At 39.0% G+C, this 57,671-nt stretch carries 32 protein-coding genes; 13 read left to right on the forward strand and 19 right to left on the reverse strand.

What is annotated here, in order from left to right; all coding sequences use genetic code 11:
- Window positions 1–587: 587 nt before the first annotated feature.
- Entirely contained in the window at window positions 588–2,300 is a 1,713-nt protein-coding gene (locus DXB63_RS12560; RefSeq protein WP_158563680.1) for an AraC family transcriptional regulator, read from the reverse strand.
- A gap of 231 nt (window positions 2,301–2,531) precedes the next feature.
- On the opposite strand from DXB63_RS12560, the gene DXB63_RS12565 reads away from it, so the two are divergent.
- A complete protein-coding gene (locus DXB63_RS12565) occupies window positions 2,532–3,881 on the forward strand; it encodes a T9SS type A sorting domain-containing protein (protein ID WP_122126772.1) in 1,350 nt (449 codons plus the stop codon).
- 35 nt (window positions 3,882–3,916) lie between these two features.
- Window positions 3,917–7,519, forward strand: a complete 3,603-nt coding sequence (locus DXB63_RS12570) for a hypothetical protein (RefSeq protein WP_122126773.1) — start codon at window positions 3,917–3,919, stop codon at window positions 7,517–7,519.
- 351 nt (window positions 7,520–7,870) lie between these two features.
- Here DXB63_RS12570 and DXB63_RS12575 read toward each other — a convergent pair whose 3' ends face one another.
- Window positions 7,871–8,782, reverse strand: coding sequence for a helix-hairpin-helix domain-containing protein (locus DXB63_RS12575; protein WP_122126774.1), 912 nt, complete (start codon window positions 8,780–8,782; stop codon window positions 7,871–7,873).
- 10 nt (window positions 8,783–8,792) lie between these two features.
- Window positions 8,793–10,157 carry a sodium-dependent transporter gene (locus tag DXB63_RS12580; RefSeq protein ID WP_122126775.1) on the reverse strand — a complete coding sequence of 455 codons (1,365 nt, stop codon included), beginning with the start codon at window positions 10,155–10,157 and terminating at the stop codon, window positions 8,793–8,795.
- A gap of 102 nt (window positions 10,158–10,259) precedes the next feature.
- Between DXB63_RS12580 and DXB63_RS12585 the strand changes: the two genes are divergently transcribed.
- Together DXB63_RS12585 and DXB63_RS12590 are read left to right on the forward strand one after the other, a co-directional pair.
- A complete protein-coding gene (locus tag DXB63_RS12585) occupies window positions 10,260–10,646 on the forward strand; it encodes a VanZ family protein (RefSeq protein WP_122126776.1) in 387 nt (128 codons plus the stop codon).
- A 40-nt stretch (window positions 10,647–10,686) separates the two neighbouring features.
- The gene (locus tag DXB63_RS12590) at window positions 10,687–11,301 is read left to right on the forward strand and encodes a viroplasmin family protein (protein WP_122126777.1); all 615 of its coding nucleotides are present in this window, start codon (window positions 10,687–10,689) and stop codon (window positions 11,299–11,301) included.
- Between the two features lie 59 nt (window positions 11,302–11,360).
- On the opposite strand, the gene DXB63_RS12595 is transcribed toward DXB63_RS12590, so the two are convergent.
- Complete coding sequence (locus tag DXB63_RS12595; RefSeq protein ID WP_122126778.1) at window positions 11,361–11,966, reverse strand: DUF4254 domain-containing protein; 606 nt, start codon at window positions 11,964–11,966, stop codon at window positions 11,361–11,363.
- 109 nt (window positions 11,967–12,075) lie between these two features.
- On the opposite strand from DXB63_RS12595, the gene DXB63_RS12600 reads away from it, so the two are divergent.
- The 3 genes from DXB63_RS12600 (at window position 12,076) to DXB63_RS12610 (ending at window position 14,751) form a co-directional block, all read left to right on the forward strand.
- Window positions 12,076–12,774 carry an ABC transporter ATP-binding protein gene (locus tag DXB63_RS12600; protein WP_122126779.1) on the forward strand — a complete coding sequence of 233 codons (699 nt, stop codon included), beginning with the start codon at window positions 12,076–12,078 and terminating at the stop codon, window positions 12,772–12,774.
- On the forward strand, window positions 12,771–13,805 hold the full coding sequence (gene pdxB / locus DXB63_RS12605; RefSeq protein ID WP_122126780.1) for a 4-phosphoerythronate dehydrogenase PdxB: 1,035 nt from the start codon (window positions 12,771–12,773) through the stop codon (window positions 13,803–13,805). Before DXB63_RS12600 ends, pdxB begins: the two co-directional genes overlap by 4 nt.
- Before the next feature lie 73 nt (window positions 13,806–13,878).
- On the forward strand, window positions 13,879–14,751 hold the full coding sequence (locus tag DXB63_RS12610) for a helix-turn-helix domain-containing protein (protein ID WP_122126781.1): 873 nt from the start codon (window positions 13,879–13,881) through the stop codon (window positions 14,749–14,751).
- A gap of 136 nt (window positions 14,752–14,887) precedes the next feature.
- Here the strand turns inward: DXB63_RS12610 and DXB63_RS12615 are convergent, their stop codons facing one another.
- The 11 genes from DXB63_RS12615 to DXB63_RS12660 all read right to left on the reverse strand — a co-directional run bounded on the left by DXB63_RS12615 (window position 14,888) and on the right by DXB63_RS12660 (window position 40,627).
- Window positions 14,888–20,443, reverse strand: a complete 5,556-nt coding sequence (locus DXB63_RS12615) for a discoidin domain-containing protein (protein ID WP_122126782.1) — start codon at window positions 20,441–20,443, stop codon at window positions 14,888–14,890.
- Between the two features lie 35 nt (window positions 20,444–20,478).
- Window positions 20,479–24,804 (reverse strand): discoidin domain-containing protein, encoded by a 4,326-nt coding sequence (locus DXB63_RS12620; protein WP_199604200.1) that lies wholly within the window; start codon window positions 24,802–24,804, stop codon window positions 20,479–20,481.
- A gap of 416 nt (window positions 24,805–25,220) precedes the next feature.
- The gene (gene bglX / locus DXB63_RS12625) at window positions 25,221–27,458 is read right to left on the reverse strand and encodes a beta-glucosidase BglX (RefSeq protein WP_122126783.1); all 2,238 of its coding nucleotides are present in this window, start codon (window positions 27,456–27,458) and stop codon (window positions 25,221–25,223) included.
- Window positions 27,459–27,501: 43 nt separating this feature from the next.
- Entirely contained in the window at window positions 27,502–27,654 is a 153-nt protein-coding gene (locus DXB63_RS17965) for a hypothetical protein (protein WP_158563681.1), read from the reverse strand.
- A 5-nt stretch (window positions 27,655–27,659) separates the two neighbouring features.
- The gene (locus DXB63_RS12630; RefSeq protein WP_122126784.1) at window positions 27,660–30,512 is read right to left on the reverse strand and encodes a discoidin domain-containing protein; all 2,853 of its coding nucleotides are present in this window, start codon (window positions 30,510–30,512) and stop codon (window positions 27,660–27,662) included.
- A gap of 25 nt (window positions 30,513–30,537) precedes the next feature.
- Window positions 30,538–32,058, reverse strand: a complete 1,521-nt coding sequence (locus DXB63_RS12635; protein ID WP_122348266.1) for a glycosyl hydrolase — start codon at window positions 32,056–32,058, stop codon at window positions 30,538–30,540.
- Window positions 32,059–32,069: 11 nt separating this feature from the next.
- Window positions 32,070–33,605, reverse strand: a complete 1,536-nt coding sequence (locus DXB63_RS12640) for a glycosyl hydrolase (protein WP_122126786.1) — start codon at window positions 33,603–33,605, stop codon at window positions 32,070–32,072.
- 14 nt (window positions 33,606–33,619) lie between these two features.
- Window positions 33,620–34,798, reverse strand: coding sequence for a family 16 glycosylhydrolase (locus DXB63_RS12645; protein WP_122126787.1), 1,179 nt, complete (start codon window positions 34,796–34,798; stop codon window positions 33,620–33,622).
- A 154-nt stretch (window positions 34,799–34,952) separates the two neighbouring features.
- On the reverse strand, window positions 34,953–35,822 hold the full coding sequence (locus DXB63_RS12650) for a T9SS type A sorting domain-containing protein (RefSeq protein ID WP_122126788.1): 870 nt from the start codon (window positions 35,820–35,822) through the stop codon (window positions 34,953–34,955).
- A 48-nt stretch (window positions 35,823–35,870) separates the two neighbouring features.
- On the reverse strand, window positions 35,871–37,481 hold the full coding sequence (locus DXB63_RS12655) for a RagB/SusD family nutrient uptake outer membrane protein (RefSeq protein ID WP_122126789.1): 1,611 nt from the start codon (window positions 37,479–37,481) through the stop codon (window positions 35,871–35,873).
- 20 nt (window positions 37,482–37,501) lie between these two features.
- Window positions 37,502–40,627 carry a TonB-dependent receptor gene (locus DXB63_RS12660; protein ID WP_158563683.1) on the reverse strand — a complete coding sequence of 1,042 codons (3,126 nt, stop codon included), beginning with the start codon at window positions 40,625–40,627 and terminating at the stop codon, window positions 37,502–37,504.
- 332 nt (window positions 40,628–40,959) lie between these two features.
- Between DXB63_RS12660 and DXB63_RS12665 the strand changes: the two genes are divergently transcribed.
- The gene (locus tag DXB63_RS12665; protein ID WP_122126791.1) at window positions 40,960–43,866 is read left to right on the forward strand and encodes a triple tyrosine motif-containing protein; all 2,907 of its coding nucleotides are present in this window, start codon (window positions 40,960–40,962) and stop codon (window positions 43,864–43,866) included.
- A gap of 19 nt (window positions 43,867–43,885) precedes the next feature.
- Here DXB63_RS12665 and DXB63_RS12670 read toward each other — a convergent pair whose 3' ends face one another.
- The 3 genes from DXB63_RS12670 to DXB63_RS12680 all read right to left on the reverse strand — a co-directional run bounded on the left by DXB63_RS12670 (window position 43,886) and on the right by DXB63_RS12680 (window position 47,846).
- The gene (locus tag DXB63_RS12670) at window positions 43,886–44,905 is read right to left on the reverse strand and encodes a dipeptide epimerase (protein WP_122126809.1); all 1,020 of its coding nucleotides are present in this window, start codon (window positions 44,903–44,905) and stop codon (window positions 43,886–43,888) included.
- A 516-nt stretch (window positions 44,906–45,421) separates the two neighbouring features.
- Complete coding sequence (locus DXB63_RS12675; protein ID WP_122126792.1) at window positions 45,422–47,155, reverse strand: AraC family transcriptional regulator; 1,734 nt, start codon at window positions 47,153–47,155, stop codon at window positions 45,422–45,424.
- A gap of 67 nt (window positions 47,156–47,222) precedes the next feature.
- Entirely contained in the window at window positions 47,223–47,846 is a 624-nt protein-coding gene (locus tag DXB63_RS12680; protein ID WP_122126793.1) for a phosphatase PAP2 family protein, read from the reverse strand.
- Window positions 47,847–47,961: 115 nt separating this feature from the next.
- Here DXB63_RS12680 and DXB63_RS12685 point away from each other — a divergent pair, with 115 nt between their 5' ends.
- From DXB63_RS12685 to DXB63_RS12705, 5 genes are all read left to right on the forward strand, one after another.
- Window positions 47,962–48,819 (forward strand): AraC family transcriptional regulator, encoded by an 858-nt coding sequence (locus DXB63_RS12685; protein WP_122126794.1) that lies wholly within the window; start codon window positions 47,962–47,964, stop codon window positions 48,817–48,819.
- Window positions 48,820–48,995: 176 nt separating this feature from the next.
- The gene (locus DXB63_RS12690; RefSeq protein WP_158563684.1) at window positions 48,996–49,880 is read left to right on the forward strand and encodes a fimbrillin family protein; all 885 of its coding nucleotides are present in this window, start codon (window positions 48,996–48,998) and stop codon (window positions 49,878–49,880) included.
- Window positions 49,881–50,064: 184 nt separating this feature from the next.
- Complete coding sequence (locus tag DXB63_RS12695; RefSeq protein ID WP_122126796.1) at window positions 50,065–50,763, forward strand: succinate dehydrogenase/fumarate reductase cytochrome b subunit; 699 nt, start codon at window positions 50,065–50,067, stop codon at window positions 50,761–50,763.
- Between the two features lie 36 nt (window positions 50,764–50,799).
- Window positions 50,800–52,743 carry a fumarate reductase/succinate dehydrogenase flavoprotein subunit gene (locus tag DXB63_RS12700; protein ID WP_122126797.1) on the forward strand — a complete coding sequence of 648 codons (1,944 nt, stop codon included), beginning with the start codon at window positions 50,800–50,802 and terminating at the stop codon, window positions 52,741–52,743.
- Between the two features lie 15 nt (window positions 52,744–52,758).
- Window positions 52,759–53,514, forward strand: a complete 756-nt coding sequence (locus tag DXB63_RS12705) for a succinate dehydrogenase/fumarate reductase iron-sulfur subunit (protein WP_122126798.1) — start codon at window positions 52,759–52,761, stop codon at window positions 53,512–53,514.
- A gap of 335 nt (window positions 53,515–53,849) precedes the next feature.
- Here DXB63_RS12705 and DXB63_RS12710 read toward each other — a convergent pair whose 3' ends face one another.
- Window positions 53,850–57,527, reverse strand: a complete 3,678-nt coding sequence (locus DXB63_RS12710; RefSeq protein WP_122126799.1) for a pectinesterase family protein — start codon at window positions 57,525–57,527, stop codon at window positions 53,850–53,852.
- Window positions 57,528–57,671: the final 144 nt, after the last annotated feature.

The raw sequence follows: 57,671 nt of genomic DNA on the forward strand, positions 1-57,671 counted from the left end.
TAATTCTTTTGAACTCATTTGATGATCTGTTTGAGTCAACCTATAGCAGGACAAGACAAAGAAATTTAAAGAACTTGGTTCACGGATAACGCTGATTAGGCTGATTATAACGGAATAATAATCTTAAAATCCGTCTTCATCCGCTTAATCGGTGTTATCCGCGAACCATCGGCTTTCTCTATTCTCAACTAAGAAAAAATGCCTTCACTATAATATCCTATCAATCAGAGACAAAACTGTAAAAGGTGATAAGGTGAAGGCAAGTCAAAGTAAATTAAATAACAGCAAAACAGGCAAAATAAGCAAGCTAAAATCGCTCAAGGGAGCGATGCCTTACGCTTCAGTAGATGTAGGCTATCACTCCCTTGAGTGTTAGGCAACGCCCCCTTGAGTGATAGACAACACTCCCTTAGACGATTAAAAACGACCTTGATGTTTTTTAAAATCATTAGGTTGATTGAAAAAATCATAAGGACAATTGATAACAAAGATACGGTCGATTGACGACAAACTCCTATCGTTTGCAATCAATCGACCGTATGCTAAGCAACAGGTGTCAATAGCTAAAAAATCGCCGGGCCTATCTATTAATCAAGTGAGTCCGGAGGAGTATTCTGACGTTTCTTAGCCATATTCTGATATACGGAAGGTGTGAAACCTGTCACTTTCTTAAATATCAAATTAAAATTGGCATTCGATTTAAAACCTACACTTTCCGCAATGGCAGCAATCGTATATCCGCCATAATTTTCTATATCAATCAGCTTCCTGCAAGCCTCTTTAATTCGATACTCATTAATAAAAGCATTAAAGTTTTTTCCATAGCACTCATTTATCACCTGAGATACATATTTTGTACGAGAATTTACGAGTGTTGCCATCCTGTCTAAGTTAAACTCAACAGAACAGTATTCCAATGTATTATCCATTACATTCTGAATGGCCTCCTGCAAATTACGCTTTTCTTCTTCACCGATAAAGCTACCTTGGTATTTCACCTTATTCTCCACACTATCATCCGGTTCTGCCTGCTTTTCATGTTCAATTTGAACCTGCTGACGTATTTTCTTCTGTATGTCATCCGACTTCAATATTTCCAGATTCTTATTAAACAATTCATCGTTAGACTCTTTCAATCTCTTGTTTTGGCGATACAGCATTAACAACAGTAATAATATGACAATAAAGGCACCGACTACGGTAAACAATATTTGTTGCTGAAGCTTTATCTGATGGTCTTTCATCATCTGAACATCATTAAGATGATAGATTTGTTTTTCTACTTTATCCATTTCATGAAGAAACTGCATATCCTTAATATGCCCGAATCCTTGTATATTAAAAATAGAATCAGCTATATTAAGATACTTCTCCTTATAACTAAGATACTTGGGTTTGTCATTCAACTGCCGATAAATCTCTGAGAAATCATTGTAGCAATCAGCCAATAAATCCATATACAGATGTGAAGAAACAATATTCTCTCCCTGCTCCAAGTAATAAATAGCAGAATCCATCTTATTCATATATGAATAAGCCTTTGAGATATTAGATAAAGAGGAGTATTTTAGTTGGTTCGGATTCTCACAACTGTCCGCATATTGAACAGAGCGAAGAAAATAGTCGAGTGCCTCACTATATTTATTCTGTTTCAAACTTATAGCTCCATTACTTATGCACAAATAATAATCAAAAGTCGGGTTATTATTTGAATGTTGCTTATTAAGGAGTTTCAAATGTTGTTGAGCCTTTTCATAGCCTTTCAAATAACAATTAAGTCCGATAAGATTCTTCAACACAATATTTTGAATTTCTTCATCCTGATTCTTGACTCCTAGTTCATAAGCTTTCTCACAATAACTTTCCGCAGTAGCATAATCTTTATATAAATAATAGACATGCGCTATATTGTTATATATTTTAGGTATATACGTCTGATAGTTCTTTTGTTCACAAATCTCAAGAGCCCTTAAGAACATACTCAAAGCTTTCTCATAACTATTGTACTTCAAATAAATAACGCCACACCTATTAAAGGAATGTGCACAAAGTTTACTCATTTCAACAGAGGCTTCATCATTATATTTTCCCGAGACAATAGAAAAGCAGACCAAAGCGCTGTCCAATGAATTCTTTTTATAATAAGAGTCGCCGACCTCAGCAAGAGAGTCCACATCAAAATCTTTATAATAATTATATATTAAGCCATATTTCGTTTCATTTATAGAATAAAACCAATAAGGCAGCACTATAAACAAACAAAGAAGTAGAATTCGTAACTTGTTAGAGGAAACTATCATATGATTTAATCTTATTTTGCTTACAAAAATATAATTTTTATCATAGAGAAATATATTACAAGCCGTTTTTTTCATCTATTTTATCTTTTAAGATGAATAGAACAACAGACAAAAACAGCCTTTTCATTTACTAAATCATGATTTAGAGTAAACTTGAAATATAAAATAGAAAGATTTTTTCTTCGATTCATATATTTGCAGATACCATTTTTAAACGAAAATATAACGAATATGAAAAAAAGTCTATCCCTTCTTTTATTGGCATTTTCTTTAAATGCATTCTCGCAACCTAAAGCTTATTTATTTGAAGATGACAATCAATATGCCGGTGGCTGGTTCAAACAAGTATCTAATGATGGCAGATATGTTGTCGGAGGCAATGCCCCTAATTCAATTGTATTCTTGCTTGACACAAAAACAGGTGAAGCTAAAAAAATAACAGGACCGGTCAGCTATGTCAGTGCAAATGATGTCAGTAATAATGGTATCATAGTAGGTATGTTCCAAGACCCGGAAGCTATTAGAACCAAAAAAGACGGAACAACTGAAGCTTGTATAATTCCGGGAATATATAAAGACGGTACATGGATTGCAGTAGAAAGAGCCCCCGAACTTAATGGCGGACAGGCTTATGACGGAGGAGTAAAATCAATCTCCGGTAATGGTAAATTAATGGGAGGATATCTACCCTACAATAATTCAATGACAAAATTCGAACCTGTAATATGGGGAGAAGATGGTAAAATCATTCAAAGGCTTCCGTTCTACGAATCAAGTCAAGGTGCCGCTATTTGGAGCATGTCTGATGACGGCAAGGTTGCCTGCGGATGGTATGACGGTTCTATGTACGGAGATATCATAATCTGGAAAAACGGAGAAAGAGTCGATACCGGAAATTATAGCGGGCAGGGTGTAGTCGTATCCGCAAATGGTAAATACGTAGGTGGCGGCTGTGGAAAAGGGATGGTACGCCCAAGCAATAAACCGTTTATCTGGTCGGAAGAAGAAGGGCTCACTATAATCCAAGATGGTCCGGAAGGAATCTATTACGGTTTCGTTCAGGGAATCAGCAATGACGGTAAAACAGCTGTCGGATATGTAGGTTTAGATTCGGATATGACAGTAGGTCGCCATCCATTCATCATAAAAGACGGAGTATATCATGATTTTGATACTTGGATGAAAGACAATTATGGCCTGTCCGGCCCTTACGGCAGTTCTTTCTGGGCTATTTCCGCTATGTCAGCCGATGGTAATGTAATTTGCGGAATCGGTTATTATGACGGTGCTCGTGCTCCTTGGGTAGTTGTACTCGATGAAGCCCAAATTGGTGTCGGTATAAATTCCACGAAAGCTCAGGAACCAAATGTGAAGATTGCATTTGAACCTACTACTAAGAATTTGAAAATAACAGGTGAGTACAACTCTATTCATCTTTATAACAATACAGGGGCCTGTGTACTTACCAACAGCGAAGGAGCAGAAACACTCAACGCTTCCAACCTGGCTAACGGTATCTACATTGCCAAAGTGATGAAAGACAATACTTCACGCTCCATTAAAGTCGTGATCTCACATTAAAATATTTATTTATTAATTCTCTAACAAACTCGCTTATGAAAAAACATTATTTAGGCCTTTTGAGCGTCATGCTATGCGCATTGTTTTGCTCGAATGCTTTTGCAGAAAAACTGGCGTATGGATTTTGTGTAAACAATCTCGATGAAAATATAAATCCACCATATCTATGTACGGTTGATGTAGAAACTTCTGCTGCAGAAATTGTAGACACCAAAATTCAGGATTGCACTGTAGGCACTCCAGTAAGTGGTATTTATGCAGAAAAAGATTATTATTTACTTTCTAAAGTAAATGCTAAAACCGGACTATACAAAGTAGATTTAAAAGGAGCCTTGACTTCATACACTACTATTGTAGCAGAGACAAAACTCGATGGAACGTACACTGCCCTCACAGCTATAGCGTATGATCCCGCTGCAAAAATCATGTATGCTACCTCAACCAATGCTTTGTATACACTTAATATGGAGGATGGAACATTAACAAAAGTCGGAAATATGACGACTAAATGTTATGCTATCGCTTGTTCCAGCAAAGGAGATTTATACGGTTACAGTTGGAAAGGAGAACTTCTAACCATTGATAAAACATCAGGGGCACAGACTACCGTTATGACGGTCAATGAAGATTTTGATGGTGCCCCAATGAATGTATCTCTCTTTTTTGATAATGAAAATGATAAACTATATTGTTATTATGCCGATTGGGATTGGTACGATTACCTAGTAGAAATAGACTTGGAAAATAAGACTGTATCAAACAAAAAGCATAGCCAGAACGACACTCAAATAGTGGGCTTAAGTTTTCAAACAACACAAGTACAACCAATAGAACCGGAAGGTGTAAGAACTGCCTATGGCATTCACTACTCAGCAGATGTCACAGAAATTGTTTCATTCAATGCTAATGATGTAACAGAAGGAACAACACACGTAGCTGATTATTCTTTAAAAGGTACTCCTCATGCTGCCACATACGGCAAAAATGCTTACTATGTAGTAGGACAGGGAGATGATAACAAAACTCACCTTTACAAAACCGATGATATGACCAATGGCAGTGAGTACACACAAGTTGGAGATGCTACCATTGAATTGCTTGTAAAGGATATGGCTTATAACCCATACGACAATGTTATTTATGCAATTGCCGACAGTTCAAGAGTAAGCGAAAACAGTATACTTTATACAGTAGACTTAACCACCGGAGCCTTTGTAAGAAAGCAATATTGTATAGGCAAGTACATTGCTTTGGCTGCTTTGAAGAACGGACAATTATACGGTATTACAACAGAAGGTAAGTTCAACAAACTTTATGCAACAAGCGGTCAAGGTAAGAATGTAGGAAGTGTCGATATAAATACATTCAGTACAAACTTCCCATGCGATTTGGAATTCGACTTGTCTACATTGAAACTTTATTGGAGCTATCAAAATGAAGGAAAGAACGGAACAGAAAGTTATTTAGCAGAAATAGATGCTGCTACAGGAAAGATATTATCGCAAAAAGCCTATAAGGACAAGGAAGCGGTAATCGGTTTATACTTCCCGGAAAAAACTGTTGAACCAAGTGCTACATGGTATGGATACTGCTATGCCAATGATAATATACTCGACGGAGAAACCGGTAAAAATGAGAGTTTCGTATCATTCGATCCTGAAAACCTGGCATCCATATCCTTACTTCCAACTACTCTAAGCGGTGTAGGTTCCGGTACTTATGGCGAAGGTGGTCTTTATACATTTGGAATAAGATCAAACGGTTATGGTGCAGACCCAACTTCTCTTAATCTAATAGACGTTGCCACATGGACTTCTACTAAAATAGCCGATATACCATCCGGCGTTCCGGTAATGTGGGATATGACGTATGATTATTCCGGTTCTATGATCTATGCTGTTTCTTTCGAAGGAGATCCTGACCCTAACATGGTAGGTAGCCTTATCAACACTTACAGCAGTTTGTTTTCTTTCAATCCTGCTACGAAGGAATGGACAAAAATAGGACGTCTGAACAAGGATTATCGTGGAATAGCATGTTCGTTAAGAGGAGAGCTATACGGAATGACGACAGACAAGCATCTTTGCAAAATCAATAAGATAACAGCAGCCGAAGAAGTATACATGACAACAGATATTCTTGTAGAAGAAACACTCCAGGCTTCTTTAGAGTTCGACCATGGTACAGAAACCTTATATATGACTTATTTCGCCAAAGCTGTTCCGGCAGAAAAGCGTGTAAGTAATGCATATCTGGCTAAATTCAATCTTGAGGAGAAAACAATAACACAGAAAACATTCCTTGGATTAGACAAAATATGTGCATTGTATATCCCATTTGAACGTGACCCGAACATTCCGGCTAAGGTTTCAGACTTTACGGTAACACCGGGCAGATACGGAGATTTATTAGCTACCCTCAAATGGACAAACCCGACCAAGACTTTAGGAGGAGATGCTTTGGGTGCTATTACGAGTATCGAGATTATCCGTAACGGAGAAACGATTCATACGGTAACTGAAGCAGCAGAATTAGCCTCTGGAGCAAAAGTTACCTATGAAGATGAAACTCCGACGAATGGTTTCAATAACTATGTAGTTAATGTTATTAATGAAGCCGGTGTAGGTGAAGTCAGCTCTAAGCTTGTATTCGTAGGACAAGACCAGCCTTCTGCTCCGCAAGAAGTGAAGTTGACCGTAGAAAACGGAACAAAAGCTATCCTGACATGGAAAGCTCCGACTACAGGCGCAAATACCGGATGGCTAAATCCTAACGGATTAAGTTACAAGATTACCAGACAACCTGACAACTTTGTAGTTGCAGAACAAACTACATTGTATACATTCACTGAGAATATTGACGTGCTGAATTATTACTATTATGAGATAACAGCCAACAATGCACAAGGCACAAGTGAAGCGGCAAAATCCAATTCCGTAGTGATCGGTACTGCCATGGCAGTTCCTTATGAATGTGACTTCATGTCTGATGGCGATTTGGGTCTTTGGACAACCGAAGGAACTTGGACGATTACCGGCTTAGGAATTGATGGTGAAAGCCGCGGTTTACATCATGCTTACAACGGACCACTAGCAGACGATTGGGCATATTCACCTGCCATACTGTTAAGCGGTGACAAAACATACAAACTGAAATTTGACGCACGCAGTGTCGTAGGTACAGGAAAGGAAAGTATGATGGTACGTGCCGGAACAGATAAAACATTTGAAGCACAGACCATAATGATCATCGATCTGCCTTCAGTAGGCGGTACTCCGACAGCATTGGAAGGATACGAAGCTAATTTCAAAGTTCCTGCAGATGGTAAATACTATCTTGGATTCTATTGCTATTCATCTGAAGATGTAGACGCTGAAAAGTTCACATACGAACTTCAAGTATCAAATGTCAAGCTGAATGAAACAACTCCTGATAATATCGATTTGAACTCAATGGACGATACTACTGTTTACGCTATTGACGGCAAGATTTATATAAACGGAGAGTATACTTCCGCTACTGTTTATAATCAGTTAGGAGCTGTATGTTCCACAAACGCAACTTTAGCAACAGGTATCTATTTTGTTAAAGTAATGAACGGTAACGCATCAAAAACGTATAAGGTGTTTATTAAATAAAAGTGTTCTGAATCTACCACTAATAAGGCTGCTTTCGCAAGAGAGTAGCCTTATTTATTATATAAGATTTATACCCCCTACGAAATTTTTGTCGCGGAGCTCATTACCAGCACTTTACCTTTCAAAAAGCCTCAAATAAGAAAACTTGTGACATTAATCTCCCTTATGAGTGCGAAAAATTTGTCGCGCTTTTTGCATGGTCTATAAAAACGCACTACATCTTCATCCCTAACGCACTACGTCTTCCGGTCGAATGCACTACGTCTTTCGTATCATTCATAAGGACTATTTCGCTTAACCGTTAAGGAGAATCCGGTTACGCCTTCCGAAGAGAATCGATAAACAACCGTATCATTCAAAACAGACATAAGGAGTCAGTTTCTCCAGATCTTTGGCGGTAAACTCATCATATAGCGCCAATTGTTTCAGACTGCTCAACTGACCTTTCTTCTTCCGATACTCCATAATCACTTTTGCCTGATAAAAATTCATATATGGATGGGATTTCAGGCGTTCGATACTTGACTTATTCAGATTCATCCTGCGAATTGCTCTTTTATCCACGCTAAACCACTTATTGAGTGTATCCGATACATGAGCCAATTCCTGTAATTGTTCCACTTTATAAAAGCCGCCCAAACGGGAACGGTAATTCGTAATCATCCGGGCTATGCCACTACCGATGCCCGGAATCTTTTTCAAGTCGGAAGTATCCGTCCGGTTCAAATCCACAACAGTGCCGAAAGCATACTTAAATTGATGATGCAATGTATCTTTCGACACTTCTTTAGCAGCGAAACGGATGGTATCCGATTTCTTCTGATAAGCCTCATCAATACGGATATAGGGTAACAAGGTTCTGAATTGCTCATCAGTTATACCATATATTTTGGCAAAGGATTGTGGCGTGCGGAACTTGCCTCCTTTGGCACGGTAACGTAAAATGTTTCCCGCGATATAAGGCTTCAAACCTAAACGAACAAATTCTGTGGAATCCGCTATATTGGGATCAAACGGAACAAGCACTACCATCGGCTCTTTTTCCCGGAAACGGGATGTTTTATAATGAATACTGTCAAGCGTATGTATGGACGCCATAAATTCATTATATACTTCCAAACGGTCTTCATTATCAGAAAAAAGCGTAGGCTTACTCCATTCGGAATAAAGAAAGACCCCTCCTGACACACCGGTTACCAACAATACAAAAAACGCAAAACCACGCTGTTCACTTTTCGTGAAATAAAAGAAGTCTTTCCACATGTATAAAGGCTTATATAAGTCCTAATTCATTGACAAAGATAAGCGATATAGCGACAGGAGCGATATATTTCAGAATAAAAATGAATAATTTGAAATAACGTACTTTCAATTTGCCTCCGTTGCTGATTTCCTCCCATACTACTTTCTTATCCAAATACCATCCCGTAAAGATAGCGATCAACAAACCACCCAAAGGCAGCATAATTTTTGCCGTAACAAAATCAAGCAAATCAAAAATACCGAGACTAAACGCCGTGTAATCTTTAGCAATACCCAAAGACAAGGAAGCGAATATGCCCAAGAAGATACAACCGCCCGTTACCAAACCGGCAGCTTTATTCCTCGAAATCTTAAATTCTTCATGCAGATACGCCGTAACCACCTCATGCATGGAAATAGTAGAAGTCAGAGCCGCTACCGCCAACAGGATATAAAACATCAATGAAAAGATATAGGCAAGAACGGGAGCACCGCTAAACGCCTGCTGAAACACATTCGGCAACGTAATGAATATAAGACTCGGTCCGGCATCCGGCTTAATACCGACTGAAAATGCAGCAGGAAATATAATTAGTCCGGCAAGAATAGCTATCACCGTATCCAATACCCCAACGCTGAGAGCTGTCTTACCGAGATTTGTCTCTTTACTAAAATAAGATGCATACGTACACAGACAACCCATGCCTAGACTAAGTGAAAAGAATGCTTGTCCCAAAGCTCCCAAAAACACATTCGAATCGACTTTGCTGAAATCCGGCTTCAACAGAAACTCAAGCCCTTTTTCCGCTCCGGGCAAAGAAAGCGAGCAGCCAACCAAAACAAAAATAATCACCAAAAGCAACGGCATCATAATCTTTGATGATTTCTCTATCCCGTTCTTCACCCCTTTTACAATGATAAAATGAGTCATTAACAAAAAGAGAACCAACCAAAGTACGGGTCGGAAAGGGTCTTGCGAGAAACTCTGAAAAGCATTAATAAAATCCTCCGGACCTTTCTTCGCAAAGCCATCAGCTCCGGCTTCTATCACATATTCCAATGTCCAGCCGGCAACCACCGAATAATAACTCAATATAAGAAAGCCCGCCAGGACTCCCATAAATCCGACCCATTTCCACTGCGTTTTGGGAGCCAACACTTCATAAGCCCTTGCCGTATTCGCTCTGGAATGCCTACCGATAATAAATTCGGAAATCATAATAGGCATGCCGAGAATGAGCACACACAATAGGTAAATCAAGATAAAAGCGGCACCACCGTGATTTCCGGTTTCATACGGAAATCTCCATATATTACCTAATCCGACAGCCGAACCGGCCGAAGCCAGTATCACTCCCAACTTACTACCAAAGTTTGCTCTTTCACCTTTACTCATAAAACAATGATAAATCTTACAATTTGTTATATTAAGCTCTCCAAATATGCAAATGTATATAATATTTCGTACTTTTGTTGCTCATTAATAAAGAATTATTGTATGTTCAGTTATCTTAAGAAGTATCCGTTATCGCTTACGATCATTGCCATAGTCATCTATCTGTCCTTTTTTAAGCCTCCGCACACAGACCTGGATAAGATACCAAATATGGACAAGTTAGTGCATATCTGTATGTATCTGGGCATTTCCGGAATGCTTTGGCTGGAATATCTTTTGAAACATAGAAACAAATTCAATGCGAAAAGGATTTTCTTCGGAGCCATTTTAGCACCTATCCTTTTCAGCGGATGTATCGAGCTTCTTCAGGAATATTGCACGACCTATCGCGGAGGTGACTGGCTGGACTTCGCCGCCAATTCTTTCGGAGTAATTCTGGCAAGCCTGATCGGTTATTTCATTCTGCGCCCGAAACTGATACAGAAATAAAATATAATCCGTACTTTTGTCGATTATTTATATCGTCAATATGGCAAAAAAGAAGTTCTATGTCGTGTGGGAAGGTCTGAAACCGGGAGTATACACCTCTTGGACCGATTGTCAATTACAGACAAAAGGTGTGGAAGGCGCCAAATACAAATCATTCGACACAAAAGAGGAAGCCGAACGTGCACTCGCCTCATCTCCATATCAATATATCGGGAAACAGGCAAAAGCAAAACCCAAAGCATTGCCTGCAAACATTAGTACGGAGTGTTTGGCGGTGGATGCCGCATGCAGTGGCAATCCCGGTCCGATGGAATACAGGGGAGTTTATCTGCGCACAAATGAAGAAATCTTCCATTTCGGTCCTACATTGGGAACCAACAATATCGGAGAGTTCCTGGCCATCGTTCACGGTCTGGCACTCCTAAAACAAAAGAAGCTGACAATGCCTATCTATTCCGACAGTAAAACAGCTATTAGCTGGGTGAAAAACAAGAAGTGTAAAACGCTACTGACACGTGACGCTCAAACAGAAGAGTTATTCCAACTCATCGAACGTGCTGAGAATTGGTTGAAGAAAAACAGCTATTCTACCAAGATTATCAAATGGGAAACACAAGAATGGGGCGAAATCCCTGCTGATTTCGGAAGGAAATAATGATGATTCTTTCAGTATGAACAACAAGAAAGAATCATCAGAATAACAAAACAACAACTTTACTTCTTACCGTAAAGCACCGGATTCAAACTCGGATCATTATACATCTTCATCTGTTTATACACTTTCATGTATTTTCTTCCGGCTTCAATATCTTCAATCAATTGGTTAATAGCTGTGGAAAGATCTTTTTGCTGCTCCAACAAGATGTTCAATTTCGTTTCACATTGCGCATGATGCTCCGGAGTAGTATCCGCACGCTCCACCTCCTGACGCATATGATAGATTTTTAATGCCAAAATAGACAAACGGTCTACAGCCCACGCCGGGCTTTCCGTATTAATTGTAGCATTCGACAAAATCTTCACATCCTTATACTTATCCAGGAAGTAACTATCAATCAGCTCAACCAGATCCGTACGGTCCTGATTGGATTTATCGATTCTTCTCTTTAAAGTCAGTGCAGCTACCGGATCAATGTTCGGATCACGGATAATATCTTCAAAATGCCACTGCACCGTATCAATCCAATTCTTCAAATACAGATAATACTCAATTGTCTTTACCTCATAAGGATTCGCTATTGGGGTATCAACATTATCAGTAATATGATAGTCACGGATAGATTCTACGAAAATCTTATTACATAAATCAGTAAAAGTCATAAGTACCTTTTTTAGTTAGTGAGACAAAGCTATATAAAGTTTACTAATTCCACAACTATTATGAGTGAATTTTCATACCTTTGTCCTACCTAAAAGTATTTCATACACAATGTCTGTTAAACTATCAAATATTTATAAATCATACGGGAAGCAGGAGATACTCCATGATGTTAGCTTTGAAGTAAAATGCGGTGAGATAACCAGCTTTTTGGGAGTCAACGGTGCAGGAAAATCCACGTGCATGAAAATCATTACCGGCGGACTTGTGCAAGACAAAGGCGAAATATATATCTGTGGTCATAACATTATCGAAGATCCCTTATCATCAAAGAAGCAAATAGGTTATCTTCCGGAGAACAATCCTCTTTATCCGGAAATGTACGTGCGCGAATATTTGATTTATGTAGCAGGGCTTTATCATCTGACAAACGCATCTCAAATAGTAGATGAAATGATAGAGCGTATCCGGCTGACAGATGTTTGCGGTAAAACCATACATACGTTATCCAAAGGCTATCGGCAAAGGGTAGGGCTTGCACAATCCCTATTACACAATCCCTGTATATTGATTCTGGATGAGCCTTTCTCCGGTTTAGACCCCAACCAATTAGATGAGATGCATGATATGCTAAGAGAATTGGGAAAGGAAAAAGCAATCCTTTTTTCTTCCCACTCGCTTCAGGAAGTGAAAGATTTATGCCAGCATACCATCATTCTTCACAATCACAGGATTGTAGCCGACGCTCCAACCGAAGAGCTTATCCAAGAAATGTCTTTAGAAGATAAATTTAAACAATTAACGCAATGAAAGTTATTGTAGACGATAAGATACCTTATATTAAAGGAAACATAGAACAAGTTGCCGATGAGGTAATCTATCTTCCGGGAAACCAGTTTGTATCAGAGACAATACAGGATGCAGATGCCCTAATTATCCGGACGCGCACATTGTGCAACCGGGAACTATTAGAAGGCAGCCGCGTAAAATTCATCGCAACGGCAACTATCGGTTTCGATCATATTGATACCGAATATTGCCGGAATGCAGGTATCACATGGACAAATGCTCCCGGATGCAATGCAAGTTCCGTCGCACAATATATTCATTCTGCACTCTTACTTTTACAAAAAAAGGGTTACGACCTCAAAAACTCCTGTATAGGCATTATCGGTGTAGGAAATGTAGGAAAGAAAGTACAAAAGGTTGCAGAATTATTAGGATTAAAGGTATTACTAAATGATCCTCCCCGCCAAGAACAAGAAGGGAACAACGATTTTACAGACTTGGAAACCATCAAGCGGGAATGTGATATCATCACCTTTCACACGCCTCTCAATAAGGAGGGAAAATATCGCACTTACCATTTAGCAGACCACGATTTTTTCCAATCCCTGAAAAAGCAGCCTGTCATCATCAATACCTCCAGAGGCGAAGTAATCGAAACGCAAGCTATCCTCAACGCTCTGCAAAACGGCACAATATCCAATGCCATTATCGACGTATGGGAAAATGAGCCGGGCATTAATTTAACCCTGCTCAATAACGTGTTTTTAGGAACTCCTCACATAGCCGGATACTCAGCAGATGGTAAAGCAAATGCCACCCGTATGTCTCTTGAAGCTCTTTGTGATTTCTTTCATTTACCCAAGAACTTTCACATTGCACCTCCCGAACCGGAACAGAACATTCTCAAAGGAATGAAAGAAGAAGACGCCTATCTATTAATGTATAATCCCGAACAAGATAGTATAAAATTAAAAGAACATCCGGAACTATTTGAGTACCTGCGAGGAAATTATCCGTTAAGAAGAGAAAAGGAAGCATATCTCCGTCTCTGAGGTTTTAAAGCATTTTAACTAATGCCGAACCTAATAAATATTTTATTTCAGTATTTTTGTGCAAACTAATTATATGGAAGTAAACAATCAACATATCGATTCTCCTAATAATGAATCATCTCCGGAAGATTTCAAGATCTACGATGACATTGCAGATCTTCCCCTTCATGAAAATCCAACTTACCTAAACGAAGGAATAAACGGTATTTGCACCGGTGGTTCCGCTATTTTAAATGTCGCTTCAAACCAACGTAAAATAACTAAAAACGATTTAGTCGTTCTTTTCCCTTATCATTTGGTTAGTATTACGGAAGTTAGCGATGATTTTTCAATGCTCTTTTATAAGGTTCCCAAAACAATGTTTATGGATACCATGAGCGGTTTGTGCAGGTTAACGCTTGATCTTTTCTTTTACATGCGTCAGAACTTCAGCTATCCACTGGATGATAATGAACGTGAACGATTTGCCCATTTCTGTCATTTATTATCTTTCCGTGCCAGTTCATCGCCAAATCTCTTCAGAAAAGAATCGATCATGCACTTGCTAAGGGTCTTTTATTGGGATATATACATCGCATTTAAAAACAGCGCCCCTGCAACAGAACAATCCATCAAATATACCAGTAAAGAGAAAATTACGTTCAATTTCTTCTATTTGGTTACGGAGCATCATTCAGAAAGCCGGGAAGTAGCTTTCTATGCTAAGAAACTGTCTATTTCGCCCAAATATCTTACACTATTAATGAAAGAAGTAACAGGGCAAACAGCAAAAGATTGGATTATAGAATATACGATACTTGAACTTAAATCTCTTCTAAGAAATACCCAACTGGATATTAAGGAAATCGTAAAACGTACCAATTTCCCTTCCCAATCCGTTATGAGCCGTTTCTTCCGGGAATATACCGGAATGACTCCATCAGAATACCGAAATTCAATTTCATAAGTAAGCATAGGTCATCGGTATGAAACAAAACCAATGTTCCTAACAAGCAATAAAAAAAGGATCTATTGTCGTGAATAAACAGACTTTAGATCCTTTTTCCTTTCAGTAATCAGAAAACAACTAGAAATTTAAATCTCTACAAAACAATCTTGAGTACTTCGTGACCAACACGTTTCCTTATCATTAACACATAAATACCAGTCCGATTCCCCACTTCAATAGTAAACTCATCTGCTTCACGAACCTTATTGATAATAATCATTTTTCCCTGAATATCAAAAAGCATCACATCTTCAATATCATCACCGCTAATTCTTAATTCATTGCCATTACGAACAACCATTGCTTTGTTCACTTCATTAAGTCCGGTAAAAGACTGTACGGATATCGGTAAAGTAAAGTTAGCCAACTTACATGACACAGTCAAAAGATAATCCCCGACTAAAGTGGCATGATAAGTACCGTCAACGTCAATCTTACCTCCGGTAACAGACCAATTTAATGGATAATCAACGATCAATCGGTCATCAATATCCCGAACTTCCGCAACATACTTAACAGTCTCGCCAACAGTTAGTGTCTTTACCGGATCAATCAGATGAATATAATACGGTTCTTCCGGCTTCACTTTCTCACCAAATGCGCGTAATTCAAAAATAGAATATCCCCATACCGTACTTCTCCGAGTACAATAGATTCGCAAATAGCGTCCCATACCGCTCACTCTGAATTTATCAGTCCTCTTACCAGTCTTATCGGAAACAGATTGCAATGTATTCCAAATCTCCCCATTCGGCGAAATTTGCACCTCATAATCAGCAGCCGAAGCTGTTTCCCAATCAATTTCAATATCGGTTACCAAATAAGCATCCTGCATATCCACTTTAATCCATTCAGGCCCATCCTGTTCTGCACTGATCCAACGTGTACCGCCATTGCCGTCTACAGCAGCATTGCCGTCACCGGATGACGTCTCAACAGGTTTCTTCAAAACAAGATTCGTATTATCTATACTAATCACTTCTATATTAGCAGTTGCCGTCATACCCGATGCCGTAGCTGTAACCACGTACGTACCTAAATTATTCGTACAGAAAACACCCGATGCTGAAATAACTCCCTCTGCCTTACAACTCCAATTCGGATTAACTGTATACGGATTTCCATACTGGTCAAACCCTTTAGCTTTCAACTCTAATGATTCACCTGCCTTCAATTTATAATATTCCGGCTCTACTACCATACGAGACAAAACTCTTTTAGGATATACACTAAACGGAAACTCTTTCTGAAGGGTACCATAACTTACTTTCAAAGTATAATCTCCCGTAGTAGTCGCCTTAAAGCTATTTCCATTCACAATCGTTCCTCCTCCATTCGGGGTATAAACTACTGTCTTATCTTTTTGCAAAGCAATACCATACTGGTCTAAAACTATTGTTTCCAAAGGAGTTGTTTCGTCACAATAGAAAACCAATGGTTGCGGAAGTACCTGTATATCTGTCGGAACCGGATTATCCCATTTTGCATTTCCATAGACTTCCATTTCCCAAAGACTGGCACCATAGACACTGCTTCTTTTCAAACAAACCAGACGTATATATCGCGCAGCAGTCTCTTCAATCGTAAAGTCTTCATTTCCACCTCTACAGGAAGATTTCTCATATACCGTAGTCCAATCCTCTTCATCTAGAGATACGTCAATCCGGTAAGCAGTAGCATAAGAAGCCTCCCAGAAAAGTTTAAAACGATTGATAATATAACTTCCTTCCAAATCAATCTGAATATAAGCTCCATCTTCAAAAGAACTACCCCAACGGGTACTCATATCCCCGTCATTCACATTGGAAGGCATATTCTCTCCTTCACTACCACTTGCCCGTGCCGGTTTATTAAACGCTAAATTTACATCCTCTATCTGGGCAACCTTTATATTAATCGTTTTACTGACTTTTCCTTTACCTACAATCAGTTTATAATCTCCCGGAGTAGTTGCGGTAAAACGGTTATTGACAAAAGTCGCTTTTCCTTCTCCCGTAATCTTATACTCTAATCCCTCTACCGGAATGTTACAGCCAAACTGATCTAAGAAAGTAATATCAAATTCCTGACTGTCTCCTACAACCAACACCGCAGAACCGGGGCTGACCTCTACAGAAGTTAAATTAATACTCTCCTCAACAACAAACGTTGCCGCCGCTTTCTTGTTCCCGGATGCAGCTTCCACGGTTACATTTCCATATTGTTGCGGAGTAAACAGTCCATTGATAATCGTACCATCTCCATTTACTTTCCAAGACAATTGGGCCGGCACAACTTCACCTTTACCATTATAAGCAGTACCTTGTAACTGAATGGATTCTCCTTGTTTCAGGAGCATAGACGGTGCAGTAATCTGAATACCCAATATATCATCTTCACTCAAAGATGACGGAACTCCATATACTTCAAATTCATACAAAGAAAACCCATAGGAAGTAGCTCGCTGCAAACCGTTCATCTTTATATAACGTGCTTCACAATTCAAATCAATGGATTCCGTACCTCCAAGCCCATTTACGGTTTTAAGAGTAGTCCACGATTTACCATTATCCGAAACCTGAATCTCATAAAGCGAAGCATAAGAAGCCTCCCAAACCAGACTTACATGAGAAATATACGATTTCTCACCCAAATCCACATATACCCATTGGTTATCTGCATGCTCACTACCCCATCGAGTCGTTTTATCACCATCTGTAACATAGCGGGTCAATGTTCCTGTATTTTCTTCGGAGCTGGAATATGCCTTTTTGTTTAAAGCAATATTAGCAAGTTTCGGAGACAAATATACTTGTTCCGAATAGGTTTTCCCATCTGCCGTTGCCTGTACCGTATATATCCCTACTGTCTGTACATCAAGTATAGAATCTGTTTTCACCACTTGGCCGTCTTTCATTATTTTCCAATCGACCTTTGTCAGATAAGCATTCCCATATTGGTCTTCTGCCTTTAGTGAAAAGTTCAATGATTTACCTACTTCAAGATAAGGTTGTTGCGGTTCTATTTCCGCTTTATTCAAGACTGCCTTATCATTAATCATCAAATCAATTGTAGCAGACAACTCCCCTAAAGTAGCTGTTACTGTACAAGTCTGCCCTTTCACATTACCGGCTGTGAATAATCCTTGACTGATAGAGCCATAACTATTATTGACTTTCCATACGGGAGTTCCTTCTACAGTTGCTCCATATTGATCTGTAATACGGGCGGAAAGCTGAAGTTTTTGTCCCGGAGGAACAATCAAACTTGCAGGCTTCACTATCTCTATCGCCGAAGCATAAGGAGCAGACGAATAAACCGTCAACTTATGACCTGGGGCTTTTATCTTCTTCTCCGCAATATTATTACGATAAAATGTTACTGTTTTTTCTGATATTTCAGGGTTATAAACCACATAAGTATAAACTCCATCCTTATTTTTATAAGTAGTGGCAGTTGGAATGTCAGCATGTACTTCCCAATCAATATCGCCATAAGTACGATGAGAATGAAGAATGTAATAGCTGATGCCACCGGTATCCGGATTCTTAACGGTCGGTTTATCTTCATTCCACATTCTTTCAAAAACATTAGCCGCACTATCCGGATCAAAGCGTTGCAAATAAGAAAGGACTACATTTCCTAATCCCGACTCTTTTCCTAATGATTCACCGTTTGCATTTTCATTTTCCCATCCGCCTATTTCTTTCTTATCCCACATCTGTGCATAGTCACGACGTGCAAAGTCAAGATCTTCAGAGAGATATTTCAGACAAGGAGAAATAGGCATCCATTGAATAGAATGCATCCAGACCGGATCACCGCTAAACCACGTCCACCAACCTATGCCCTGTGAAGTCAGATTACTGTTATAAGGTTTCGTATAAAGTTCCCTGTTAATATTTTCATTATCACGGTCAAACCAATATTCCGCCACGCCACGTGATTCCGCAGTCCAACCAAAGATAGCAGCATCGCGCATCTCTTTATTTCCGGTAGCAACACCAAGCAAATACATACCTCCCCATCCTTGCATCGCTTCCGATGTTGATTCCTGTCCGTTCCCGTTCCAGCCGCCTAAACCTCCGGCATAAGAATGTCCTGCCCAAGGGTCAAACGTGCGGAAGAAAGGAAAATCTTTATCCGATTTATCCCAATTGGCATAATCCTTTGCCACAAGCGTAAGCATTTCTCCGTAATTCCGGCAGAAATCTTCATCAAACAAAGCGAGAAGAGCTCCGGCATAAGTATAATATCCGTAATGGAAATGGTGATCATTAAATGTATCCGAATCATAACTGGTATCATAACCAATCAAAGCCCCCCAACGTTGATAACGTGCAAAAAAGAAATTATTCTCACCCGGTGTATAAGTCAACCAGTTTACCATAACATCTTTCAATCGTTGGCGGCACTTCTCAAAAAGCTCCGTCTCTCCCATTTCATAGGCGAACGTCATATAAAGGGCCATCTGTGTCAATCCTTTTCCACCCCAATAAGTATCCGCTCCGAAACTACCCTTATCAGCATAATCCGCAATCATTTGTTTCATGCGTTCCCGGTTATAAGGACTACTCAAGTCCTGCATTTCTTTAGGAGCTGCATAATAAGGAAGAATACCATTAAAATCATAAGTAACTGTAAAAGTATTCCCTTCTGCCATTTTCATTTTCCCACGAGGGGTGGCATACGTATAATCCGTAAAGCTGAAATTCATCTCCGAACGTTTATAATGATGCGGTATGAATCCTTGCAGGATATTTCGTTCGCTACCTCCAATCAAGTTTTCCGTACTCACTTTCCAGGTAGAGGCAACCTTTCCGGTTGTTTCATTATAATCCCATTTTACGTCTGTAGAACGGGGAATCACATAAGCATAAGAAGCAAAAGCATCTAAATCTTCTTTCTGAGGCAACACGGCAACAGAGATAAACTGCTTACTACCATTAAACTTGATGGAAACAAGATCTCCCTTTTGCTCAAACGACGTACCATCCGGCACATATATACCGTATGCATCCTCACCCAACATCACCACCAAACGGTTTGTTGTCACAGGCAAACTTATTTCTTTGGATACTGTAAAGAAACGGGCATTCTTGACTCTAAACTGTGGAACAATATTCTTTGTTTCAACCCATGTGAAAGGAATACCATGAGCCAATGTCACCTTCATTTCCTTTTCACCTTGCGCCAACTTCATCTCAAGTCCCCAATCGTGCCAGTTTTCTGCGATTGCCGACTCCGGATAGAATTTACTGCCGGTTATCTCTAACTGTGTATTCCATTTCATTTCGCATCCATCAGGGCTCCAAAATGTAGGATAAGCAATATAAATGCCATAATCTTCCGCATTAACCACTTGCGGATAAGCCCATAAGTTGCCGGAATAACGGGTATTCAATAAATCCGTCCACCAGTCATTCGTTGGAATAGGTTCACCGTCTTCTCTGATAAACAACTCTTTAGTTTGCATAATCCTACTCTTGTCACCACTATGCTCATTTGTCCAACTTTTAGAAAGCGGAGGATATTCCGCATAACTGCCTTTACCTACCTTAACCGGGTTTTGAGCTACTACTTTAACGCCGATATTCAATAAAGGGACAATAAAAAAGGCAATAATCAATAAAGCTACTTTTGAAAAAGATTTCTGCTGAAACTGTACCATTCTATTTTCTCCTATTTAGTATTTTATTTATGAATCTATTTTTTAATGAATCTTTGTGTGTAGGCATTCTTTCCATCCTTAACCCTGACAATATAAAAGCCCTCATCCAGACCGGAAACATCCAACATCATTTCCATATTATCCACACCATAAACTTTGCTCAACACAACAGTTCCACTTACATTATATATTTCTATAGAGGAAATGCTACTATTCAAACGTACTGTCAGTACATCATGAACCGGATTCGGATAAATATTCAAGGCCTCAACAGAGATTTCTTCCATACCAATCGGTTCACCTCCTGTGGTATAACCTTGCATACCATACCCATACTGGAATAAAGGATCACCATATACAGGCTCCAAGTGCTCACCAAGAATTATCTTGGAACGAATTTCTTGACGCTCTGCCGTTGTGGCTCCCAGATCAAAAGGAAGATCCCATTTCTCTGCTTGCCCTGTCAGGTTGTCTGTTCCGACTTGTTCCATAGAACGAGGGAGTTGCCAAGGTAATCGTCCTTTCGGGGCATAATCGCCAAACAACACCTGGTTCAATGCGGGACCGGCTCCATCACCCGGACGGTAGGCAATCAGAATAGCATCTGCATACTCTAAAATATTGGACAAGACAAACGGACGAGGCATTATCAAGACAACAACAACCGGCTTACCTAAAGCACGAGCTTGTTGTAAAGTCGTCAAATCGTATTCCTCCAAATTATGTTCCGTTGCATCATGCACATAAGGCATTTCCGTATTCCACATAGTACCATGTGTATAAGTCGGCTCACCGATAATTACAATCGAGGCATCCGGATTAGTTTCCGTATCAGAAACGGAGAATCCATTCTCCTGTCCCAATTGCCGCAAAGCCTCATACATGGTTTTAGCACCATGTTCACGGTGGAAATAACTGGTCCAGATGCGGTAAGAATCTCCATCATTCGCTCTCGAACCTACCACCCGATATCTCTTTCCTGCCGACTTATCCAAAGGAAGCACACCTTTCTCATTCTTCAATAAAGTCATTGACTGACGTGCAGCATCAATTACCAATTCCTGGCTTTCTTTTGTATACCAAGTCTCTTCATACTTACTTTTATTATCGGCATTCCCATAAGGGTCTTCAAATACTCCCAGTTTAAACTTCACGGTAAGAATACGTTTTACAGCCTCATTAATCCGTTCTTCGCCTACTTCACGGATAAATGTATCCATACTGAAGCCTTCAGCTCCGGGGTCGGCCCCACCCATTACGTCAGCTCCTGCCAAGGCACAATCTATCCATGCCCCCCAAGGCAGCCAATCCGTACAGACCACACCATCAAAACCAATAATATTTCTCAAATAATCAGTAATCTTTTTGCTATCACCAGCCCCCGGACCACCCGGATCAATAAAAGAACTGCCTGCATAGCCCGGCATTACTGCACCGCCTCCGGCGTCCATGTGAGCAAACCACGGTTTCATGTGGTATTTAGCTGTTACAGCATCATATACAATCAAAGCTTCACCACCGGCTCCCTCACCCGGCCAATGTTTTGTCGTCACCATAATAGAAGAAGGACAAAGTTCCGGCCCGTTCTGAAAACCACTAATCATGGCACGCACCATAGCTGCTGCAAAATCGGCATCTTCTCCGCATCCTTCCTGTATTCTGGGATAAAGAACTTTTGTTCCTACCTCAGCCAAAGGTCCTAAAACACCTCTTGCACCTACCGCTATCTGCTCCGTACGTTGAATATTTGTCACTTGATGAGCAATATCCAAATTACGTGAGGCAGCCATTGTGCTCTGTGTGGGATAGGTAGTTTGATAACCGTGAATATTATCTCCGGCAGAAACAAAAGGAATACCCAATCTGGTAGTTGCCGCCGTTTTTTGTTTAAGGAACATATCACTCACCGTACCCGGTCCGAATGCCCATCCTGCCAACGGATAGTTCTGTGCATTATAAAACATCTGATAGGCTTTCTCCTCTATCGTCATCTGTGCCATAAGGTCTGTAACCCGTACATCTACCGGTAAACGCCAATTCTCATAATCATCAACTTTCCCGTTTTTATTCAAGTCCCTGCAACCATCTATAATTTTAATACCATCAGAGACGGCTGTCACAGCCGGTAGATAAAGGCTGAACTGACCTAAATCCGAATTCTTGGTCTCACCATCTACTTTCGTTACAATATACCATTTATAAGTCCACCGATCAGGTAAATCCTGCGTCAGTGTGAACGAATTGGTTGCCGACTCTCCTACTTTTGTAAAACGGTCAAGCAAACTTCCGCATTTGTACCAATCATAATCATCCCGAGTAATATTGAGCCATATTTCATAAGATTGTGCACCGGACACCGTTTCCCATTCCAATGTCGGACGACGGGTATCTACTACCATTGCCTTAGATGAAGGGCGTAAAGTTTTAAAGGAAGGTTCACCGGGAAGAATCGGTTCGGGATTCGGGTTTGGATTCGGATCAATAACATCATCCGGTCCGCTACCGGGGCTATACACTTCAAATTCAAACAAAGAGTAACTGTAAGGAGTATTACGCTCTATACCCCGCATACGTATATATTGACCGACAACCGTATTGAATGTAAAATCATCTACACGAGCTTCCTGCGGCAAATTATTACCGTTAAACTCATAAGCTTTCAGCCAGTTGACATTATCCACTGAAACCTCAATCACATAATGTTTCCCCGAAGCAGCTTCCCAACGAAGAATCACCCTGCCTATATAAAACTGCAAACCCAGATTTACCGTAATACTTTCCTCATCATTGGCCTCACTCTCCCAACGTGTCGTTACATTTCCGTCGACAGCAAAATTAGATTGATTTGCTCCGTCCCCACGGACTGAGGAACATTCGGTACTCATACCGGCGGCAATATTACCAACTCCGGTCATAATAACATCTCCTACCGTATTATCATTCGTTCTGGTCTGCAAAGTAGCGGCTTCCGACTCATTGCCTTTGGCATCATACGCCCTGATGGAAAACGTATATTCGGTATCAGGAGACAGGTTACTGATTGTCATAGAGGTAGAATTACCATCTATCAGAGTTTCAAAAGCTCCGTCCTTAAATATCTTATAATGATCCACTCCTACATTATCCGTAGAAGCCGTCCATTGCAGGAACACCGCATAGACAGCAGGAGTAGCAGTAAAATCAGTTGGAACAGTAGGCGGTTCTTTATCCGATTGTACGTCCGGATTAACTCCATAAAGCTCCCATTCAAAAATAGAATAGCCGAAATTCTCATTACGCTTCGTACCCGTCAATCTTACATAACGCCCTACAACGTCGTCCAAGCCATATAATCCATCGATTCTGGTTCCGGCAGGCATATCACTTTTAACCAAAGCCTGAGACCATTCACTACCATCATCCGATACTTCTATCTTATAATCCTTCGCATTAGCCGTTTCCCAGCTTATTCTCATATCGGTAACAGCATACCGATGTCCCAAATCAACTTTTATCCATTGCGGGTCCACTCCCGAGATACTCTCCCAACGAGTATTATAATTGCCATCAAAGGCAAAAGCCGCTTCATTGTCTCCCTTGACCGAAGAAGCCTCTACTCCATCTCCGGGAATGGATAATTTTTCTTTATTCGGAATGGCTTCAACGAGAGCCGATGCCGATATTCCGTTATTTGTAGCGGTAACAGTATAAAATCCCGCAACAAGAGCCCTGAACACCCCTTCAGGAGAAACAGTTGCATTGTCTTCTTTCACACTCCATGATGTAGGTTGAGATAACTCGAAAGAATTCCCCATTTGGTCTTTTCCTTCGATGAAAAGGGAGAAATTCTCACCTACCTTAGTAATTAGTTTATCTTTATTCAGAAAAACGAGAGATGACAATTCCGGCGTTACGGGAGGATATACCTCAAATTCATAGATAGAATAACCGTAGCCTAATTGGAGTTCCACACCTTGAAATTTAATGTAGCGGCACGAGATATTCTCATCGGTCAGATTAATATTGTCTGTCCTGTTACCCGCCGCCATATCCGAATAATCTTTCTGATTCGTGAAATCAGACCCATTTGTAGAGAATGAAATATTGTAAGCTTTCGCATTGGCTGCTTCCCAATAGATTTTAATATAACCGACAGGCTTATCCGCCCCTAAATCAACTATGAACCAGATATCATCCGCCACTGTGGATTCTTGCCACTGGTTTCCGGTAAGATTTCCGTCAAATAGTCTATCGAAACCGGCACTCGTTGCATTTGTAGAAGAGACCTTCAATCCGGTATATTTTTGAGAATACCCGTGGGCATTAAATATCACCAGAAAAATAAAAGTCAGGATTTGTATTTTTTTGATTTGTTTCATCATTCGGATTTAATAAGATATTAATAAGATTCCGGAAGTCAAGCAGTAATCCGACTCGTTTTTTTAGCCGATTACAGAAGCAATCAACTAATCCTTCATCCTTCAGGAAGTTCCGGAAACACGATTAACAAAGGCTTTCGAGCTGAAGGATGGTTTATCCGTCAATCTTTCAGCTTCATAATTTTCAAGTACCCGTATCTTTGTTTTCAAACATACGGTCGATTGAATTCAAACATACGGTCGATTGATCACAAACGTCCGTATGTTTTTTCAATCATCATAATTATTATATAAACCACCGCTGATTTTATTTAAAACTCAACGGTGGTTCAGATTAAAATCCTTCAGTCATCCTTCAGCCCGGGAACCTTTATTCATCGCAATTTCCGCTATCGACTGAAGGATGAAAGACATTTCAATTAATTTAAAATAAAGGATGCAGAAGTACCTGCCGCACTACTTGGAGCTATCCAAACTTCAAACTCACCGGCTTCGGCACGTTTTACCATATCTGCATTCCAGTAAGCAAGATCCTTTTCCGTAATCTGGAAAGAAACGGTTCTACTTTGTCCGGCTTTGATAGCGACTTTCTTGAAATCTTTCAACTCTTTGACCGGGCGAACCAACGAACCTACTTTATCTCTGATGTAAAGTTGTACAACTTCATCCGCATCATATTTTCCTGTATTGGAAACCTCACAAGTAGCAATCAATACATCACCTTTATTCATATTGGTCTTAGATAATTTCACATCCCCATACTTAAAAGTGGTATATGACAAACCATAACCAAACGGGAACAAAGGAGAATCACCTGCGTCCAAATGATAACTTGTAAATCCCAACGACGTCTGCTTTGCACCAATCTCAATATCATCAATCAAAGTAATGTTGGATGCCGGACGTCCGGTATTCTTATGCGCATAATAGATAGGAACCTGTCCCACCATACGAGGAAGTGTCACCGGAAGTTTACCTGACGGAACAGCTTTGCCGAATAATAAATCAGCTAAAGCCGGACCTGCCATTGTTCCTCCATGAAATGCATACAACACAGCATCGGCCATTTCCGTTTCCTCCGGTATTGTCAAAGGACGACCGGCCATAACAATCATCACCACCGGTTTACCCGTAGCTTTCAACGCTTTCAGCATCTCTCTTTGAGCACCCGGAAGACTTATATCCGCGCGACAACGTGCCTCTCCCGACAAAACAGCCTCTTCACCTGCAAAGAACAAGATTACATCTGCTTTTACGGCAGCAGCAACAGCTTTCTTAATACCATCCTCACTCTTATCACGACTGTAAGTCAAGCCTTGCTCTGCTATCACCTTCACATCTTTCCCACACAACTCTTTAATTGCTGTAAGCGGAGTTACGGAGTGTTCCGGCTCTGCATCAAAGCACCATGTGCCCACCTGATCTGCCTGAGCATCGGAAAGAGGACCTACAACAGCAACCGATTTAACGGTATTCTTTACAGGAAGTACGCCATCATTCTTCAATAGAACAGCACCTTCAATCGCTGCATTTTTCGCTTTCTGCAAAGACTCAGCGGTATAGAATGGTTGTTCTTTTTGAATCTCTGTATAAGGATTATCAAATAACCCTAAACGGAACTTCATACGAAGAATATTGCGAACAGATTCATCCAATAACTTTTCATCAACCTGACCCGATTTTACCAAGTCTTCCAAATGAATCAGATAAGCATATCCCATCATATCCATATCAACACCCGCCAAAATAGCTTTCAATCCTGCATCTTTCAAGTCTTTGCAAAATCCGTGCGGAATCATCTGCTCAATAGAGCCCCAGTCACTAACTAGAACACCATCATATTTCCACTCATCACGCAATATATCACGGTTCAAGAACTTGTTTCCGGAAGAAGGTACACCATTTATATCATTAAAAGAACACATAAATGATGCAGCACCAACTTCGGCAGCTTTCTCAAATGGGGGAAGAAAGACTTCGCGAAGCTGAATCTCCGGAATCCAAGTTGTATTATAATCTTTCCCGGATTCTGTAGCCCCATAAGCGGCAAAGTGCTTGGCACAAGCAGCCATAGAGGTAGGAGAAGATAAATCTTCTCCCTGAAAACCTTTCACCATGGCAGCTCCCATTACAGACGTAAGATAAGGATCTTCACCACAAGACTCAGCTATACGTCCCCAACGCGGGTCACGACTTACGTCGATCATTGGAGCAAATGTCCAACGTATACCGGCTGAAGTTGCCTCCAGCGCAGCTACTCTAGCTCCATCCTCTGCCACTTGGGGATTCCATGAGGCAGCTTGCCCCAATGGAATCGGAAAAATTGTTTTAAAACCATGAATGACGTCACGAGCAAAAATCATCGGAATATGCAAACGACTCTCTTCCACAGCAATGCGCTGTAACTCGTTGACAGTCTTCGCATCCAACTCGTTCAATATAGAACCGACTTTTCCTGCACGAATCATACTTTTCATATCATCGGATAAGCCCGTCCCTGTCAGCTGATTCATTTGGCCGATCTTCTCCTGCAATGTCATCTTCGAGACTAATTCGTCAATCCGCTGTTCCATTGCAGTATCTGCTTGGCTATAGGCAGCCAGAGACGTACTCACCGAAAACGCTAGTACACAAAATTTATTTAAATAACGATTCATACTTTATATTCTCAATTATATCTATTCATATAATGTTTCCCTGTCATTCATTGTCAAACCAGAAATCTCTCTTTTTAGAGCCGGCAGGACCTGTATGAGGGCCTTTGCCCACACCTACACTAGAGGCTACGACTTCTTGCATTTCTATTTTTATAATTTCAACACAAGGTTTTAAATATCTACTTTTTATTTTCATAGACCTTATTTGATAATTACTTTCTGATTATTTACGATATAAATACCTTTCGGCAGATTGGTTATTACATTATGACCTTCATTCAATTCCATATTACGAACGATACAACCATCTATACTGCATATTTTTACACATTGTGCTTTATCCGCTACAATTTCCAATACTCCGTTTGCAGACCATACAAGAAGAGTACTTGCATTTTGAGCATTAATCTTAGTTGGAGGAGGAGGAACTTCGCCATCATGTAACACATTAATGCGATCTGCAGCAAAAGCTGAATTGCTGGTAATATAAGCACGGAAAGCAGGAACAGAAGAATCATCTGAGCCAACTGCAAATTCACTACCATCAGTGCGAAGCAGATAAAGACCATTGGCACTACCGGCAGCTATTTCATTAAACGTACCTTTGAAAACATATGTACCATTATCAATTGAAACATCATTAGCAGCTGTAGCTACAGGTACTATACCTGAACCGGTAAATACACCGTTCGTTTCACTATTTACAGCCATAATATAAGGAGTATTCGCAGTTGTTCTAGTTCTTGTTACAGATTCAAAAGAGAAATATCCTTTATCTTCTTGGCTTGTATAATCAGCTAAAGTTTCAATAGTATATCCCTCTACCTTTACTGCAAAAGGCAAATAAAGAGAAGCCCAACCATTCATTCCGGAGAAATCACGGGTATATGAAATAGAAGCTGCTGTAAACTCTTTCGTGTTATTAAACGGATGACCATCCTCTAAAGTAATTGCTTCAGCGTTACCCTCTCCATTATTAAATACTACTATATTTTTCGACGTATCTGAAATCTTAGAACTCTTATCTACATAAATCAAACAGTTCGGATTTAAATTTTCCATAGCAGGAAGTTCGCCTCCTATTACATCTATTAAATCAATCGTAGTAAGTTTTGCATAATCCAAATCATAACCGGCAAATAAATCTGCATCCCATTTTCCTGACAAGATAAGATCCGTATCTGTTCCTTCTTTTTCCAACGGTCCTGAACATTCACCCGTGATAGCGAAAATATAATGCTCATAATCATCATTATTGGCACTCGTAAAGTTTCCATCATGTCCTTCCATATTCCATACAAACATTGTATAAAGAGACATGCCTACCGGATAAGTATCATCTGCAGTCAAAGTATAGCTTCCGTCCTCTTGTTTATTCATACCAACGAAACCAAATCCACCTTTAGCATCCATACGATGAACCTGTCCATAAGTCAATGCCGGACCACCTTCTGCCGGTGTTATTCTAAAAGTAACCTTTCCTTTATTATAAGTAATTGAATAGTCTATATTCCAAGCTGTGTTACCACCCTTCTCCGTGATAGTACCTTGACATTCACTTTCACGTACCAAAGTAGTAAAAGGAGATAAAGTTACTGGTTCAGATAGATTGCCTGCCAAATCTTTTGCTACTATAGAAAAAGTATATTCCGTATTTGGATTTAAACCTTTTATTGTAATTGTATTCCCGTCAGTAGGGACAAGAATTTCTTTAGAGAATTCCATTGCATCATCTGTTATCACATAAGAATAGACACCGATATTATCCGTTGCTTCTATTGTTAAGTCTACACTACCATAAGCAATGCTTTCATTTACCAATGCTGCAGAAGTTATTTGCGGTGCTTCCTCATCTAACACTTTAACAATTTCGTCCGCACTATTATTGAACACAATCTTTTCAATTGTCATCGCCTTAGGAAAAACAGATGAATAATCTACCATAATAACGACTTCTGTCAACTTCTTTAATTCGCCGGCTGTATTGGTCACCTTAAATACAAAATCTTGTTTTTCATCTGCTATTGCAATCGTAGAAGAAGAGAATTCCCCATAGCCAAATCTTCCTTTTATACTCTGAGCTGAAGTAGCACAAGAACCTATCACATGAACATAAGAATATTCACCGGCTTTAAGCTCTTTAGGTAATTCCTTTAGTTTAAAACCAACCCAATTAGGACCTTTTGTAAGTGTCACTAAAACACCATTTTCTTGTGGTTCAAAAGTATATCCTTCGCCAACCTCAAAGCTTGTCAAGTTGTCTATATTTTCTAAAGCATTCCAAGTGTAAGATTCCGAGATTACATCTAAATCTACCTTTTCAGTAACACTTGCATCTCCCGAGGTTGCGGTAATTGTCAATTGGCTCATACCAATTTTTTTGCCTGTTACAGACAATGTTTTATCCGTACCGGATGCTTCAACATCAGCAATATCAGGATCTGAAGAAGAAACTGTAATCGTAGTCTCACCCTTAAAAAGTCCACCTTCCTGGTCAAGTAGCGTTATAGGGAAAACAGTTGTTTTCATTCCTTGAACCACTACCTCCGGTACACTGATTGTTGTCAAGACAGGATCTGCAGTCGCTTTAAAGACTCTGAACTCGAAGAAACTCGACCCCCAAACCATTTCGCGTTCTAAAGCTACAAACTTTATAAAACGTGCACTATTTCCTAATACATCGTAAGTATGAAGTCCTGCCTTATTTACTGTAAATTCGCCTAACAAGCTCCAAGTTCCTTCGCCGGTTGTTTGATCCGGTTCATCTGTAGCTCCATACAACTCAAACCTCTTTGCAAAAGCACCTTCCCAATTTATTTCGATAAAATCCAAGTCAAATGTTTCACCTAAATCTACGTACCACCACTCGTTTTCATCCTCTTCAGCTGCTTGCCAACGTGTATTATCCTTTCCATCAACGGCATTCTTTGCCTCTTCTTGCTTTGAAGATGCGTAAACCGGCTTATCCAAAGCCAGATTTACCTGTGCATTCACACTCGTAATTGTCATGCATAGCAAGACAAACAGAGTCATAAAAAAGTTTCTTTTTTTCATAATATAAACATTTTAAGTATTAAAATTATTCTATAATTTGTTTCACTGTCCTGGTTGTGCCATCTGCCAAAGACACAGTAACTAAATAAACACCGGAGGAAATAGAAGATACATCTATATGATTACGTTTATTTATAGAAACTAACGTTCTACCTCCCATGTCAGAAACCATAAAAGATTTGACTTCCTGTTCCGTATCAGCATATAAGGTTGCCCCTTCTTTACGAATAGATATTTTATTAGGCATTACCTTATCTATAATCTTAGAGGGAGTCCCACTCAAACTTATCCAATTAATTTTGCACGTTGTATTCTTTTTGCTCTTTAATGTTAAGCGTTGCTTACCTGCCGGCAAATCAATATTTATAATTCTAGTTTCCCATTTATCTGTACTTCCTGTTTCCGGGATCTCTACCGTTGAAAGTAAATTATCATCCGAATAGATTTCTATGTTAGGAGCATACCTTTCGGCAACAGAAGCAATACGAATCGATAATGGATAAGTACCTGCTTCCGGAACATCTATCAAATAAGTTGCAGTACATCCCATACCGAATGCTTCCCATTGCAACTTAAAAGGACTTGATTCATCCGAATTAAGTTCCAAAGAAGAATAAGAGGACTGGATATAGTTTGTTGCAGGTATAACATCATCTGTTGTATAATAATGATCCATATCAAAAGAAGACATATTTACATATATCTGCCCCAATTCCGACAAGATACCTGCTTCTCCTCCAGATGCAGCTTCCGATGAATAAAGCATCAAACGATAATAAGGTAAAGAGTTTAGTCCTTTTGCCTTAAACCATGCATACTTCGCTACATTAGGACTAAGTTCTAAAGCTTCAAGCTTTTGTGTCATTGTTTTACGCTGTATATTATAAGTTTCAGCGTTATCCTGCATCCCATCCCAAGCACAGAATTCGGTTAACCAAATTTTCTTATTATATCGTTTAGCTATTCCATCAATAAAATCCATAACGGCAGCCGGTTGTACCATATAACAATGTAGAGCAAGATAGTCTACACGCGCATTTGGATATGCCTTAAAAAATTCATCGTACCAAGTTGTTGGATTTTGATAAGGCGCATCAGGTGAATAGTTCAAAGCAGGACCAACCAATTCCAAATCAAAATCTTCCGCAATCTTCTCTAAACGAGGCCATATTTCAGCAGCTTGCTTCGGAGTCATGTTAGCTTGAGCTTTAAAATTCGGTTCATTAAATCCCAAAAGATATTTTGCTCCCGGATGATCTGTAAAATATTGACGAATTTTATTTTCATCAAATCCACCATTCCATGTCATTGGCACATAATCCATATCTTTTCCCGGTCCAACTACGCCTTTAACAGCATTGTTGGGGGTAGGTCCCCAATCATAATACCAGGAAACGCCCGAAGACAAGGATTTAATTTCCGCTTCATCGGAAAAGCTACTTTCAGACACACCCCGTTTTTCACTGCGCTTCTGCGCAAACGTACTTGTCTGACTGCTTACAATGGCAATTAAGCCAAACAGTATAATACAATCCCGTAATCTCATATTATTCCTTTTTAATATTTCACGATTTTTTTCACACAACTAATTCCATCTTCCATTTCAATATTCAAGAAATAAGTTCCAGCTGGCAAGAAAGATAAATTTACATCATTAGACTCAATCTTTAACTCAGCAAGCATTCTGCCAGAAAGCTCATAGATTTTCAGATTATTGACTCTCCGATCACCACTACGAATAGACATTATATCTTTGACAGGAGAAGGATAAACAGAAACAGTAGATGCCATTTCTAATAAATCATTATGAGTACTAGATCCAGATAATAGTGTAAGCCAATTTAAAGATATAGTACCATTCGTTACCTTTAATCGTAATGTTTGTTCACCCTTTTGTAAATTAAGCGTTGCCTGATATTCTTTCCAGACCTTCTCGCCTCCAGTTGATGGCATACTTAAAACAGATAGTTCCGTTCCACCTACTGATAGCTGACATGAAGCATCTTCTTTGGAAGCATAACGAAGTTTTATTTGAAAATCTCCCGATGATGGAACATCAATATTATATTCAGCCCATTCATTATCATTGAAATCATAGATCTCCAAAATTCCATTGTCATCTGTAGACAGACGTAACTGAAAGCCATCTTTCCAATTATCACTATTATCTATATCAACTATATTCATGGAAGAATAATGTTCTGCCGGAATCTGCTCGCCAACTTTAAAATAATAAGACTTATCCTGTGAAGACATATTTACGAAAACTTGTCCTAAATCAGTTAACGCGCCAGGAGCATTATCTTCTAAAAATTGCATATAAGGATACTTATCATTTCCCCCAGTTCGAGGGATAAACCATGCATAACGGTACACATCCGGATCTGATTCCAAATAATTAATCGCATTCACCATAAACTTCATTTGGTTAGAAGGTTGGTCTCCCGGTATATTATAGAACTCATCCCAAGCACAGAACTCAGTCAACCAAATAGGTTTTCCATATTTTTTAAATTTACTGATATACCACATTAAAGCAGAGGGATATGGCATATAACAATGCACAGCTACATAATCGACTCTTGCATCAGCCGGAAGTAATTTAAAGAATTCGTCCAACCAAGCATTGGGATCCTGATAAGGTGCATCCGGACTAAAGTTTACAGCAGGAGCAACAATCTTCAAACCAAAATCATCGGCAATCTTTTGTAGTCTCGGCCATGCAGCAACAGCCTCTGCCGGTGTCATATTAGCTTGCGACTTAAAGTTCGGTTCATTAAAACCTAATAGATATTTAACATTTTTGTGAGTTTGTAAATAAGAACGTAAAGCATTTTCATTATACCCACCATTCCACGCCATAGGAACAAAATCTACTGCTTCATCCTCTAATACCGCATCAACAACAGCATTAGGGGTAACACCCCAATTGTAAAACCAAGAAGAACCTTTTGAAAGAGAATATACATCCTCAGCATACGGGATTTCATAAGAAACCCCTCTTTTATAACTCTTAGCTTGAGCAAACAAAAAAGAATTCATTTGTAAAGCTAAGAAACATCCAGCAATAACTGTCAATTTAATATAATTCATGGCTTATAATAAGATTATTGTAAATAAATTTTTCTTGAGAATGAGGTCCCATCTTTCATATTCACTTTGATAATGTACATACCTGCTTGTAAATGTGTTGCTTCAATAATATTTGAGTCACATTTATCAAGCTCGGTTGTACCATCTACTGAAAACATAGTCAATCTTTCTACCTCTCCTTTTATATTGATCTTTCTACCTAATATTTCTACTTTTATTTGTTGATCGTGTGATGGAGAATTTACAAAAGTAGGAGGTACTCCTACCCCCGTAAATTCTTCATGACTTTCTCCTTTTTGATACAATTTTACATAATCAACATACATTTTAGCTTCACCATCTTTCAATGCTGTAATACCATTTATATCCCAAATTCCAGGGAAATTTCCACCAACAGCTAAATTGAATATAACAAAAAACGGCCGATGAAAATAATTACCAGGATCTTGCGGATTAGCATTCGCTGATATATTCATTTCATAATATGGTTTAGCATCAGGATATATATCCTTATCCAAAAACATTTGGATAACATTCTCATTCCAGATCATGGTAAAAAGATGAAAATCATCCTGCATACCATAACTGTTCGTTGTAGCTTTTGCATAATTCGGATATCCACCATTCTCATAATATCCCCAATGACAAGCCCCATTAAAAAGACGGTCTTGAGTATTATTTCGAATCCCTGTAGAATGTCCCATTTCTAAAATATCAACCTCTCCGCATCTAGGCCAGCCTTCATTAGAAATCGTATTTCCCAACATCCAAAAAGCCGGCCATAAACCGTCTGCCGTATGTGGTAATTTAATTCTAGCTTCCAGCTTCCCATGTTTAAAGAACATTTTACCTTGTGTGGTCAAACGCCCGGAGGTAGCAGGGCTACCTAAAAAATTCTCTTTCTTTGCTGTAATTATCAGACAACGGCTACCAGTCACCGGCTCATTGCCTATTGAGATATTTTCTTTGCGGTAATACTGTATTTCTCTATTACCACAGCCATCACCATTTATTTCCACTGACCAATTATCCGTTTCATTGAGCTCATCTCCATCGAATAAGTCTTGCCAAACTAATTTATAACCATCAGTTTCGCCAGTTCCGGTCTGGACATTCTCTGCCATCAGACTAATAAATGAGAAACCAAATAAAAAAGAAAAAATTATTACTCGCATAATATTGTACTTCATCATATAAATAACTTTATTTCTTCCAACTCACCACTTAAATTAAGTAGAGAATAGGGATATACCAAGGGCTATAGACATATAAAACATCTAAGACAATCGCCTATAATAAGCTAATAATTAGCCCTATAGATATATCCTTATTAAAAATCTGAATAGATTACTTTATAGCAACTTTCTTCACAATAGAACCTGACTTAAGAACGTAGACACCTTTATTCAAATCATTTATACCTACAACAGATTCCTTCGTTGATTTAACTTGTTTTCCTGAAATATCATACAAATCAATGCCATTTTGAGAACCTAAAACAGAAAGTGTACTTTCACCTACTAATACCTGAAGATCTTCTGCATTTATTTGTCCAATATTGCTAGGATCTGCTTTTTGATAATAGAAAATAGCGTCAAAAGAACATCTAGTACCTGCTCTGGAACCTAAAGAGAAAGAAAATGGAGCATACTCAATAACACCGGCTTTCCAGCCTAGTTTTTTCAATTCTTTCACAGAAATATCGAAGGCATGCCATTCCCCATCACGATCAAAATCATCAAATGCCTGAACACCATCACTATTAGGAGTTTGCCCAAAAACCAATGCAGCTTCTCCATTTTTACTTCCCGTCACTGTAAACGTAAATGACTCGCTATCTTCCGAAAGAAGAGCTATATGGAAAAAATAAGAGTCATCAATCTCACTCAGATCTTTTTCTCCGGTATTAAATGCGCCACCAGACCAAGTCATACCCGGAGCCACCTCTAATGCCAAAAATTCACCCTGAACTCCATTTGAATTGGGACCAATTGCATCAATAAATACCATAGTTTCACCGGCAGACCAAATATCAATCTGAGACGTTCTCAAATCCAGTTTAATTTGATTCTGAATCGGAGCTAAAGTTTGTTCACCCAAATAAATCGGACAATAATTTGTCGCACTTGAGAAATCAAATTCAGCTTGAGCTGAAACATTTACACTACTAGCCATAGCAGCTAATCCTGCCACTAATAAGGTTGTAATCTTTTTCATTTTAGTAAAATTTTAAAAGTTAATAATTGAGTTTATATTCGATATTAATTAATATCCCGGATTTTGTTCAATCCCATTTAAGTCAATTTCTTTTCTCGGTATTGGGAACAACTCATGTTTCCCCTTTACGAAAGGAGCAAGACTAGCTTGTACTTCTTCTACTTCCTGAGCATTATAGGCATCCAATACTTCTTTTGCAATTCCCCAACGACAGAGATCAAACCAACGATGCCCCTCCATACCTAGTTCAACACGACGTTCATGACGAATAGCACCAAGTAAATCTTGTTGAGTATCATTACATCTCCTTTTTACATATTTTGCAGCACCTTCATCCCACAAATTACATTCATAATCCGGGAATACAGGCAATATGTTACGGTCATTTCCACAAGCACGTGCACGAACCTGATCCAAAGCCCATTTAGCACGATCAAGATTATTTGACTCACAACAAGCTTCAGCATACATTAACAAGACATCTGCATAACGTATTACTTTATTATTCAATGGTCCACGAGAATCATGATCCAATTTAGGATATGTACCAAATTCATCTGTCCATGCATATTTGCGATTCAAATATCGGCTTCCTAAATAAATTTCTTCACTAGGATTGGTAATTTCATCATCTGTCAAATTAATAATGGTTTCATCTCTTCTTGGATCTCCGGCTTCATATTCATCATATAGATTCTGAGTCGGTCTATTAAATCCCCAACCTACTGTATTAAATATCTTGTTTCTTCCGCGAACCAATTTTGTAGTAAATGTACCTCTCGTAGCGCCATTACCTTCGCTATAGTCGCTTGTACCCTCTATCATATACTGGATCTCAAAAACAGATTCCGGACCATTTTCTCCCTCCAAAGTAAAATTGTCAAAATAACGATTTACTAATTCATAATCTCCGCTAGAGATGATTGAATCACCCCATGATTTTGCTTCATTATAACGATGCATATATAAATTAACTTTCAATAGCATTGCTTGAGCTGCACCTTTAGTAGCACGTCCCAGATCCGCAAGCGGATAATTTTGTTTACGCCACAATCTCTTCTGAGCGTTCTCTAAATCTTCAATTATGAAATCATATATTTCTTCAGCAGTAGCTCTCTGTACTCCCCATTTTTCTGAAGAGTCCACAACAAAATCTACTTTAGGTACTCCACCGAATACGCGTACTAAACGGAAATAATACATCGCCCGTAAAAATTCAACTTCTCCAATTAAACGATCTTTCAAACGTGCATCCATTAAAGTATCCGTATCTACTTTCGGTATTTCCTGAAGAGCAAGATTACACCGTGAAACTCCCTGATACTGAGCCCTATAATAGTCCAACAAAAGCTCATTATCGGATGTTGTCTTAAAATTCTCCATATCATAAACAGCAGGCATATCACCTAAGTACTGACCACCTTTCAAGGCATCATCAGAAACAACATCACCAATAAACCATTCAGGATAAAATGTTTCATTATATTCCCACATCAATGGAACATAGGCAGCATTAACTACCTGAATAGCAGTATTCCCTGAAGTAAAAAAGTCTTCAAGCTTAGTTGTACCCGGAGTAGGAGCATTCAACCAATCATCGCAGGAAACAAGTCCGAACGAGAAACATAAAGTCAATGTGATTAAAATATATTTTTTCATATGTCAATACCATTTAATAATTAGAAATTAAGATTTGCACCAATCATCACTGTACGTGACTGTGGATAATTACCATAGTCCACTCCACTAGCAACTTCCGGATCATACCCTGTATACTTGGTAACAGTAAATAAATTACTAGCAGAAACATAAAAACGACAACGGTTAATACCAATTTTAGATGTACAAGCTCTAGGTAAAGTATAACCTATCTGGAAATTCTTCAATCGCAAATAGGCTCCATTTTCTACAAATCTATCTGATACTGAATAGTTAAGACTTGTATTCGGATTTGGGATAGAGCCATTCGGATTATTTTTTGTCCATACATCACGCATTGAAGTACTTAATGTGGCTTCAACCCCTTTACCCTCAGTACGATTCAACACTTGATTGTATATCTTATTACCATATACTCCTTGGAAGAATAATTGTACATCAAACCCTTTCCATTCAGCACCTAAATTCAAACCATAAGTTAACCATGGAAAAGGATTTCCAATATCAGTTCTATCCCCTCCATCAATCATTCCATTATTATTCAAATCTGCAAATTTTGCATCTCCTGCATGATAAGGAATTTCCGTATCGCTATATCCCCACAAATGTTGTTTTGCTTCTTCATCCGAACGATAAATGCCCTCATACTTATAACCGTAGAATGTGTATAATGCATACCCTTCATCATTTATACGAATACCATCTACATACTGCACTTCACCACCATTTAAAGCCGTTAATTCATTTTTAATAAATGAAACATTCCCATTAATCGTATAATTGACTTTATTAATCTTGTTTTTATGCTCAAGAGCTATCTCAATACCTTGATTTCTTACTGTTCCCACATTTTTAGTTGCATCATAACGATTACCAATGTAAGCAGGTCCTTTTACTGTTAACAACATTTCTTTAGTATCTCTACGGAATAAATCTACATTACCTGAAAGCAAGCCATTGAATAAGCCAAAATCCACTCCAACGTTCCAAGTTTCTGTTACTTCCCATTTACCACCCATATTTTTATAAGTAAGAACCGTAGCTCCACGAGCCAAAGCCTGATCTCCAGGTCCCAATACATAATCTACAAAATATGGTCCTGTATTAAACATTGTTTGAGAAAAGTTATCGTTACCAATTTTATCATTACCGATACGTCCCCAACCTGCACGTACTTTCAAGAAATCTATTTTCTCCAATCCTTTCATCCAATTTTCCTCACTCATTTTCCACCCCAAAGCAACGGACGGGAAAAAGCCCCAGTTATTTTCCGGAAATTTATTAGAACCATCAGCACGGAAATTTGCTGTTGCCAAATAACGATTCTTATAAGAATAATGTAAACGACCTAAAAAAGATAATCTTCTTAAACGGTCAACCCCATCTCCTGCTTCATTACGATCTTGAGTCGTCTGTGACAAATACCAATTATTAGATGTAGGATTCAAGATTTGTGACCCAGAACCACCTATATTATAATAATTATACTCTTCAGTAGTATGTCCTGCCATTATTGAGAAATCATGATCTTTGATTTGCTTTGAATAAGTCAATGTATTTTCCCATATCATTGTAGCATATCTTGACATACTTCTTTCTAAAAAGTTTTTATCCGAATAATCGTTAGAAGAAATATAATAAGCATCTTTGAACAATCTATGGTTCACATGTGAAAGATCATAACTTATATCTGAGCGATAAACCAATCCTTTTAATGGAGTAATTTCTAAATATATATCTCCAACCCATCTTTCTGTTTTATCCATCGGGTGGGAATAATTAACCATACCAAAAGGATTCGATACATTTTTAAAATTAGATGGAGCTGCGATTTTACCTCCTAAATCTTCTCCTTTGTAATTTAATGTACCAGCCGGATAATGTGCCGGATCCCAAGGAGCCATCGCCAAAGCCGCTGACAAAATAGAAGCACCCGGACTTGAATTATTATTCATGGCATTGCGACCTTCTGAATTCACAAATGATAAGTTTTCACCGATTTTCAACCATTTATTTACTTGGAATGAAGTATTAGCACGCAATGTAAGACGGCTATAATTGGAACCAATAATCGTACCATCTTGATCAAAGTAGCTTACACTAAAAGAATAATTTGCTTTTTCCGTACTTCCATCAATAGATAGATGATAATTCTGTATCAAGGCATTCTTCTTAAAGACCTCATCTTGCCAATCAGTTTCCACAGCAGAATAATCAAAGCCATTTGGATTAGTAGCTGATTTTATTGCCGGATAGAATTCATCCTGTGGCCCAACTCGCCAACTAGACAACCAACCGTTGAGACCACCATCAGTATAACTCTGTAGCTGTTTCTCACCTTGTTTACCCGGAGTTAATGCAATAATAGTTCTCGCAAGTTCATCACTTTTCATTAAATCTAATTTATTCCAACGATTCTGAAAACCTACATACGTATTAAAGGATATTTCCGTACGACCATCCGTAGAGCCTTTTTTAGTTGTAACCAAAATTACACCATTAGCACCACGAGAACCATAGATAGCTGTAGCTGAAGCGTCCTTCAATATTTCAGTAGAAGAAATATCATTAGGATTCAAAAAAGAAATATCACCAACTATAACCCCATCAACAACATACAAAGGATCAGCACCGTTTACCGTTCCAATACCACGAATACGAACTTCTGCTCCCGCACCCGGTTGTCCGGTATTTGCATTAACCGTGACACCAGCTGCTCTTCCTTGCAATGCCTGGTCTAAACCTGCAGCAGGAGTTTTCTTTAATTGATCTGCACTAATAGTTGAAACAGAACCGGTTAAATCACTTTTTTTCATTGTTCCGTAACCAACTGCAACAACTTCATCAAGCATCATCGCGTCATTTTCCAACACAACGTTCAAAGTTCCCGACTTAATTTTCTTTTCTTGGGTTTTAGTTCCTATATAAGAGAACTGTAATGTACCATTCGTTGGAGCTGAAATCACATATCTACCATCAATATCGGTAGATGTACCAATTGTTGTTCCTTTTACAAGTACTGTAACTCCCGGTAATGGCAAACCGTCTTCTGCCGATGTCACTACACCTTGCACCTTTATATTCTGTGCAAGAATTATAGAAGACAAAAATGAGAAATAGAATAAAATGAATAATTGTTTTTTCATATTATATATCATTTTAGGTATAACAAAAAGTTTTGTTTCTTATCTTTAACCCTAATTAGTATTCCCTCGAATAACATTTTAGTAATGCAAAGATAAAGATATATGTAATATAAGAATCAACAAAACGCCTCACAAAAACTCACTTTTAACACATAACGAATACGACATTAATACATCATAGTACTAATTATAACACTGATAATCAATAATATAATTACAAATAGTGTTTTATAACATAACATTTATCAGCTCAACAATTCAAAAAAAATAGCTAAACTTGAAGTGAAATTGAAATGAAAAGCTATTTTTGAAGAACCTAATTATTGAAAAAGATGAAACACACAAAAAAATCACTTTTCACATTATTATTAATGACGTTTATATGTGCAAGCATTTTTGCACAGCATCCTCTTGTGCGAAATTTCACTCGTATTGATTATCAAGGAGGAAAGCAAAATTGGTGCATTGTTCAGAATCAAGATAATAAAATGTATTTCGCAAATAATAGCGGGTTACTTGAATATGACAGTAACATCTGGCAATTATATCCGATTGCTAATTATACTAATGTACGTTCTTTAATGTATGACGAAGAAAGCAAAAGAATCTATGCCGGTGCTTTCAATGAATTCGGATATTATCAATATAATCACCAAACGCTAAAATTAGAATATTATTCACTCGTAGATTCAGTTCCTGAAAAAGAGCGTAACTTCAACGAGGTTTGGAATATCTATAAAAACGATAAGAATATCTATTTTCAAAGTGATCGGAAAATATTTAAATGTGACGAGAATGGGAAAATGAGTATATATCCATTCAAACACAAAATAGAAAAATCAGCCATTATATATAATACTCCTGTCATCACAAGCATACAAGACGGAGCATGGACTTTAAACAATGGAATGTTATTAAAACTTCCCAATTCCGATATCTTAAAAGACAAAAAAGTAACAGCGATATTACCTTACGAAGGAACTAAAATATTATTTGCTACAGCATTAGATGGATTATTCCTGTTTGACGGTGAAAAAGTTATTGCGTATCAGAATGATTTGACGGATTTCTTAAAAGAGAATCAGGTTTTTTGTGCTACAGCCAAAGACAATAAAATAGCATTCGGGACTGTACTTAATGGAGTTGTAGTAAAAGATCTTAGTACAAATATCAATACTTATATTAATACTTATTCCGGCCTGCAGAACAACACAGTGCTCAGTATAAAATTTGATAATGATAACAATCTATGGCTGGGGTTGGATAAAGGTATTGATTATGTTCTGATAAATTCTCCTATCAAAAATTTATTTAGTACAAACAATTTATATGGTTCCGGATATGCCTCATTAATAAAAGACAACATCCTATATCTCGGTACTAATCAAGGACTTTACATAACCGACTATCCAATTAGAAACACACCAGACCCATTTCAGCTAGAGTTAGTTAAGCATATGCAAAGTCAGGTATGGTCTTTAAAAGAGATAGACAATACCATCTTCTGCGGAAATGACCAGGGGGCGTTTATCATTAATGGGAGCCAAGCACAAAGAATTGCCAGTGCACATGCCACATGGACATTCAAAAGATTAAAGAAGCATCCGGAATATATTTTAGCTAATTCATACCAAGGCTTCTACATTTTAAAGAAAGTAGACGGGAAATGGGTATTCTCCCATTATATCAAAGGATTTTCCGAATCCGGAGGCATGTATGAAGAAGATGAAAACGGAGATATCTGGTTCGGACATTGGATGAAGGGTATTTACCGATTAAAGCTGAACGAAACATTTACTCAAGTAGTTCATACCGATCTATATAACCACACCAATGGATTTCCGTCCAGTCACAACAATATCATCTGTCGAATACAAAATGAATTATTCTTCTCATCGGAAAATGGATTTTATAAATACAATAAAAAAGACAACAATATTGTCCCTTATCCTAAAATGAATGAAATTTTCGCTCCACATTACAGATCCGTTCGCTTCTTTGAGACACCGGATAAAGATATATGGTCTATATCCGGAACATCTATTGCAATGGCATCCTATCAAGGAGATGGTAATTATATTTTGGATTCTCTCTCCTACAAAAGTCTGTTAGATAAATTAATGCTCGGATTTGAACACTTCAACTTTATCAGTCGCAATAAGGTTCTCGTGGGAACAGAAGATGGATTTGCCTATATAGATATAGGAAAACCTTACTATTCTGACAAGAAATCCAATATCTTCATTCGCAGTCTATTTTCTATAAATAAGAATGACACCCTACTCTATTCAAAAAGTGAAAGTACGGAGGATGTAAAAGCAATTAAAATTCCGTATAATTTAAATTCACTGCGCTTCGAGTTTGTTTTACCGGAATATCAGGATAAGCTGGCTGTAGAATATAGTTATTATCTTAAAAATTATGACACACAATGGAGCATCTATTCTTCTCAGAATATAAAAGAATATACAAAACTAAAGAAAGGAGATTACACTTTCCATGTGAAAGGATATAATAAAATAGACGGCAGTATCAGCGAAACATCATTCAGATTCACAATATTACCTCCTTGGTATGAAAGTAATCTGGCTTATGCAATCTATGTTATTATCTTAACCTTACTAATTTATACTTTGGTATTCTACATAAACAAGAAATCACAAAGCGCTGCCCTAAAAATTAAACGGGAAAAAGAAAAACAATTAAAGGAGCAAAAAGAACACTTCCTGGCACAAGCAAAAGAAAAAGAGAAGGAAATAGTCGAATTAAAAAATCAACAACTGGAATATGACCTGAAACACAAGTCACAGGAGTTAGCAGATTCGACCATGAACCTTATCCGTAAAAATGAGATTCTTTCTGAAATAGGAAATGATATTAATGCAATATCCGAAGAAATAAAAAAAGAAGAAGGAATAACCGTTGCCTATAAAAAACTTCAGTTAATACTGGATAATATCAGGCAAAATATCGCTCACGACAGTGATTGGAAACGTTTTGAGCAGAACTTCGATATTGTCTACGAAAACTACCTCAAACGCCTTGGCGAACAATATCCATTGCTTAATACGAATGACAAGAAACTATGCGCATATTTAAAAATGGACCTGAGTTCCAAAGATATAGCACCTTTATTGAATATGTCCGTTCGAAGCGTTGAAACAGCCCGTTACCGATTAAGAAAAAAACTCGGATTAAGCAGAGACGCCAATCTAACAGAGTTTTTACAACGATTCTAGCTGATATTTAACGGTCGTCTTATTGGATTTTCCTTATCCCGATGCCGGGAAGATTATTTAAAGTGATCTTCCCTCTTACAACTTTCATCCCATCAAACAAATCATTAGATATGAGCAGATTACCATCCAAATCAGCAAAATCCACAGCCGGAGATAATTGAGCAGCAGCAGAAACAGCACAGGACGTTTCGGTCATGCAACCAATCATCACTTTCATACCCAATGTACGGGCCACAGTAAGCATTTTCCACGCTTCACGCATACCTGTACACTTCATCAGCTTTATATTTATGCCGGAAAAAACACCTTTCAAACGCTCCACATCCGCAAGACGTTGCAGGGATTCATCAGCAAAGACAGGAAGAGGGCTTTGCTCGGTTATCCATGCAATATCATCCAATTGCGCCTTCGGCATCGGTTGCTCCACCATTACCACTCCCTGTTCTTTCAGCCATTGTATCATGTCCAACGCCTTGTGTTTATCCGTCCAACCCTGATTAGCATCTACAGCAACAGGTAAAGAAGAAACAGAGCGAATCGCATTGATTATTTCCCTATCATTATCTCGTCCCAGCTTTACCTTCAATATATTGAAACGTCCGGCAACCTCCAAAGTCTTTTCCTTGACTACTTCTGCCGTATCGATCCCTATCGTATAAGTAGTAGAAGGAGCTTTCTCTTTATCCACCCCCCAGATTTTATACCACGGAACGCCCAGTAGTTTGCCAACCAAATCATGAAGGGCAATATCTATGGAGGCTTTTGCCGCTGTATTCCCCGCCATGATTCCATCTACATAAGTCAATATATCTTCTAATTGAAAGGGATCATTAAAACGATTCAAATCTACTTTTTGCAAAAAAGCCATCACAGACTCTACACTCTCCCCAAGATATGGTGGCATAGATGCCTCACCATACCCTATAACACCCTCATATTCAACCTCTACCTGTACCGCTGGTGTAAAAGAACGGGAACAGGAAGCTACAGTAAATACATGCTGTAATTGCAAATTGTATGGATAAAAAGTCAGTTTCATTCCTTCATTATTATAACCAGGAAGCAAAGATAATGAATTATATTGCCACAGATTATTATTCATATAGGAATTAAATCAATTCCAACTTTTAGGATGCAGCTCAAAAGATAGTGCCTTCACTTTAATTAAATAGTAATCAATAATATAAGAGCAAACAGTGATAAGGTGAAGGCAAGTCTAAGTAAATTAAATAACAGTTAAATCGGTAAAATAAGCAAGCTAAAACGCCTAAGGGAGCGTTGGCTTACGCTCCGGTAGATGTAAGCTATCGCTCCCTTGAGCGTTAGCCATCGCCCCCTTAAGTGTCAGATGACGCTCCCTTGAGTGATTTACAAAACGACCTTTATAGTTTTTACAAACATCAAGGCGTTTTTTAAATTCATCAGGTTGATTAGAAAAACCATAAGGACGATTGTAAATAAAGATACGGTCGATTGCCAACAAACTCCTATCGTTTGTAATCAATCGACCGTATCTTCATTAGACTGAAACGAATGAATAGAATGAGAAAAAAGCCTAAACTTGTCCTTGTTTCAAAATGTCCCAATATTGAGAAGGGGTCATACCGATTTTTTTCTTAAACAGACTATGGAAGGTACTCATATTAGAAAAGCCGGAAGCTACCGCTATTGCCTGAAGTGTATAGTTATCAAACTGTTTCATCAAATAAATAGCGTGTTCTATACGAAGTCCGTTAAGATATTCATTTAATCTAGTTCCGGTACTCTCCTGAATAATTTCGGCAAAACGATTTTTATTAACATGGATCAATTGTGCCAAGTCGTCTCTGGAGAGAGTTGAATTCAAATACAATTTCTCATCTAAAATCAACTGATTCAGTTCATTAAACAGACGTTGATTATCAGAAACCCTGTCGTCACATAAATCGCAGGCAGCATCTTTTCCCGAACTATCAGCATCTTGCTCTAATTGTTGAAGAAGCTCAATATTACGTTTTCTTTCTATTTGGAGTTTCTGCTGAGAGTCAAGCAGTTCGTCAACATTCTTTGCCAATACTAAGTTTTTCCCATGTACAACGCGCGTATGGATGTACATACGCCACAGAAGTAAGATCAATAATAATATAACAATGGACATGGAAACTAAAACGATTTTACGTATTCTCAAATTTGCACCTTGCTCCTGCAACTGCATATCTTTCTCATTTGTTTCATAAATAGTCGCCATCTCCAACGCCTCACAATTCTTTGCGCTCACATAAATGCTATCCGCTATATTGCTTATCCGCTTTTGAGTATCAAAAGCCATCCGGTAATTTCCCATGCCCTGATAAGCATCCCTGTTTTCTTTCAAAAGAATAAGGAATTGCTCATTCAACGTATCACCATCGACAACAAGAGTCCGCTCCAACTCCTTATTATTGGACAAAACATCCGAGTTTCTTCCCACTTTTAACAGATAAGGATTAGCTTCCGTTCTGCCTTCATCGGTCATTGCAAAACTCGTTTGCAAAAAGCGTAGGAAGTAACTTTCTGCAGATTTCTTATCACCAGCCAAAATATATGCATAAGCCATCTTGCTATACAGATAACCATACTGACGATCAATATAACTTTCCGGCGGACCTTCCATTCCGGCAAGACGAGCTATTAATTCTCTCCGTATCTCTCCTATTTCGATGGCTTTTTCCAATAAATGATTATCCATATAAGCCGTCATTAAGGTCCCATAGAAATAAGAAAGCATGGATAACTCACGGGGATTGTTACTCCCTTTCAATAAGTCTATTGCCTTTTGATAATAAAGATAACTATCATCTAAAAGCCCCATTTGCTTTTTAACGTCTCCTATCACCGAAAAAAGATTGGCTTCTACGGAAAGATTCCGATATTTATGCGCTATTTCCCCTCCTTTCACTGCAAAATTTATCGCTTCTTCATAGTTACTCAAAGAGACCGAGTAGATGGCAATTTGCATATAGGCATCAAGCCCTCTTTCCGGATTCAACTCTACTTCTTCTGATTCCAAAACCCGTTTCGCATACTTCAATGCCAAACGATTCATTTTTAATCCGTCATACGAAACCTGCCGCAATGTATTTATATCAAAATCACTCAACCGTTTTTCCTGCTCAACTTTATCAATCAGAGTTAAAGCCCCTCTGGGATTAGAGATACTCATTTCTCTTAATCGTTCAAAGGTCAATAAGCTATCCGGAACTTCAGCAGCTTTCGCCAATGAACAGACCAGACCTTGCAAGCAGAAAAAGAATATAAATAAACACCTCATTCTTTCTTATAATATAAATGTCATTACATAATAAAGATAACTTACCAAAGTTATATATCTTACTAAATTAATAGGCTACGAGCGCCGGCTTTTCTTTCGGAAAAATCAAACGGCTCAACCACTTATTTACATAGATATTGGCTACTGCACAACCGGCACCAATAACAGCTCCTCCCAAAACATCCGACGGATAATGCACTCCTTGGTTCATACGGGCAAAACTAACCGAACAAGCCCAAAAGGCGGAAGGAGCAATGACATACCACTTAGGATATCTGATACTAAGCGAAGTAGCCAAAGAGAAAGCAGCCGCTGTATGTGCCGACGGAAATGAAGCACTAGAAGGAAAGTCCCTTTGCACAATCTGGTCAGGATAACGCTCAAAAGGGCGACGACGGTCAACCGCATATTTCACTCCATACGATATGACGGCAGCTTCTATCACACTCGTACCTACATATACAGCATCTTTCAACGTTTTTTGGTCTTTACTTATCAATCCGTAAATACCCAAGGCAACGGGTACTCCCACACTTACGTAAGGAGCGGATTTAGAGAATGCCTTACTATATCCCCGAACAAAGCCTCCATCCAGCCCATTAATTTTCTTCAAGACATTTATGTCACAATTCTGAGCAGAGAAATTAATGGCCAGACACAGCAGCAGACAGCAAGAAAATATTCTTTTCATTCCTTTTTCAAATAATTTATGGCAAAGATAGTCGTTTTTCTATTAAAAGAAGCAGATTATCAACATCAACAATGAATTATTTGTATATTTGCAAACCAATATTCACTCTTTTGAAATGACAGATCAAGTATCTTGCAAAATAAAAACACATTGCGACGAATGCCCCAAGTCTTGTGAAAATGTAATAACTCTACTTTCATGGACAAAAGGACAGCATGTACCTGCCAACAAATGTGAACAAAACTACATGATATTTCTTACGAAAGGAACATTGCTGGTAAATAGTAAGGAGTATGCCGGTACTACTATCTACGAAAACCACTTTATATTGCAAGCTATCGGTTCCAAGATTGAAATGCTCGCCATGACTGATGTAGAGGTTATCATCTACAGATTTAATGAACCTCATTATATATGCGAAACCAGATATAAAAAAGCAATCGAGAACGCCGAGGCTCCGTTAATCTATTCCCCATTAAAAATGGTTCCTGCCCTGACACAATACTTGGAAGGTATGAAACTCTATATAGCCGACCAGATGATATGCAAAGACTTTTTTGACATCAAACAGAAAGAGCTCAACTTCATCTTAAACTGCTATTACTCTTTGCAGGATTTATATACTTTATATGCTCCTATATCCGCATATACAAATAGCCTTCACTACTTTGTTATGCAAAACTATAATAAGGTAAAAACAGTAGAAGAACTGGCACACTTGGGAGGTTATAGCATCACTACGTTCCGAAGAATGTTCAAAAACCTGTTCAATGAACCTGCTTATGAGTGGATATTGAGACAAAAACGGAATGGTATTATGGAAGATTTGCTGCAAACCGGACTTACCATCAGTGAGATCAGCAGCAAATACGGTTTTGACTCTCTACCGCATTTCTCCAATTTCTGCAAGACTTGTTTCGGAAGCTCGCCGCGTACTATCCGCAAGCAAAGACAAGAGATCAAAAAAATATAAGAACCGACTCTTTTTCAAGTCATTTCCAACCCCAAAACAGAGATAAAAAAGGAAAACTTGCACTTTTTTATCTCCATCGCTGATTATTGCAACTTTTTGGTTAATTTTAATAACGTTGTCAAATGTTTTTGCCTATATATTTGCAGCAATTAATTAATCAACTAATATTTAATATTATGAAAAAGTTATTATTACCGGTATTTGCTTTATTAGCATTAGCATCTTGCAACAACGAAGAAATTCAAGACATTCAAAGTAACGAACCTGTGGAAATTAAATTAAATGCAGGTTTAGTACAAACAAGAGCCGCCATCGAAAGTGATGCAGCTGGGAAATTAACAGCAGAACTCACTAAAGTTCAATTTATCAGAGCGGATGGAGCAACAGTCGATTGGACAACAGCAACCGCCGCATCTTTTACCGGAACTATAGGAACAGATGGAAAAATCACCGGATTTACAGAATATTATCCAACTGATGGAAGCAATGCAAATATAGTAGGTTATTACCCTGCAGCTACCTCAATAGCAGCCGGCAAGTTGTCAATGACAATCGATGGTTCAAATGATGTTATTTATGCCGCACCAGTTAGCGGTAGTAAAACAGTTGCAATGCCTGCAATGGCATTTAATCATAAACTTACACAGTTTAAATTCATTGTAAAAATAGACGGTACAACTGTAACTGAAGAAGTTACGAACGTTAATGTCTCTATAAACAATGCAAATACAACCTTCGATATGGCAATTGCAGATGGCGCAATAACAAACTTTGCTACTCCAATCAATACAATAAAAGCTATGACTAATGCAACAACAAGTGCAACTGCCAGTGAAGGAATTATGCTTGAACCCAACCTGTCTTCTTTATCTGTTAAAATCACAGCCGATGGATATACTGAAAAAGATATAGCAATTACCCCAAATGCTTCCGAAACTAAATTCGAGGAAGGAAAAGTATATACCATTACATTAGTACTAAGCAAAGTAAAGATTGAGGCCTCAGCTACAGTTGGACAATGGATAGATGGAACTAATCCGAATGATTTTCCTGTCGAATAAGATCTATTTTATAAACTCACACGAAGAAAGCCAATCGCACTGATTGGCTTTTTTTATACCCCTGTAACAATTAAAGAATTATTTCCGTAATTCCTTGTTTAATAAATGGATTTGCTTTACTTTTGCAGGAATAATAGCAAGAAACTTTAGTTCTAACAATTAAATAATTTAAATTCAATCATTTATGTGGTTAAGTAATTCATCTGTAGGAAGGAAAGTGGTGATGAGTATCACTGGTATCGCACTTATCCTGTTTCTGACGTTTCACATGGCGATGAACCTTGTGGCAATCTTCTCAGAAGAAGGCTACAACATGGTTTGCGAGTTCCTTGGAGCCAACTGGTACGCACTGGTTGCTACATTGGGCCTTGCCGCTCTATTTGTCATTCACATCATCTACGCATTCTGGTTGACTATGCAAAACAGAAACGCCCGCGGTAGCGAACGATATGCTGTTGTAGAAAAACCGAAAAGTGTAGAATGGGCTTCTCAAAACATGCTCGTACTGGGTATCATCGTTATTGCCGGTTTGGCTTTACACTTTTACAATTTCTGGTACAAGATGCAATTCTCAGAGATTATGGGTATCCACGATGCATTTGCCAATGGTGGCATAGCACCGACAGACGGAGCAGCATTCATCCGTGAAACATTTAGCTGCCCTGTTTATGTTATCATTTATTTAGTATGGTTTGCAGCCATCTGGTTCCATCTTACTCACGGCTTCTGGAGTGCATTGCAGACATTAGGCTGGAGCAATAAGGTTTGGTTCGAACGTTGGAAATGTATTTCTAACATCTACTCAACACTTCTCATTCTCGGATTCGCTTTAGTCGTTGTTGTTTTCTTCGCTAAATCTCTGATGTGCGGAGGCGCATGCTAATTGTCAATTGTAAATCATTAAATAGTAAATCATATTATGACTAAGATAGATTCAAAGATTCCTGAAGGCCCGTTGGCTGAGAAATGGACAAACTATAAAGCTCATCAAAAGCTCGTTAACCCGGCAAACAAACGCCGTCTGGACATTATCGTTGTTGGTACCGGTCTTGCAGGTGCATCTGCTGCCGCTTCACTTGGCGCACTGGGTTTCAAAGTGTTAAACTTCTGCATTCAAGATTCTCCCCGCCGTGCTCACTCCATCGCAGCACAAGGAGGTATCAATGCCGCAAAGAATTATCCTAATGATGGTGACTCTGTTTACCGTCTTTTCTACGATACAATTAAAGGTGGTGACTACCGTGCACGCGAAGCAAACGTTTATCGTTTGGCTGAGGTTTCCAATGCTATCATTGACCAATGCGTTGCACAAGGTGTTCCCTTCGCTCGCGAATACGGTGGCTTACTTGACAACCGTTCTTTCGGTGGTGCTCAGGTATCACGTACATTCTACGCCCGCGGTCAAACCGGACAGCAGTTACTTCTTGGAGCATACTCAGCATTGAGCCGCCAAGTACAATTGGGCAACGTTAAGTTATTCACTCGCTATGAAATGCTCGACGTGGTTATCATCGAAGGACGTGCACGCGGTATTATCGCCCGTAACCTTGTAACCGGCAATATCGAACGCTTCTCTGCTCATGCAGTGGTTATCGGTACCGGTGGTTATGGAAATACTTTCTTCCTGTCAACCAACGCTATGGGCTGTAACGGCTCTGCTGCTATGCAATGCTACCGCAAAGGTGCTTACTTTGCCAACCCATGTTTCGCGCAGATTCACCCGACTTGTATTCCTGTACACGGCGACAAGCAGTCTAAATTGACGTTGATGTCCGAATCTCTTCGTAATGACGGACGCATCTGGGTTCCAAAGAAACTGGAAGATGCCAAAGCATTGCAAGCTGGTAAACTTAAACCGACAGAGATTAAGGAAGAAGACCGTGATTATTACTTGGAACGTCGCTATCCGGCATTCGGCAACTTGGTTCCTCGTGACGTTGCTTCCCGTGCGGCTAAAGAACGTTGCGATAAAGGATATGGCGTGAACAACACAGGTCTTGCTGTTTATCTTGACTTCTCAGAGGCTATCGGTCGTTTGGGTGAAGATGTGGTAAGAGCACGTTACGGTAACCTCTTCGATATGTATGAAGAAATTACGGACGAGAACCCTTATAAGACTCCGATGATGATATTCCCTGCTATCCACTACACAATGGGTGGTATTTGGGTTGACTATGAACTGATGACTTCCATCCCCGGACTGTTTGCTATCGGTGAAGCAAACTTCTCCGATCACGGTGCTAACCGTTTAGGAGCATCTGCGTTGATGCAAGGTTTGGCAGACGGATATTTCGTATTACCTTATACTATACAAAACTATCTTGCCGATCAGATTCAGGTGTCACGTTTCTCAACCGATCTTCCTGAATTTGCAGAGGCAGAAAAGGCCGTTAATGATAAGATTGCCCGTTTGATGAGTATCAAGGGTAAACATTCTGTTGACTCTATCCATAAAAAGCTCGGACACATTATGTGGGACTTCGTTGGTATGGGACGTACAAAGGAATCTTTGGAAACAGCTTTAGTACAACTGAAAGAGGTTAAAAAAGAATTCTGGAGCGATGTTCGCATACCGGGTGAAGCTAACACACTAAATGTTGAACTTGAAAAGGCTCTTCGTCTTGCAGATTTCATTGAAATCGGTGAGCTAATGGCTTATGACGGTTTGAACCGTAACGAATCTTGTGGCGGACACTTCCGTGAAGAATACCAAACTCCGGAAGGCGAAGCTCTTCGTGATGATGCCAACTACTCTTATGTAGCTTGTTGGAAATATACCGGCGAAGATTCTAAACCGGAATTAATTAAGGAAGACTTGAACTATGAATTCACCAAAGTTCAAACACGTAATTACAAATCTTAATAAACAGAGCAGACAATGGATAAAAATATAAGTTTCACGCTTAAAGTATGGCGTCAGAGAGGCCCGAAAGAAAAAGGTGCTTTTGAAACATACCAAATGAAAGATATTCCGGGCGATACTTCATTCCTTGAAACGCTGGATATCTTAAACGAACAGCTTATCAACGAAGGTAAAGAACCTATCGTATTTGATCACGATTGCCGCGAAGGTATCTGTGGTATGTGTTCTCTTTATGTGAACGGACACCCACACGGACCGGCAACAGGCGCTACAACCTGTCAACTTTACATACGCCGTTTCAAAGATGGAGATACGATTACAGTTGAGCCATGGCGTTCTGCCGGTTTCCCTGTTATCCGCGACTTGATGGTAGACCGTAATGCATTCGATAAGATCCAACAAGCCGGAGGTTATGTATCTATCAATACCGGAGGTATTCCTGATGCAAACTCTATCGCTATTCCCAAGCCGATAGCTGAAGAAGCAATGGACGCTGCCGCTTGTATTGGTTGCGGTGCTTGTGTAGCAGCTTGTAAGAATGGCTCTGCAATGCTATTTGTTTCTGCAAAGGTTAGCCAGCTGGCTCTTCTTCCTCAAGGAAAAGTGGAAGGCGCACGCCGTGCAAAGGCTATGCTTGCAAAGATGGACGAACTTGGTTTCGGTAACTGTACTAACACAAGAGCTTGCGAAGCAGAATGCCCGAAGTGTGTTTCTATCAGCAACATCGCTCGTCTCAACCGCGAATTCATCAAAGCTAAATTAAAAGATTAATAGTCCTTTGATATAATAAAGAAGGTGGGTTCTTATCGCAGAATCCACCTTTCTTTTATTTTATAAGTTTACTTATTCAAACCATACCCCACTATCCAAAAGGCTTGCCGAATTAGCTATCGCTTCCTGACAAACTAGCTCGTTTCTCTCAAGTAACTGCCTATCTCATATAATGTGCAACAAGTCTTTCACAACTGTGCAAATCCTCTTTCACATATTGTGAAAGATGTCTTTCATATATTGTGAAAAAGGAAGTTTTACATCGGGCAACAGTTACCTTCCTTGAGCCGGAAGATAACTCCGCCCGAAGCGGGAGATATATGTATTAGCTCCGCTTATCTAATCACAACCTTAGCTGATTTAATGCCCTCTTCATTTCCGGCTTTTACAATCCAAAAACCAGCACCGAGTTGTAAACGAGCATCCTCATCCACACGCAATGTCTTAACCAACGCTCCGTCCATTCCATAGACACTAATAATAGCTTGGCCGCGAACACCATTCACGTAAACATTTACTCCGTCTGTAGATATAATCAAAGAATTGTCAGAAAGCACCTGCTTACAAATTCCGGTAGCATCATCTTGCTCTATAAGCGCAGGAATAGGATCCCAACTATCATTTCCCTTTGTGAAGTTGAGCGTTGTAATGGCCGTACCGTCGGACAGAACCGGTTCTGTCAATACAGTAGACCAATCAGCACGTGCAGAAGCAGCATCTTCGGTCTCTTCAATTGTTCCATACTCGTAACAAAGAGGAGACGTACCGCCCAAACTGTTGTTCCATCCTTCCGGCTTAATTAATGATTGTCCGTTATAATCCGGATGATTGCTTGTTCCTATCGTGGTATTGTAGAATACTACCTCTGCCGTATTGGCTTGCCACGGTCTTCCGAAATATCCCGGTTTGGAACGATAAGCAGAAGCAGTTTCTATTTCCGGTTCGGCAGATGTAACTTTACACTCATACATCAGATAACCTCTTCCGCTACTCTGCTGTGCTGCCGTGATATAAGAGACATCATTGTTGTTTTCGCTCGTATTCATCGCCAGTTCACTCTTATAGAACACAGCCGTCATACCGCCAAAGATATAATCGGTTCCACCCATCATCACTCCTTTATAAATAGCAGCTCTTACATTCGTACCACCATAGAAAGAGTCTTGACGACCTACAACCCGGCATTTATTAAGAATAACCTTATCCGTATTATTTGCTATTGCAATGGCAGCCGCACGTTCTACAAAGCTCTTATCCTGTACTGCCGTACTGCCCACTTGTGTCGGACGTGTGCCCTTACCTCCGGTCACCCATTCCACAACGACATCTTCGGATTCTTTCTTGGATATATATTGGTTATAAGAGTTCTCAAAGATGATGTTCTCTGCTTCAAAACCATCGGCACTCACTACAACGGTCGCATTCCAATAAGAATTATTAGTCGTACCGCTTCCGGTATTTACGTAAGACAAATAGCCATTCTCTTTATTTACTTTCAAGGTTTCCTCGTTCCACTGCTGATTACCGGCCATACTATAATAGCTATATCCATGACCATAATAAGAAGTAATACGAACGGCACTTTCATCTATATCAACACCTTTGTTCTTCAATGCAATGCTTGGTTTTACGGCAGCATTAATCAAAGAGACATTAGGAATATCGACCACTAACATTTCTTCATAATTCCTCGGTTCGATCATAATCTTCACCCGTTCATTGTTAGGACGAGTCATACATCTTACAGTTTCCAATGCAGCATTGATTGTAGTACACTCCTTATCTGTACCCACATATATTGTTTCTGTATAAGGGATTACTTTAGAAACTCTAATCTCCGTAAGATAAGTAGGCTGCACACTCCCGGAACCATCAGCTTTGCTATAAGCATCACCAAAAGCAAGCGTCACAACACCACTCCCCTCTCCTGTATACGTGTACTCTACAGATTCAAATTTACTGGTACTACCCGCAGAAGTGGTTGTTTTAATCTCTTCGCCTCCGTTAATCGTAAAGTTGGCAGCATAATAATAGGTAATAGTGACCTTACTTCCTTTTTCTACCGGAACAGCGATCGTAGCTCCACTAGGTGCCAGCAAGTGCCCTTTTGCTATCTCATTCTTTATGCTTCCGGTAAATGCCAAGCCTTTATAAGCCGTAGCTCCATTAGCAATCACCTGATCATCAAATGACCAAACAGACACAGGCTTAAAGGCAATACTCTTTTCTACCGCCCTTCCTTCTACTTTTAGATTGGAAGTCAGAGCCTGTTGCAGAGGATATTCATCCAAACCGGATACCGCAACAGAATATACACCATCTCTCAGTTTAATATCCGAAAGAGAAGCAAAAGAATAACTGTATCCTTCCTCATTCAGATTTGTAAAAGTCACACTCATCTTAGCTGTTTGTTCCGAAGCCAGACCTTCTGCATTAAGCGTCACGGTATAGGTAGGTTTAGCTTGGAAGAGGATATCCTTTGACATATCTCCGGTGATCGTTATTTTATCATCCGTCAATTGATAGTCATTCACTCCTTCTGCAGAGATTGTATATTCACAATTCGGTTCCAACTGCACTGTATAAGTCTTGTTCGTGAAATCGACACTGGGTTCCGGAACATAAATCTTTGTTGTAGCCGGAGTATAAACAAGAGCTAATTTACCTATCACGGCATCTAATCCCGTAATATTCCCCGTTACCGTATATAACTCAAGTTTAGTAACATGTACATCATGCGACAAATCTTCCGCATTTACCTCAACAGTAGTCACATTATCGATAATATAACCGTTTGCATTGGAAAGGCTTATTTTATAGGTATATCCCATTGGAAGTTTAACCTCATAATTTCCGTTATTGACAGTGGCATCCCAAGTCTTTCCCGCTTCATTCGTAAACTGAACACCGTAGCCTTCCGGCAGAGCAATATCCGACTGAACAGGTCCATGTACCTTTGCATAGACAACCGGCTTTCTCAAAACACGAAAATAAGAAGGCTTATCTTCACTGTCGAAAATCTTATATGTTCCTTTAAACTTAGCCACAAACTTCACTAATGAACCATTGGACGAAGCTGAAGCAAAATCAGTTTGTTTATCAGGATCATTCGTATAAACGAAATTAAGTTTGCCGTTACCATTTTGAGAATTACAATAAAGCAACACCTCGTCATCCTCATTCAGATTCAGGCTCAAGAATCTGCCTACTTGGGCAGCACCATTTACATATAAATATCCATTCAGCGTTTCGCCTTCTATTGTAACCGCTTGCTTATCATCGTAACGAGTCAAATTTGTGTTGGCTGTACGAAGTCTGTCATTCGAACCACCCGTCCAACTTAAAATACCGGCAGTAAAACCTGAAGGAAAGTTATTTCCTGAACTTCCAACTTCAATAGCCGGATCATACCATCCATTGATAAGCTCTACCGTCAACTGGTTATTGTACTTCGTATCGTCCAATTGATCGGCTCCAAAATCCCAAACGTCGGTTAATCCGTTCGATTCTTCGGTTATTACTGCCTTAACAGCGATATTAGGAACATAAGTTTCCGCTTTTTCAAATGCTATCTTTAGAGTTGTAGCAGCACCGGAGTAACTAAATTCCAAGATATTACTATTATCTTCATGATAACATTTTTCTGTTTTGGATTCTTTTGTACCCAAAGAGGCACCGGATGCGTCAGAAACAGAAACTTGCCCTTTACTATATCCGCAGCCCGCAATCTGAAGATTAACATCACCGGCAACATCTATCTCAATAATATTACCTTGCTTAAATATAGAGCCATGTTGAGCACCGTTATAACCATAAGCATTCTGAGTACCCACCAAGATTCTAAAAATACCATAATCAATGTTGGATTTACCGTCTGTGTCAGTCGGCACAATACTTCCGTCCGTCAAATCAAAGAAATAGTCCTGTCCTTTTTCCGGGGTTGTTACTTTATCTGCATACGCCCAAGAAGCAATGAGCAACCAAGCGAATGCCAGAAGAATTTTGTTTTTCATACTATCTATTGTTTTATTAATTAAATTGGAACAAAGGAATAGCTTTCCACGACAATAAATGTGTATTTTCTATTTTGTAATGTATAAAAACTGATATTCCCGTTTAAGAAACCTATTACTACTACTGTATAGACGAAGTATCTT

Source organism: Bacteroides sp. OM05-12 (assembly GCF_003438995.1).
In the GTDB taxonomy this organism is placed as follows: Bacteria; Bacteroidota; Bacteroidia; order Bacteroidales; family Bacteroidaceae; genus Bacteroides.

Bases quoted from the DNA above. Each gene is read 5' to 3' on its own strand.
- DXB63_RS12560 (WP_158563680.1), bottom strand. From the start codon at position 2,300: ATGATAGTTTCCTCTAACAAGTTACGAATTCTACTTCTTTGTTTGTTT.
- DXB63_RS12565 (WP_122126772.1), top strand. From the start codon at position 2,532: ATGAAAAAAAGTCTATCCCTTCTTTTATTGGCATTTTCTTTAAATGCA.
- DXB63_RS12570 (WP_122126773.1), top strand. From the start codon at position 3,917: ATGAAAAAACATTATTTAGGCCTTTTGAGCGTCATGCTATGCGCATTG.
- DXB63_RS12575 (WP_122126774.1), bottom strand. From the start codon at position 8,782: ATGTGGAAAGACTTCTTTTATTTCACGAAAAGTGAACAGCGTGGTTTT.
- DXB63_RS12580 (WP_122126775.1), bottom strand. From the start codon at position 10,157: ATGAGTAAAGGTGAAAGAGCAAACTTTGGTAGTAAGTTGGGAGTGATA.
- DXB63_RS12585 (WP_122126776.1), top strand. From the start codon at position 10,260: ATGTTCAGTTATCTTAAGAAGTATCCGTTATCGCTTACGATCATTGCC.
- DXB63_RS12590 (WP_122126777.1), top strand. From the start codon at position 10,687: ATGGCAAAAAAGAAGTTCTATGTCGTGTGGGAAGGTCTGAAACCGGGA.
- DXB63_RS12595 (WP_122126778.1), bottom strand. From the start codon at position 11,966: ATGACTTTTACTGATTTATGTAATAAGATTTTCGTAGAATCTATCCGT.
- DXB63_RS12600 (WP_122126779.1), top strand. From the start codon at position 12,076: ATGTCTGTTAAACTATCAAATATTTATAAATCATACGGGAAGCAGGAG.
- pdxB (WP_122126780.1), top strand. From the start codon at position 12,771: ATGAAAGTTATTGTAGACGATAAGATACCTTATATTAAAGGAAACATA.
- DXB63_RS12610 (WP_122126781.1), top strand. From the start codon at position 13,879: ATGGAAGTAAACAATCAACATATCGATTCTCCTAATAATGAATCATCT.
- DXB63_RS12615 (WP_122126782.1), bottom strand. From the start codon at position 20,443: ATGGTACAGTTTCAGCAGAAATCTTTTTCAAAAGTAGCTTTATTGATT.
- DXB63_RS12620 (WP_199604200.1), bottom strand. From the start codon at position 24,804: ATGATGAAACAAATCAAAAAAATACAAATCCTGACTTTTATTTTTCTG.
- bglX (WP_122126783.1), bottom strand. From the start codon at position 27,458: ATGAATCGTTATTTAAATAAATTTTGTGTACTAGCGTTTTCGGTGAGT.
- DXB63_RS17965 (WP_158563681.1), bottom strand. From the start codon at position 27,654: ATGAAAATAAAAAGTAGATATTTAAAACCTTGTGTTGAAATTATAAAA.
- DXB63_RS12630 (WP_122126784.1), bottom strand. From the start codon at position 30,512: ATGAAAAAAAGAAACTTTTTTATGACTCTGTTTGTCTTGCTATGCATG.
- DXB63_RS12635 (WP_122348266.1), bottom strand. From the start codon at position 32,058: ATGAGATTACGGGATTGTATTATACTGTTTGGCTTAATTGCCATTGTA.
- DXB63_RS12640 (WP_122126786.1), bottom strand. From the start codon at position 33,605: ATGAATTATATTAAATTGACAGTTATTGCTGGATGTTTCTTAGCTTTA.
- DXB63_RS12645 (WP_122126787.1), bottom strand. From the start codon at position 34,798: ATGATGAAGTACAATATTATGCGAGTAATAATTTTTTCTTTTTTATTT.
- DXB63_RS12650 (WP_122126788.1), bottom strand. From the start codon at position 35,822: ATGAAAAAGATTACAACCTTATTAGTGGCAGGATTAGCTGCTATGGCT.
- DXB63_RS12655 (WP_122126789.1), bottom strand. From the start codon at position 37,481: ATGAAAAAATATATTTTAATCACATTGACTTTATGTTTCTCGTTCGGA.
- DXB63_RS12660 (WP_158563683.1), bottom strand. From the start codon at position 40,627: ATGAAAAAACAATTATTCATTTTATTCTATTTCTCATTTTTGTCTTCT.
- DXB63_RS12665 (WP_122126791.1), top strand. From the start codon at position 40,960: ATGAAACACACAAAAAAATCACTTTTCACATTATTATTAATGACGTTT.
- DXB63_RS12670 (WP_122126809.1), bottom strand. From the start codon at position 44,905: ATGAAACTGACTTTTTATCCATACAATTTGCAATTACAGCATGTATTT.
- DXB63_RS12675 (WP_122126792.1), bottom strand. From the start codon at position 47,155: ATGAGGTGTTTATTTATATTCTTTTTCTGCTTGCAAGGTCTGGTCTGT.
- DXB63_RS12680 (WP_122126793.1), bottom strand. From the start codon at position 47,846: ATGAAAAGAATATTTTCTTGCTGTCTGCTGCTGTGTCTGGCCATTAAT.
- DXB63_RS12685 (WP_122126794.1), top strand. From the start codon at position 47,962: ATGACAGATCAAGTATCTTGCAAAATAAAAACACATTGCGACGAATGC.
- DXB63_RS12690 (WP_158563684.1), top strand. From the start codon at position 48,996: ATGAAAAAGTTATTATTACCGGTATTTGCTTTATTAGCATTAGCATCT.
- DXB63_RS12695 (WP_122126796.1), top strand. From the start codon at position 50,065: ATGTGGTTAAGTAATTCATCTGTAGGAAGGAAAGTGGTGATGAGTATC.
- DXB63_RS12700 (WP_122126797.1), top strand. From the start codon at position 50,800: ATGACTAAGATAGATTCAAAGATTCCTGAAGGCCCGTTGGCTGAGAAA.
- DXB63_RS12705 (WP_122126798.1), top strand. From the start codon at position 52,759: ATGGATAAAAATATAAGTTTCACGCTTAAAGTATGGCGTCAGAGAGGC.
- DXB63_RS12710 (WP_122126799.1), bottom strand. From the start codon at position 57,527: ATGAAAAACAAAATTCTTCTGGCATTCGCTTGGTTGCTCATTGCTTCT.